This is a genomic window from Borreliella californiensis (assembly GCF_014205885.1).
In the GTDB taxonomy this organism is placed as follows: Bacteria; Spirochaetota; Spirochaetia; order Borreliales; family Borreliaceae; genus Borreliella; species Borreliella californiensis.
Genome location: NZ_JACHFB010000005.1, coordinates 1 through 56,768 on the forward strand (window position 1 = coordinate 1; position 56,768 = coordinate 56,768).

General features: G+C 31.4%; 68 protein-coding genes and 4 pseudogenes (1 of these 72 running past the window's edge). 35 read left to right on the top strand and 37 right to left on the bottom strand.

Features of this window, described 5'->3' with window-relative positions:
• Positions 1-55: 55 nt before the first annotated feature.
• Positions 56-172 (bottom strand): annotated as a pseudogene (locus HNP67_RS05665) (helix-turn-helix domain-containing protein); the annotation flags it as partial.
• 38 nt (positions 173-210) lie between these two features.
• On the opposite strand from HNP67_RS05665, the gene tnpA reads away from it, so the two are divergent.
• The gene (tnpA, locus tag HNP67_RS07215; protein ID WP_184125445.1) at positions 211-624 is read left to right on the top strand and encodes an IS200/IS605 family transposase; all 414 of its coding nucleotides are present in this window, start codon (positions 211-213) and stop codon (positions 622-624) included.
• Positions 625-639: 15 nt separating this feature from the next.
• On the opposite strand, the gene HNP67_RS05655 is transcribed toward tnpA, so the two are convergent.
• Complete coding sequence (locus HNP67_RS05655) at positions 640-789, bottom strand: hypothetical protein (protein ID WP_014023118.1); 150 nt, start codon at positions 787-789, stop codon at positions 640-642.
• Between the two features lie 518 nt (positions 790-1,307).
• On the opposite strand from HNP67_RS05655, the pseudogene HNP67_RS07210 reads away from it, so the two are divergent.
• Positions 1,308-1,886 (top strand): annotated as a pseudogene (locus HNP67_RS07210) (BlyB family putative holin accessory protein); the annotation flags it as partial.
• Positions 1,887-1,931: 45 nt separating this feature from the next.
• On the top strand, positions 1,932-2,327 hold the full coding sequence (locus tag HNP67_RS06975; protein WP_418455416.1) for a BlyB family putative holin accessory protein: 396 nt from the start codon (positions 1,932-1,934) through the stop codon (positions 2,325-2,327).
• Between the two features lie 434 nt (positions 2,328-2,761).
• On the opposite strand, the pseudogene HNP67_RS05645 reads toward HNP67_RS06975, so the two are convergent.
• The 4 genes and pseudogenes from HNP67_RS05645 to HNP67_RS05630 form a co-directional block, all read right to left on the bottom strand.
• Positions 2,762-2,953: pseudogene (locus tag HNP67_RS05645) on the bottom strand (P52 family lipoprotein); the annotation flags it as partial.
• A 162-nt stretch (positions 2,954-3,115) separates the two neighbouring features.
• Positions 3,116-3,295 carry a hypothetical protein gene (locus HNP67_RS05640; RefSeq protein ID WP_184125509.1) on the bottom strand — a complete coding sequence of 60 codons (180 nt, stop codon included), beginning with the start codon at positions 3,293-3,295 and terminating at the stop codon, positions 3,116-3,118.
• The gene (locus HNP67_RS05635) at positions 3,282-4,460 is read right to left on the bottom strand and encodes an MFS transporter (protein WP_184125447.1); all 1,179 of its coding nucleotides are present in this window, start codon (positions 4,458-4,460) and stop codon (positions 3,282-3,284) included. Before HNP67_RS05635 ends, HNP67_RS05640 begins: the two co-directional genes overlap by 14 nt.
• Positions 4,457-5,497, bottom strand: a complete 1,041-nt coding sequence (locus HNP67_RS05630) for a ThiF family adenylyltransferase (protein WP_184125449.1) — start codon at positions 5,495-5,497, stop codon at positions 4,457-4,459. Before HNP67_RS05630 ends, HNP67_RS05635 begins: the two co-directional genes overlap by 4 nt.
• 141 nt (positions 5,498-5,638) lie before the next feature.
• Between HNP67_RS05630 and HNP67_RS07095 the strand changes: the two are divergent.
• A pseudogene (locus HNP67_RS07095) lies at positions 5,639-5,905 on the top strand (type ISP restriction/modification enzyme); the annotation flags it as partial.
• Between the two features lie 83 nt (positions 5,906-5,988).
• The gene (locus tag HNP67_RS05620; RefSeq protein WP_184125451.1) at positions 5,989-6,480 is read left to right on the top strand and encodes a P13 family porin; all 492 of its coding nucleotides are present in this window, start codon (positions 5,989-5,991) and stop codon (positions 6,478-6,480) included.
• A gap of 181 nt (positions 6,481-6,661) precedes the next feature.
• Here the strand turns inward: HNP67_RS05620 and HNP67_RS05615 are convergent, their stop codons facing one another.
• From HNP67_RS05615 to HNP67_RS05500, 24 genes are all read right to left on the bottom strand, one after another.
• Positions 6,662-7,216 (bottom strand): chromosome replication/partitioning protein, encoded by a 555-nt coding sequence (locus tag HNP67_RS05615; protein ID WP_184125453.1) that lies wholly within the window; start codon positions 7,214-7,216, stop codon positions 6,662-6,664.
• Positions 7,217-7,298: 82 nt separating this feature from the next.
• Positions 7,299-8,060 (bottom strand): ParA family protein, encoded by a 762-nt coding sequence (locus tag HNP67_RS05610; RefSeq protein WP_184125455.1) that lies wholly within the window; start codon positions 8,058-8,060, stop codon positions 7,299-7,301.
• On the bottom strand, positions 8,036-8,611 hold the full coding sequence (locus HNP67_RS05605) for a DUF226 domain-containing protein (protein ID WP_184125457.1): 576 nt from the start codon (positions 8,609-8,611) through the stop codon (positions 8,036-8,038). The genes HNP67_RS05610 and HNP67_RS05605 overlap by 25 nt, the downstream gene beginning before the upstream one ends.
• A gap of 18 nt (positions 8,612-8,629) precedes the next feature.
• Complete coding sequence (locus HNP67_RS05600; protein ID WP_184125460.1) at positions 8,630-9,322, bottom strand: plasmid maintenance protein; 693 nt, start codon at positions 9,320-9,322, stop codon at positions 8,630-8,632.
• 265 nt (positions 9,323-9,587) lie between these two features.
• The gene (locus HNP67_RS05595; RefSeq protein ID WP_184125462.1) at positions 9,588-12,890 is read right to left on the bottom strand and encodes a tape measure protein; all 3,303 of its coding nucleotides are present in this window, start codon (positions 12,888-12,890) and stop codon (positions 9,588-9,590) included.
• Positions 12,887-13,084 (bottom strand): hypothetical protein, encoded by a 198-nt coding sequence (locus tag HNP67_RS05590; RefSeq protein ID WP_071983787.1) that lies wholly within the window; start codon positions 13,082-13,084, stop codon positions 12,887-12,889. Before HNP67_RS05590 ends, HNP67_RS05595 begins: the two co-directional genes overlap by 4 nt.
• A gap of 89 nt (positions 13,085-13,173) precedes the next feature.
• Complete coding sequence (locus HNP67_RS05585) at positions 13,174-13,602, bottom strand: hypothetical protein (RefSeq protein WP_184125464.1); 429 nt, start codon at positions 13,600-13,602, stop codon at positions 13,174-13,176.
• Between the two features lie 9 nt (positions 13,603-13,611).
• Complete coding sequence (locus HNP67_RS05580; RefSeq protein ID WP_184125466.1) at positions 13,612-14,430, bottom strand: hypothetical protein; 819 nt, start codon at positions 14,428-14,430, stop codon at positions 13,612-13,614.
• The gene (locus HNP67_RS05575; protein WP_184125468.1) at positions 14,420-14,863 is read right to left on the bottom strand and encodes a hypothetical protein; all 444 of its coding nucleotides are present in this window, start codon (positions 14,861-14,863) and stop codon (positions 14,420-14,422) included. The genes HNP67_RS05580 and HNP67_RS05575 overlap by 11 nt, the downstream gene beginning before the upstream one ends.
• The gene (locus HNP67_RS05570) at positions 14,860-15,252 is read right to left on the bottom strand and encodes a hypothetical protein (protein ID WP_184125469.1); all 393 of its coding nucleotides are present in this window, start codon (positions 15,250-15,252) and stop codon (positions 14,860-14,862) included. The genes HNP67_RS05575 and HNP67_RS05570 overlap by 4 nt, the downstream gene beginning before the upstream one ends.
• 15 nt (positions 15,253-15,267) lie before the next feature.
• Entirely contained in the window at positions 15,268-15,606 is a 339-nt protein-coding gene (locus HNP67_RS05565) for a hypothetical protein (protein ID WP_184125470.1), read from the bottom strand.
• A gap of 19 nt (positions 15,607-15,625) precedes the next feature.
• Positions 15,626-16,456, bottom strand: a complete 831-nt coding sequence (locus tag HNP67_RS05560; protein ID WP_184125471.1) for a hypothetical protein — start codon at positions 16,454-16,456, stop codon at positions 15,626-15,628.
• A gap of 37 nt (positions 16,457-16,493) precedes the next feature.
• On the bottom strand, positions 16,494-17,003 hold the full coding sequence (locus tag HNP67_RS05555; protein ID WP_184125472.1) for a structural cement protein Gp24: 510 nt from the start codon (positions 17,001-17,003) through the stop codon (positions 16,494-16,496).
• The gene (locus HNP67_RS05550; RefSeq protein WP_184125473.1) at positions 17,004-17,549 is read right to left on the bottom strand and encodes a terminase; all 546 of its coding nucleotides are present in this window, start codon (positions 17,547-17,549) and stop codon (positions 17,004-17,006) included.
• A 28-nt stretch (positions 17,550-17,577) separates the two neighbouring features.
• The gene (locus tag HNP67_RS05545) at positions 17,578-18,600 is read right to left on the bottom strand and encodes an anti-CBASS protein Acb1 family protein (protein WP_184125474.1); all 1,023 of its coding nucleotides are present in this window, start codon (positions 18,598-18,600) and stop codon (positions 17,578-17,580) included.
• A gap of 11 nt (positions 18,601-18,611) precedes the next feature.
• Positions 18,612-19,802: a PBSX family phage terminase large subunit gene (locus HNP67_RS05540; RefSeq protein WP_184125475.1), complete on the bottom strand. Its 1,191-nt coding sequence runs from the start codon at positions 19,800-19,802 to the stop codon at positions 18,612-18,614.
• The gene (locus tag HNP67_RS05535) at positions 19,799-20,137 is read right to left on the bottom strand and encodes a hypothetical protein (protein ID WP_184125477.1); all 339 of its coding nucleotides are present in this window, start codon (positions 20,135-20,137) and stop codon (positions 19,799-19,801) included. The genes HNP67_RS05540 and HNP67_RS05535 overlap by 4 nt, the downstream gene beginning before the upstream one ends.
• Before the next feature lie 10 nt (positions 20,138-20,147).
• A complete protein-coding gene (locus tag HNP67_RS05530) occupies positions 20,148-20,927 on the bottom strand; it encodes a hypothetical protein (RefSeq protein ID WP_184125479.1) in 780 nt (259 codons plus the stop codon).
• 9 nt (positions 20,928-20,936) lie between these two features.
• Positions 20,937-21,719, bottom strand: coding sequence for a hypothetical protein (locus HNP67_RS05525; RefSeq protein WP_184125481.1), 783 nt, complete (start codon positions 21,717-21,719; stop codon positions 20,937-20,939).
• Positions 21,720-24,422: a right-handed parallel beta-helix repeat-containing protein gene (locus HNP67_RS05520; protein ID WP_184125505.1), complete on the bottom strand. Its 2,703-nt coding sequence runs from the start codon at positions 24,420-24,422 to the stop codon at positions 21,720-21,722.
• A 13-nt stretch (positions 24,423-24,435) separates the two neighbouring features.
• Complete coding sequence (locus HNP67_RS05515; RefSeq protein ID WP_184125483.1) at positions 24,436-24,822, bottom strand: BBA14 family lipoprotein; 387 nt, start codon at positions 24,820-24,822, stop codon at positions 24,436-24,438.
• On the bottom strand, positions 24,822-25,196 hold the full coding sequence (locus tag HNP67_RS05510) for a hypothetical protein (protein ID WP_184125485.1): 375 nt from the start codon (positions 25,194-25,196) through the stop codon (positions 24,822-24,824). The genes HNP67_RS05515 and HNP67_RS05510 overlap by 1 nt, the downstream gene beginning before the upstream one ends.
• A complete protein-coding gene (locus HNP67_RS05505; protein ID WP_184125487.1) occupies positions 25,196-25,888 on the bottom strand; it encodes a DUF261 family protein in 693 nt (230 codons plus the stop codon). The genes HNP67_RS05510 and HNP67_RS05505 overlap by 1 nt, the downstream gene beginning before the upstream one ends.
• Entirely contained in the window at positions 25,885-26,259 is a 375-nt protein-coding gene (locus HNP67_RS05500; RefSeq protein ID WP_184125489.1) for a hypothetical protein, read from the bottom strand. The genes HNP67_RS05505 and HNP67_RS05500 overlap by 4 nt, the downstream gene beginning before the upstream one ends.
• A gap of 377 nt (positions 26,260-26,636) precedes the next feature.
• On the opposite strand from HNP67_RS05500, the gene HNP67_RS05495 reads away from it, so the two are divergent.
• The 6 genes from HNP67_RS05495 (at position 26,637) to bdr (HNP67_RS05470) (ending at position 31,388) form a co-directional block, all read left to right on the top strand.
• Positions 26,637-28,079 (top strand): plasmid maintenance protein, encoded by a 1,443-nt coding sequence (locus tag HNP67_RS05495; protein ID WP_184125491.1) that lies wholly within the window; start codon positions 26,637-26,639, stop codon positions 28,077-28,079.
• Between the two features lie 24 nt (positions 28,080-28,103).
• On the top strand, positions 28,104-28,505 hold the full coding sequence (locus tag HNP67_RS05490) for a hypothetical protein (RefSeq protein WP_184125493.1): 402 nt from the start codon (positions 28,104-28,106) through the stop codon (positions 28,503-28,505).
• A 172-nt stretch (positions 28,506-28,677) separates the two neighbouring features.
• Positions 28,678-29,193, top strand: a complete 516-nt coding sequence (locus tag HNP67_RS05485) for a DUF226 domain-containing protein (RefSeq protein WP_184125507.1) — start codon at positions 28,678-28,680, stop codon at positions 29,191-29,193.
• Between the two features lie 30 nt (positions 29,194-29,223).
• Positions 29,224-30,048, top strand: coding sequence for a DnaB helicase C-terminal domain-containing protein (locus tag HNP67_RS05480; RefSeq protein WP_184125495.1), 825 nt, complete (start codon positions 29,224-29,226; stop codon positions 30,046-30,048).
• A gap of 89 nt (positions 30,049-30,137) precedes the next feature.
• Positions 30,138-30,659, top strand: coding sequence for a Bdr family repetitive protein (gene bdr, locus HNP67_RS05475; protein WP_184125497.1), 522 nt, complete (start codon positions 30,138-30,140; stop codon positions 30,657-30,659).
• A gap of 57 nt (positions 30,660-30,716) precedes the next feature.
• Entirely contained in the window at positions 30,717-31,388 is a 672-nt protein-coding gene (bdr, locus tag HNP67_RS05470) for a Bdr family repetitive protein (RefSeq protein ID WP_184125499.1), read from the top strand.
• Between the two features lie 21 nt (positions 31,389-31,409).
• Here the strand turns inward: bdr (HNP67_RS05470) and HNP67_RS05465 are convergent, their stop codons facing one another.
• Positions 31,410-32,033, bottom strand: coding sequence for a hypothetical protein (locus HNP67_RS05465; protein WP_184125502.1), 624 nt, complete (start codon positions 32,031-32,033; stop codon positions 31,410-31,412).
• Positions 32,034-32,705: 672 nt separating this feature from the next.
• Between HNP67_RS05465 and HNP67_RS05460 the strand changes: the two genes are divergently transcribed.
• Positions 32,706-33,329, top strand: coding sequence for a hypothetical protein (locus HNP67_RS05460; RefSeq protein ID WP_184125502.1), 624 nt, complete (start codon positions 32,706-32,708; stop codon positions 33,327-33,329).
• A 21-nt stretch (positions 33,330-33,350) separates the two neighbouring features.
• On the opposite strand, the gene bdr (HNP67_RS05455) is transcribed toward HNP67_RS05460, so the two are convergent.
• From bdr (HNP67_RS05455) to HNP67_RS05430, 6 genes are all read right to left on the bottom strand, one after another.
• Positions 33,351-34,022, bottom strand: a complete 672-nt coding sequence (bdr, locus tag HNP67_RS05455; protein ID WP_184125499.1) for a Bdr family repetitive protein — start codon at positions 34,020-34,022, stop codon at positions 33,351-33,353.
• Between the two features lie 57 nt (positions 34,023-34,079).
• The gene (bdr, locus tag HNP67_RS05450; protein WP_184125497.1) at positions 34,080-34,601 is read right to left on the bottom strand and encodes a Bdr family repetitive protein; all 522 of its coding nucleotides are present in this window, start codon (positions 34,599-34,601) and stop codon (positions 34,080-34,082) included.
• Positions 34,602-34,690: 89 nt separating this feature from the next.
• Complete coding sequence (locus HNP67_RS05445; protein ID WP_184125495.1) at positions 34,691-35,515, bottom strand: DnaB helicase C-terminal domain-containing protein; 825 nt, start codon at positions 35,513-35,515, stop codon at positions 34,691-34,693.
• A gap of 30 nt (positions 35,516-35,545) precedes the next feature.
• The gene (locus HNP67_RS05440; RefSeq protein WP_184125507.1) at positions 35,546-36,061 is read right to left on the bottom strand and encodes a DUF226 domain-containing protein; all 516 of its coding nucleotides are present in this window, start codon (positions 36,059-36,061) and stop codon (positions 35,546-35,548) included.
• A 172-nt stretch (positions 36,062-36,233) separates the two neighbouring features.
• The gene (locus HNP67_RS05435; protein WP_184125493.1) at positions 36,234-36,635 is read right to left on the bottom strand and encodes a hypothetical protein; all 402 of its coding nucleotides are present in this window, start codon (positions 36,633-36,635) and stop codon (positions 36,234-36,236) included.
• A 24-nt stretch (positions 36,636-36,659) separates the two neighbouring features.
• Positions 36,660-38,102, bottom strand: coding sequence for a plasmid maintenance protein (locus HNP67_RS05430; protein ID WP_184125491.1), 1,443 nt, complete (start codon positions 38,100-38,102; stop codon positions 36,660-36,662).
• A gap of 377 nt (positions 38,103-38,479) precedes the next feature.
• On the opposite strand from HNP67_RS05430, the gene HNP67_RS05425 reads away from it, so the two are divergent.
• From HNP67_RS05425 to HNP67_RS05315, 23 genes are all read left to right on the top strand, one after another.
• A complete protein-coding gene (locus tag HNP67_RS05425; protein ID WP_184125489.1) occupies positions 38,480-38,854 on the top strand; it encodes a hypothetical protein in 375 nt (124 codons plus the stop codon).
• The gene (locus tag HNP67_RS05420) at positions 38,851-39,543 is read left to right on the top strand and encodes a DUF261 family protein (protein ID WP_184125487.1); all 693 of its coding nucleotides are present in this window, start codon (positions 38,851-38,853) and stop codon (positions 39,541-39,543) included. Before HNP67_RS05425 ends, HNP67_RS05420 begins: the two co-directional genes overlap by 4 nt.
• Positions 39,543-39,917, top strand: coding sequence for a hypothetical protein (locus HNP67_RS05415; protein WP_184125485.1), 375 nt, complete (start codon positions 39,543-39,545; stop codon positions 39,915-39,917). The genes HNP67_RS05420 and HNP67_RS05415 overlap by 1 nt, the downstream gene beginning before the upstream one ends.
• On the top strand, positions 39,917-40,303 hold the full coding sequence (locus HNP67_RS05410; RefSeq protein ID WP_184125483.1) for a BBA14 family lipoprotein: 387 nt from the start codon (positions 39,917-39,919) through the stop codon (positions 40,301-40,303). Before HNP67_RS05415 ends, HNP67_RS05410 begins: the two co-directional genes overlap by 1 nt.
• 13 nt (positions 40,304-40,316) lie before the next feature.
• Complete coding sequence (locus HNP67_RS05405) at positions 40,317-43,019, top strand: right-handed parallel beta-helix repeat-containing protein (protein WP_184125505.1); 2,703 nt, start codon at positions 40,317-40,319, stop codon at positions 43,017-43,019.
• A complete protein-coding gene (locus tag HNP67_RS05400; protein ID WP_184125481.1) occupies positions 43,020-43,802 on the top strand; it encodes a hypothetical protein in 783 nt (260 codons plus the stop codon). It abuts the gene before it with no gap.
• 9 nt (positions 43,803-43,811) lie between these two features.
• On the top strand, positions 43,812-44,591 hold the full coding sequence (locus HNP67_RS05395) for a hypothetical protein (protein WP_184125479.1): 780 nt from the start codon (positions 43,812-43,814) through the stop codon (positions 44,589-44,591).
• A gap of 10 nt (positions 44,592-44,601) precedes the next feature.
• Positions 44,602-44,940, top strand: coding sequence for a hypothetical protein (locus HNP67_RS05390; RefSeq protein ID WP_184125477.1), 339 nt, complete (start codon positions 44,602-44,604; stop codon positions 44,938-44,940).
• Positions 44,937-46,127 (top strand): PBSX family phage terminase large subunit, encoded by a 1,191-nt coding sequence (locus HNP67_RS05385; RefSeq protein WP_184125475.1) that lies wholly within the window; start codon positions 44,937-44,939, stop codon positions 46,125-46,127. Before HNP67_RS05390 ends, HNP67_RS05385 begins: the two co-directional genes overlap by 4 nt.
• 11 nt (positions 46,128-46,138) lie before the next feature.
• The gene (locus HNP67_RS05380; protein WP_184125474.1) at positions 46,139-47,161 is read left to right on the top strand and encodes an anti-CBASS protein Acb1 family protein; all 1,023 of its coding nucleotides are present in this window, start codon (positions 46,139-46,141) and stop codon (positions 47,159-47,161) included.
• 28 nt (positions 47,162-47,189) lie between these two features.
• Positions 47,190-47,735 carry a terminase gene (locus tag HNP67_RS05375; RefSeq protein ID WP_184125473.1) on the top strand — a complete coding sequence of 182 codons (546 nt, stop codon included), beginning with the start codon at positions 47,190-47,192 and terminating at the stop codon, positions 47,733-47,735.
• Positions 47,736-48,245, top strand: coding sequence for a structural cement protein Gp24 (locus HNP67_RS05370; protein WP_184125472.1), 510 nt, complete (start codon positions 47,736-47,738; stop codon positions 48,243-48,245).
• A 37-nt stretch (positions 48,246-48,282) separates the two neighbouring features.
• Positions 48,283-49,113 (top strand): hypothetical protein, encoded by an 831-nt coding sequence (locus HNP67_RS05365; protein ID WP_184125471.1) that lies wholly within the window; start codon positions 48,283-48,285, stop codon positions 49,111-49,113.
• A 19-nt stretch (positions 49,114-49,132) separates the two neighbouring features.
• A complete protein-coding gene (locus HNP67_RS05360) occupies positions 49,133-49,471 on the top strand; it encodes a hypothetical protein (RefSeq protein WP_184125470.1) in 339 nt (112 codons plus the stop codon).
• 15 nt (positions 49,472-49,486) lie between these two features.
• Positions 49,487-49,879, top strand: coding sequence for a hypothetical protein (locus HNP67_RS05355; RefSeq protein ID WP_184125469.1), 393 nt, complete (start codon positions 49,487-49,489; stop codon positions 49,877-49,879).
• Complete coding sequence (locus HNP67_RS05350) at positions 49,876-50,319, top strand: hypothetical protein (RefSeq protein ID WP_184125468.1); 444 nt, start codon at positions 49,876-49,878, stop codon at positions 50,317-50,319. Before HNP67_RS05355 ends, HNP67_RS05350 begins: the two co-directional genes overlap by 4 nt.
• Positions 50,309-51,127 (top strand): hypothetical protein, encoded by an 819-nt coding sequence (locus tag HNP67_RS05345; RefSeq protein ID WP_184125466.1) that lies wholly within the window; start codon positions 50,309-50,311, stop codon positions 51,125-51,127. Before HNP67_RS05350 ends, HNP67_RS05345 begins: the two co-directional genes overlap by 11 nt.
• Positions 51,128-51,136: 9 nt before the next feature.
• The gene (locus HNP67_RS05340) at positions 51,137-51,565 is read left to right on the top strand and encodes a hypothetical protein (protein ID WP_184125464.1); all 429 of its coding nucleotides are present in this window, start codon (positions 51,137-51,139) and stop codon (positions 51,563-51,565) included.
• Between the two features lie 89 nt (positions 51,566-51,654).
• On the top strand, positions 51,655-51,852 hold the full coding sequence (locus tag HNP67_RS05335) for a hypothetical protein (protein WP_071983787.1): 198 nt from the start codon (positions 51,655-51,657) through the stop codon (positions 51,850-51,852).
• A complete protein-coding gene (locus tag HNP67_RS05330) occupies positions 51,849-55,151 on the top strand; it encodes a tape measure protein (protein WP_184125462.1) in 3,303 nt (1,100 codons plus the stop codon). The genes HNP67_RS05335 and HNP67_RS05330 overlap by 4 nt, the downstream gene beginning before the upstream one ends.
• 265 nt (positions 55,152-55,416) lie before the next feature.
• Positions 55,417-56,109 (top strand): plasmid maintenance protein, encoded by a 693-nt coding sequence (locus tag HNP67_RS05325; protein WP_184125460.1) that lies wholly within the window; start codon positions 55,417-55,419, stop codon positions 56,107-56,109.
• An 18-nt stretch (positions 56,110-56,127) separates the two neighbouring features.
• Positions 56,128-56,703: a DUF226 domain-containing protein gene (locus tag HNP67_RS05320; protein WP_184125457.1), complete on the top strand. Its 576-nt coding sequence runs from the start codon at positions 56,128-56,130 to the stop codon at positions 56,701-56,703.
• Positions 56,679-56,768: the start of a ParA family protein gene (locus HNP67_RS05315; RefSeq protein WP_184125455.1), read on the top strand. Its footprint extends 672 nt past the window's final position; the window shows 90 of its 762 coding nt (coding positions 1-90); its start codon is at positions 56,679-56,681; its stop codon lies beyond the right edge, outside the window. The genes HNP67_RS05320 and HNP67_RS05315 overlap by 25 nt, the downstream gene beginning before the upstream one ends.

Here is a 56,768-nt window from a genome sequence, read left to right on the forward strand (position 1 = left end):
ATTTATTATTAATTAGTATAAATAGATATATACGTGAACTACTAATTTATATAATCTTATCACTTAACATTTTGTTATACAAAAATCTTACACATCCAAATACTTTTGAAAAATATTTTTTTTGATTATTGTTAGGATATATTCTATGCTTATAAGCTTTATTAATACCCATATGTTCTATTATTTTAGAATATTTTATACTTAGTGTATATGTCACAAAAGCTAAATTTTAATAATCACTGCATATATTCAATTAATTATCATCTAATATTAGTTACTAAATATCGGCATAAATGCATAAATGCTAAGCTTTCATCTTCTCTTTGCCAAATAATAATTAATATATGTTATTTATGGAAAGTAACCCTTAATGAATTCAACCATGATAAAGATCATATTCATTTATTACTAGAATTTACTCCCAATATTCAACCTTCTAAATTCATCAACAATCTAAAAACAGTATCTTCAAGGCTTATAAGAAAAAAATATTCTACTTATTTAGATAAGTATTACTGGAAACCTTATTTTTGGTCTAGAAGTTATTGCCTTATCTCTACTGGAGGAGCTTCTATTGATTTCATCAAAAAGTATATTCAAAATCAAAACAAATCTATTTATTAGCAAATTCATCTCCACCTAAATTTCATAGAAATTATAGGTGGGGAATTCTTTGTTATTTTTAGTTAAATTTTTATCTATATTAGTATCTAAATTATATAAATTACCAATAATATTATGTTCAATTCTATCATTAAGAAATAATTTTTTTTTATTTTTTTTGCTCATATATATATCCTCCACATACTTAATTATGTCATATTTATAACTACAGTAAACTACACCACTTTCCCTTATTCTTTATGAAATAATTATTTTGATGATTTATAACTACAGTAAACCTATCACTTTGTTTAAATAGATATATAGGTATTTGTAGACTATGTTACCCCTTACAACTATAAGATATTTTTTAAAATCTATTTTTATTTCTTTTGCATGATTTACTGTATATATGTTTGTTTTATAAAAAATAGCAATATATTTATATACATAATAATATGAATCTTATAAAGATTAGATAATTTGAAAATATTCTACAAGTAGAGAATATGAAAAAAAATATTTTAGCAACATACTCTTAATGCTATTAAGTTTATCATCATATGATACAAATACTATTAATAAATTAACAAATAAAACAAAAGAAAACTTTTTAAAAAATCTAAGCATAGATTTTTTAAAAAATTGTAAATTAAGAAATTTGATTGATTTAATTTTGAAAGGCAATAATTATGACTAGAAAAATGTTTGTTGTTTATGCTATTCTTGCACTAACAAGTTGCTGTAAGAATTATGAAAGTAATGTAGAGCTAAAAAACCAAATTGAAGAATTTTTAAATACAAAAGAAATAGCTCAGAACGTTGTTAAAGATTCGAGATTAGAAGAGGCTGAAAAAAAAATTCAAGAATTAACGAATAAAATAAATGAAAAAGATAAAGAACAATTTGGGCATAAATTAGAAAAAATTAAAGATAGATCGGAAAAGAAACAAGAAAATATAAAACAAGAATCAGAAACAATTAAAGAAAAATTAAAAAACCTATTTAAATATTATAATATATCTGTACCAATTCCTAAACTACCCAAAAATTATCTTGAACTCGGACTTACGTCTATATCGAATCTTATTAACGTATTTTCTGAATCCAAAAATGAATTTGGATGGGCTGCACGTAAAGGATTCTTTTTGGTTTATGCACTGTATGATCATTACATATTAATCTATAAATCAAATATGGAAAGACTTGAAAGTGCATTAACTCCAACAACAATAACTAAAAAACTCGATCCAATAAATGAAAAAATCATTGGGGTTATTGATTCAATTAAATCTATTGAATATAAATCGGAAAATAAACCAGAAACAATTAACGAAAAATCAAAAACCCTATTTAAAGATAATCTTGAACTCGGACTTACGTCTATATCGAATCTTATTGAAATACTTTCTAAATTTGAAAATGAATTTGGAGAAGTTGCACACAAAGGATTTTCTTTGGTTTATGATTTGTATTCCTATTACACATCAATCTATAAATCAAATATGGAAAGACTTGAAAGTGCATTGACTCCAACAATAACTAAAAAACTCGATCCATTAAATGAAAAAATCAATAAGGTTATTGATTTGGTTAATTCTGATGATAAAAATCTCAAAATACATAATGGTCTAAAATTTGATGAATCAGGAACACCTATTTATAAAAAACAAGAAATATCAAAAATTAAAAATCTCACATCATCAATGTATAACATAAATTGAATATGAAAACCTAATTTTCAAACAAATTAGCACCAAAAGCAGAAGATTTATTAAAAATTATCACCGGCTTATAGTTAAGCTGATTTAAAAAGCTTAAAAAGTGATTTAGGAAAAATCAAAGAATATCTTGAAAATCTTAAAAAGAAAGAGATAGATTCCAAAGCTATAAAATGGGGAGAATATTTAATGTAGATTGTCCTCAATTAATAGTTTTTAATATTTAATTAATATTAAAAAATTAAGAATCCCTAAATATAGAGGATTTTTATTTTATCAAAAAAGAAAAGCCATAGAAAATAAAATTTAAGAATGCCTTATCTTATTAAGATACTAAAAATCTTATTTTAAAAAAAATAATTTATAACTAAAAGCCCAATATTTTATATAATTTCATTCATTAATCCTTACATAGACATTAATACTAAAAATGAAAATTATCTTAAAGCATACTGTTCTATTCCTTTCTTCACTTTAAAATATTGTTCATCAATAGTGGGCCTAGGCATAAAAACCTCCCTCCCATTATAAAAATATTCATTTCCCCCTTCACCAGAATACTTAATATCTGGAGAATATAAAGCCCTTATGCATGAATAAAGCCAATAAACTTCGTATTTAAATTTATTTTATTAGCACTCATTATTTTTTATAATTATAATACTATATTTTAACTTGCGTTACAAATTCATCTCCACCTAAATTTCATAGAAATTATAGGTGGAGTATTCTTTGTTATTTTTAGATAAAATTTTACTATCTTTAAAAATTGCAATATCCACTATTTAGGATTACGCTGCGTTATGCTTATACATTCTTCTTAAATAATTCTCATATCCTTTTATTAAAGATGAAATATAATCTTCTCCTTTTTTATTTTTAAAAACCTTAAACTCATTAAGTAAGGTTACAAAATCTTCTTTGGAATTGCTCACATCCATTTTTAAATAGATGTTTTTAGCTTTTTCCATTATTTTTAAATTTATATGTCACAATAACAGACATTATACAAAAAATAAGTATTAATAAAATAAATGCATTTATAGCACTTATAAAATTAGTTAAAATTGAACATATGGCTAATGCTAAAACTGAAAATATACGAGATAATGTACTATTAACAGAGGTTATAGTTCCTAAAACTTTTGAATCCACATTTTTTCTTAAAAAATATTCTAAATTATTAGAATAAATAGAAATTAAAATTACCAAAAATATTACCATGGTGATAAATATGTAAATATGTGTAACTATTTTTATTAAAACTGATAACAAAAATATCATAGCTAAAATAGCATAAATATCATATTTTGAATGTTTAATTTTTCTAAATGTCCATGCTCCCACAATATCTGACAAGCGAAACAGTATATATATAATTCCAAATATACTAATAGATATATTCTTATCAGCAAAAATTACTTGCCAGTATAAATAAAAAGGTTGATAAAAAAATTGAATAAGGCTATTTAAAATAAATAATTCTAAAAGCTCTTTGGATTTTAATAAAATTATTATTTTTTTTTTAAACTTTGCAAGATATAAAGCTAAATCTTCTTTACTACGCTCATGATCTGTACTTTTATCATTAGGTATGAAAAAGATTGTAATTAAAGAAGATATTAAATATATTAATAATGAAATTAGATAAATTTTTACATCGATATATAAATATAGTACACTTCCAATATATCCCCCTAAAATAGCACTAATACTTAGTATCATTTTTACAGATGACATAAAAGCTTTTAGCTTTTTTGAATCATTTTGGTATAGTTTAGTAAAACTAATATCGATTGTCCCGGTGTTAATAGCAGCTGACATCCCATATATAAACCACGAAATACAAAGAAGTATGAATGAAGAAGCTTTAAAAATAATAAAATAAGAAATCATTAGCAAGAAAATTGATACTAAGTAAACAATTTTTCTATCAAAAATATCTGATATTACACCTGATGGAAATTCAAAAATAATAATTGCTGCCATGTAAAAAATTTGTACTATAGTAATATCTTTTAATGACAATCCTTTATTTATTAAAATAATAGTTAGTACAGCATGGGGCAACGTTCTTGCAAGTTCTAATAAAAATAACGAATCAAAATAATATCTTTTATGTTTACTTTCTATCATAAATCTTTATTACACTTGCAGGATTTATTTTTAAAAATATCAATAAAATGAAATGAGAAATTATGATTACTGATACCAATTCGTTTATTTAAAGAATTAATTTTTCCATATTCATTGCCGAAATAAAATATGATATCAATAATAGCCATACTCGATGCAATTGCATTATTAGTAAAAAAAGAGGGAGCTTGATAATCTTTATTTGCTAATATTATTTTACTTTCTAATTTAGAAGTTGTTGACTTTTTTATAACTCCTATGTCAGTACAATAATAGCAAGATGAGATATTTGGAATATAAAATGGACCAATAACTGAAAAATCATTAAGATATCCAATATTTATAAGTGGAATGGAATTTTCAATACAAAATTTATTAACTAAAGGTAAACAGTAGTCATCATCCGCTGACAGCACTATTAATGCTGGTTTAATTTTTGAGTTAATCAAAATATTTTTTAATAATTTTACAGAAACTTTTTCCTTATAGGCTTTAGTTTGAATGGCTTTGTTTAGCGATTTTATTTTTTCTTCAATTACATCTACTTTGTTAGATCCTATATCATCATGATTAAATAAAAACTGTCTATTTAAATTGGATTCTTCTATTTCGTCTTCATCTATAAAAGTTATAGCCCCTAATCCTAAAGTAGAAAGAGAATAAGTCATAAAATTTCCAATACCGCCACATCCCACTATAATGATATGCTCTTTTTCTAAACTAAAACTTTCTGGATTTTCAAGTAAAAGATCTAAAAAATATTTATTTTTAAAGCAAGCTCTATTCTTCGGATGTTCATAAAAAGGAATTAATACTTTATTCTCTAATGCTAATTTTACAGTTTCGTCGCTAATATTATTTTCAGTAGCAAATAATATTAATTCTTTATATGTTTTTTTATTTTTTGCAAATATTGCAATATCAAGCAAATGTTCAAAAACATTATCACTCACTTTAATTTGAAAGTTACCCAAATTAACAAGATTGCCAGAAATTGATTTATTAAAAAATGAAGTTGGATTTTTTATATAAACCATTTTATACCCCCTAACATTTAAGACTAGGTGTATTAAATATTTAAAATAATACAACAAAACCTAGTCTTAAATATTAATTAAATTTCTTGCCTAACATAATTGCACCCCCTTATATTATTAGAATAGCATAAAGAAGAAACAAATGAGCTTTACTATAACCAAACTTCTAGATTTACTAATGTTCCCAAGAAGGTGTATAACTATACTATTGGGAGTTACCAAACTCTAAAAAGTTACTTAACTTATAGAAAAGGCAGAAAAATGTCCCCAAAAGAAGTTGAACATCTCGAAAAAGTCATCAAAACAATTCATTATACAATTGGCATACAAAAAGAAATAGACAGCATAATTTCAAATCTAAAAGAATTTAATGGAAACTCTACAAACTCCACATTAAAATCTGCTTAGCACAGCTAAGTAATTCAAATAAAATCTAAAAATTGCGCTACTATTTAATTATCAAAACTTTATTATTAGGAGGTAATATTAATATGAAAAAAATTTTCACATTAATATTAATTTTTAGTTCAACAATGCAAATCTTGGCACAAGACAAACTTGAAAAAGGAGTTGATGATATTGCAACTGTAATGAAATATGAAAGTGAAAAAGCAACCGTACTAGCACCATTACTTTTGAATATCTTTTTGTCTTTAGGGATAGGATCTTTTGTTCAAGGAGATTATATTGGCGGTGGAGCACTGCTTGGTTCTCAAATACTTGGAGGAATACTTATAATAACCGGGAAGCTTATTACAGCAACAAAAGACGAAGCAACAGAAATGACCGGATTGACACTAACGGGTATAGGAAGTCTTACGGTTTTAGCATCCTACATTACTGGAATTATTATTCCATTTAAATTTGCAAATAAACACAACGCTAATCTTAAAAAAAGACTCGGCATTGCTCTTGCGGGGTTTGAACCCAATTTTGATATTGGAATAAACGGATTTCAGCTATCCTTTAAAAAAGCCTATTGAAAAAATATAAGACAATAACCCCTGTAATCTAATAATAAATAGGTTTTGTTGAAAACTTTCAATTAAAAGCACTCAACAAAACCTATTACTAGGTTTTAAATTGACAATTAGGATCGTATCAGTTTAAAAATACAACCTCTGGTAATTGTACAAAAATTGCTTAAATTTTGCAAGCACTTGCTTATATGTTTTGCTTTGTTTTTTTTAAATTTAAATCACAGTATTCTTTTAATATCTTGTTTAAATAATCTTTATCACTAGAAAAAATCTTATCTAACAAATACCCCGTAAATTTAGCATTGCTTTTATAGAAATCGTAACTATCTCGTCTTTTAAGCTGAAATCTTAATGGTTTTATTGAATTTTGAATTGACTTTTTATCTACCACCTCTTTTGATTTTATATTTCTATAAATTTCTATCATCCCTTTGTCTCTAATTTCTTTTATACTTACATCTCCTTTTAAAACTCGTTCATATATTTTTAAATATAAATAAGCTTGAGTCCTAGCAATTAAAAATTCTTCAATAAAAGACTTGAAACTCACATGCCCATCAATACGATAAAGTTTTTTATTTTTTATGTTGTACAATATTTCCATGATTTTAATTTTATTTTCAATATCATTAACCATACTCTTTTTTAAAGCATGCTTATAGTTTTCATACTCCTCCTCCTCGGAAATACCCATCAATCCTTCTTCTCTATCATTCAAAATGATTAAATCTTTAGACATCCCTAAAACGCTCCTTAAAAAAAATATGCTTTAAACAGCAGCATTTGTTCGTTTGCGAACAAACGAACAAAATAAAATAAAATTAAATACCTAATATATTTTTTAAGGCTTCTAAACATTCTTGATAATAAGGTTCTTTAACATTGGGTTCTTGTAAATTATTTGCAAACACCTTGACTTTATTATAAAAATGAACTTTTCCTTTAATATATTTGCCGTATTTATCTTTAATTGAATTTTCAATACTTTTAAAAGTATTTCTGTTTTTCATGAATTGATTTTCAATTATGGATATGTCAATATCTTTATCTAGGTACATTGAAACTTTCTCAATATATTTCATTAAGATAGATAGGCTTTCAACAGAAAATCTTTCAACTTGAATAGGAATAATAAGTTTATTAGTAATATTAAGAGCATTATCTAAAAGAGAATCCAAATTGGGTGGCGTGTCAATTATCACATAATTAAAACTATAATTGGGCAATACTCTTTCTAGCCTATGCTTTAAAAAAAGTTCTTTATAGGAAGTATTCTCCTTGTTAAAAAGGTGTAAACTGGGATGAGAAGGAATAAGATATACATTATCATGTATTTTGGTCAAATATTTATCTAAATTAGCATTTGAGTCTTCTTTTAAAAAAGAATAAACATTGTTTTTGCTCAAACTCTTTATATACTTAAAAAAATAACTAGTTAAACTATTTTGGGGATCAAAATCTACAAGCAAAACCTTTTTATCAAAACTTTTCAAAACAAAACTAAATATAATAGTTAAAACACTTTTTCCAACGCCCCCTTTAATATTTGCAATGCTAATTATTTCTGGTTTTTTGTTATCCATTTAATTATAATTCCTCCATTTGATAAATTTTTATTGTAGAATCTGTATACTTTATGTTCTAGATTAATTATTCTCTCTAATAGATTTTGAGCATATTTTTTTTTAAATTTTTCTTTTTTTGTTAAAGCGTGAATTGCTTTTATATAACAAAAAACACTTCCTTTCTTATATCTAAATTCTATGTAATGGATTTTATACATAGGTATAGTTTTGATAGCTTTTGTAATAACATCTTTATATTTAAAAAAAAGTGGCCTTGTTAATCTTTTAAATCCATAAAACATTCCCAAAAATTCATCATTAATACTCTCTTTAATTCTAAATAAATGAAAATTACTTTTTTCATTTATATCAAATAAATTCCTTAATGTAATAAAAAATTTATTTTCGTTTCTTTGATTTATACCAAATGTATAAATATCTCTAAATATTTTTGTATGATATAATGTTTTGTTATTTATTTTCTCTTTTTTTATGAAAATATTGTTTTTCTTTTTTAGCAATCCAATTTCCATTTCTTTGTATTTTAGACCTTCTAATATTTGATTCATATTTTAACCACAAATCTCTCATTTGTCGTAACATATTTGATTTTTAATTCTTTTTAACCATTCTTTTGTCTCTATCCTTTTATATAAATATTTTCTTTTGTTATAATTTTCTTTAACCTTATCTAAGAAATTTATTTTTTTAAATTTTAATAAAGTTTTTATTTTTGAATCTATGAAATTTAAATTTTCATTTTTTGTTTTGTGTAAAATTTTTTCTTTATTATTTATATGTTTTTTATTATTTATAATATGACTGACATTTTTAGTTGCATTCTTTAGACTAAAAGCCCTAACCCCTTTATTTTTGAAGTATTTTTTTTGTGTTTCTTTTGTAAATTTATATATTGCGTTAGCATCATGTTCAATAGTATTTTGCTTATCTTTAAGTACACAGTTTAAATTATTATTACTATATTTGTTGACTGAATATCTTATATATGAACCATTCCCTTCTCCTAATCTTAATAAAGTTTTTTTAATAATACTTTTATCACATAACCAAGTTAAATCTTTTCTAAGGGTTCTTAGTGCAATCTCCTTAAGTCCATCTTGGGCTAGAAAATAATTTAATGTATTTAAAATAAATTTTTGATTATATCTAATAGCATTTTTCTGGAAATACTTAAGTATTGATAAGATTTTGTAATATCTGATTTGATATTTTTTTAATAGATTTGCATTGGTTTGAATTTTAAGGTTGTCTATTTTCATTCTATACTCCTAACTGTATTTACAATTATGCTTATGATACACAATTTTAATTGGAAAGTAAATATTTGAGAATGAACATCTTTTTATTTAAAAATAATTCTTTTATTCCACTAGTAGAATAGAAGAAAAAGACCATTAGCAAAGGCTAAAGGTCTTTTTCAAGGTATTGATAGTTGCATAATAAATTATGCAACTATCAATGCTGATATTATATACTAAAAAAGATAAAATATCAAGTAATTTGAAAATTTTTTTACATTTTTTTCTACTCTGCCATTCTAAATCCCATTAGATGTTCTTTTGATTTTAGCATTCTAACTAATTTTTCAGCATCAAGCACATCTCCATTAAAGTTATAGTAAAAATTATTTATAACTGTACTGCTTTGGGTTTTTTGTAATTTGGTAATTTCTTCTGCAATAATTTTAGCTTCAAGTTTGCGTAAATTTTCATCTATTGGTGCAGGAGTTATTCTTACTAATTCGGGTTGACCAAACTCACTAGACATTACACCTGAGTTTGGCATATATGTTGGTTTATTCGAAACAAACCGTGCACCACCACGAGCAAGTTTTATCTCCTCAATAGATCCGGCTGATTTTACTTTTGCAATTCTTTTAAGTATCTCATCTAAAATTTTTTGCGTCTTTTTTAACCTATCATACTTGCCCAAATTCCACGAACTTTCAGCATTTACTTTATCAACTTCGGCCTGTGCTTTTATTCGTTCGGGCTCTAGTTTAGAAAGTTTGTTTTTGCGTTCTACTTCTATTTTTTTAGTCTCTTCGGTTTTAGTAAGTTGAGTGGTTTCTATATCTTTTTTTGTTTTATATTCTGTTTGTACATCGTGTAATCTTTTTTGAAATTCTTCACCAGATATTTGTCCTTTACTTTGAGCTTGTTTGAGAAATTCTATTTCTTTAGTGTATTCATCATCTAATTCACTCAATTTTTCTTTTCTCATTTTGATTTCGGCGTCAAATCTCTCTTCAAGCTTTTGAAGTTCGACTTCACTTCGTTTTTCAAGTTCTTCCAAATCTTCGTCCCGTTGTTTTTCAATTGCTTTAATTCTCGCTTTTTCTTGCCCCTTGAAAAGTCCCCAAATAAAATCGGTCAATCCTGTTATAAGCTCCGCAATGGCTGTTCCAGCAGGTCCAAACATTGCTCCAAAAGCTTTTACTCCACTTTTCCAAGATTCGTACATTTGTGTTGTCATTTTTTCTAAAACTTCACCAAAATTCACATCCTCCCCATTAATAGCATTATGAATTTCTTCTCCAATACTTTCTCCCATATCCTTATTCAAAAATTTGCCCACTATATCTTTTATAAAGGCATTTGAGAAGGCTTCTAGGCCGTCTATCATGCTGTCATATAAGCTTTTTGTCGTATCTTTAGCTTTCTCAGCCATTTGTTTCATAGAGTTTTGGTTGGTTTCATTTAGCTTTTCGAATTCTGATTTGTGCTCATCCACGAATTTTTTATACATTGTTTGAATTTTGGATGCCATCTTTTTTTCAGCACTTGCTCTTTCTTTTGCTGGAAGTAGCATTGTTTTCCACTCTAAGTCGGTTATTTCTTTTTGCAGAGCTTTTTGAGCTTCAACAAAAGATCGATCTAAAGCGGTTTTTTCAAATTCATTAACCTGCTTTTCAAGTGCGACTACAACTTGCCTGTTAGACTCGTTCAGAGTTTCTAAACTTTTTCCATATTTTTCTACGAACGCTTTGTTCTTTTCATTGATTTCATCATTAAGCTTCTGTAAAGCACTTACTTGATCTGTATGGGGCGTGGTTTTGATTATTTCCCTTTCACGACTTTCTTTTTTTTTTAGTAACTTTTGGTACTCATTCACAAAATCATAATTGGAGTTATTGAACTCATTTACTGATTTTTCAACTCCGGCTAAAATTTTCTTGTTCTCGTCCGATAAATCGTCAAAAGTTTTGGAGTATTCATTTATAAATTGTTGGTTTTTTTCCTTTATTGTTTTTTCAAGCTTCCTTAAGGCTTGTTCTCGTGCTTTCCCGATATTTTTATGGTCTTGATAGATTTTCCTCTGCTCATTAAATATTTCGTCTTGCAGCTTTTGATAGTCTTCTGCCATTTTCTTGTTAAAATTGGTTTTTGCATTTGGATCAAACTTTTTATCCCTTTCGGGTTCGGGACTGGAAGTGTCTTTTTCTTTTTCGGTCTTTTTCCAAAAAGTAACCAGATTTTTCAATTTTGTATACGTTTTGGATATCATATCTATCAACTTTTGAACCAATTTGATAATGGGCTCAAACGCTCCCTGAAAACGATTTAAAAATCCACTAGAAACATATGTTGCAAGTTCTTTTAGCTTGCCAATTACGTATTTGATTCCCTCGTAGAGTTTCACAAAGGGCGTGGTAATGGCCTTGAACAACATTTTTATACCTTGCACCCACTTACCGGTAAGATATACTACAAGCTCACCCAATTTGGTAGTTAAGTATATTGTAGCTGTAGTCACCTTGGTCAAAGGAACCATGATTGCTACCATAAGAAATTGTTTTACTTTTTCAAATCCAATCATCATTGGCTCTAGAGCTTTTCCAATGTCTAAGAAAAGCTTTTCGCTCATTTTAGCAGTTTGCTGTTGAGCTTGAGCTAAAGTTTTTGCTTCTTTGGCCGTTTTGCCGTAAAATTTACCACCTTCGCTAGTGGCCTTAGAAAGAGCCTTATTTAGAGTCTCGAATCCTATTTTTCCATCGCTCGCTGCCTTATATAATGCTTTTCCAGCTAAACCAGCTTCTTCTGCCAAAATGTCTGTAATGTCAACACCCGCGTCACGAAGTGCATACAAATCTTCTAAATTCACTTGATTACTCGATTCTACACGAGAATATACTTCGGCTAATTTCTCAAGCCCCTCGCTACTTCCACCAGCAGCCTCCCCAAACATTTTAATTCTCTCTTCAACTTCACTCGCAGTTGCACCATAAGAAAGCATTGTTTTAGCAGCATTAGCAATAGCGTCTCTAGTAAAAAGAGTTTCATCGCCAAAAGCTCTCATTGATTCTGCTAAAGATTTTCCAAGTTTTTCATTTCCAAGCATATCGGAAAACGTTGACACTTCTTCGTTGAATTCATCAAGAGCATCCATAGCACCATCAAAAATTCCACTTATTGTAGAGCCGATTGCTTGTAGAGCTTTTACAGCTATAATAATTGGGGCAAAAGCCGCCAACATTTGGTTGAATGCTTCACCAGTTTTGTTTGCTAAATTCTTTACACTTCCTAAGCCTTTTCCAACACTTTTTAGAACTTTGCCTATACTTTTCATGCCGCCAGCTTTAGAACTTACAGAATCAACAGAATTTGCAAGAGATTTGAAGTTTTTACTAGCATTCTGCGAACTTTTATTTAAAGCTTTTTCTAAATTTGATCCAGATGTAGTAGATTTTTCTAATTTTGACTTCAAATCATCCAGACTTGAAAATTTTTGTTCGGCAATTTTTTTTAGAGTTTCTGCTATTGAGTCCAGCTTTTCATTGTTGCTGATCGACATTGATAGCGGAATTATTATTTCATCAAGTTTCATCTACTTATGCTCTCGCTCTCAAGATTTTTGATGTACAAATTGAGTTCGTTCAAAACTAAAACAAACCAGTAATTTTGCTCAAAAAGACCGCCCCTATTGGGCAAGCTGCCAATACTTTTTGAAAGTAAGGCTTGATTCAGTAAATGCAGAATAGCATCCTCATTATATTTAATCCAGGGAAGTTCCTTTTTCATATTCACTATGAATTCTGAATTCACGCGGTCTGCAAAATTCAGAATTTGGTCATAGTGATTTTTTTTTGTAATATAAGCGAATGCAAGCTCTACTTTTTTGAAACACGCTCAACCCTTAGAGTATCTGCCAGGAAATTAATTTCGATTGCAAGACTTGAAAGCATGTCTTGAAACAAGATAGCGTCACTTTCAACCATTTCTTTGGTGATAACTTCTCCTTGTTGATTTTCAAGGCCGACAAATTCTACCACATTTTCATCCCAAATTTTTTTTACAAATTGAATTTGAGCACTTGTCGACTCAATCATAGCATTGGAATTGGTTTTACCATTCTGGCCATTCAATTTTTTGAAAAGTTCGATTTGTCTTGCCTTTAGCTTTTCTACAAACCCGTAGTTAATGTCTTTCAAAACCACATATGCTTTCTCTTCTTCTTTGATATTTTCCTTACCGTTTCTAATATAGTCTGGAATATAGGGTAACATTACCCTGCCAGTCAAATTAACATTAATTACCATTGTTGCCTCCTAAATTTTGAAGAACCTTGCATCTTGAATATAGTCGCATGAAAGCGATACTAAGGGTTTTGTTAGAGTAAGCTGGCACTTTAGATCGATTTTTTGATTGTTCAAGTCCTGGCTTGGGTTGTAAGTTGCAATTTGTCCTTCGCCCACCATGAATTTGGTTCTTTGATCTTGATCTGCAATTTGATCTACAAAAAGTACCGTGAACTCGTAATTTGTAGGCAAACTACGTTTTCCAATTTGCCATTGGTTATTATTTTTTGAAATATCTTGTGTTATGAAATGCGATTTTTCTATATATGTATCTAGGATTTCTTCCTTATTAGTTGCGGTTTCTCTAACGGAATACCCGCTAAACTCAACAGTTTGCTCTGGTATTTTTCCAATCGCCGAGATCGATCCGCAAGTTGTTTTTAGAGTTTCTGTAGCTTTTGTTGAGCTAATGGTATATGAATATCCTAAGCAATATGTTTTGAAAAGTAGAACATCAATTTCATCAGCATTATCACATACTTGGGACATTTTTGTCAAAAGATCTTTGTTATAGTAGAAAATACTACCTTCTTTTAGATCTAAATCTGATGTAAGTTTTGACTTAGAATCAATCTTTTTAACCCTAAAAATGCATTCGCTAATTGACTTCCATTTGCTAGGCTTTGTTATGTTTGAACCCAAATCTTTTACAACTAAATTAGTAGGATCTGTTCCAGAAGGTTCACTATTATTTTTGATGTCTGAACCCTTGAAATTCCACTTGAATTTTTCAATATTCACCGTAACTAGCACTGCACCAGTCGGCATTCTCAATTTTTCAATTGCCATTTTTACCTCCACGACAATTAATGTAATCAACGCTATCTATCCTAATTCCCAATGTTGAATCAACCAATGTTACCATTCTTGCATCAGAAGCTTCGTCTTCAACCTGGGAATCGTCAATGCTAAAATACTTCAACGAATAATTTAGCATCAGAAACGCCACAATTATATTTGCAATCTCAAGTCCTAAAGTAGGACGCATGCTACACTCCGTGTAAATTATGAACTTTGGGCACAAAAGCATCGAATAATTTTTGCAATGATTCAGAATTTCTCCAGTACTTTTTACTGCAAAGACAATTGATGGCAAGTCTAAATTTGAACATGCAAACATTTCAGACTTGTAATATACTTTTGTGGTTGTTTGTTTACAAGTAGCCAAGTAAGTTTTCAAATTTTTTTTCAGATTAATGACAAATTCTTCTATGTGCTTCATCTAAGTAATTTTGCAGACTCCTTTGCTAAATCGCTTGTCCAGTTTGTATATTGGTTTTTAGGTTTTCTCTTCTTCAGAGATAGCCAAATGGGTACCGCTGAGGGTTCTATCCCCTTATATGCTGCCCAACTTTTGATTTTTGTTAGACTTGGAGCTGGCAAATTGTTGTTATATGCCTGTCCTGAGTCTAGAAATTCAGAAAGAGGGGAGCCTACTTTTACTTTTAAACTCAACCCAAAATCAGTTTCTTCTAAATCAATATTTGTTACATTTGACAATCGTCCGGGGATATGTGATTTTAATGTATCTAAATTTTTTTTGACTTTGAATCCTACGAAACTTTTTGCATTATCAAATATAGATTTTCTTATTTTTTCTCCAATTTCCATTTGTTATCCTTTTGGTCAACCAATATAAAAAAAGGGACAAGAATCAATACGCGGGAATAGAAAATCAAGTTGAGAGAGTAAATATTTGAATTTACACTCTTTTTGATCTCCTTTACACCTAATATTGAAAACTTCTAAATAAAGAACATCAAGCAAAATTACAAGCCAATTGTTGTAAGCAGCTCCCATTTGGTACAAGGCTAAAATAGATTTTGCGTATCTTAGAACTTCAGAAAGTTGCACTTTGGTTTGATCTGGGATACTAATGCTTCCGTCTTCATTGATGCACTCAATGCGTAAAGATTCTATCTTAGTAAGATTGATCCACATAATAAGATCGTCAAGTTCACTCATTTGTTAAGTTTACTAACTACTAACTAGCTTTTGTAACTTCAATTTCAACAACTTCTTGTGGCTGAAAGTGAATTACTCCTGCTGATTCCATTGAGGCATGAATGTAATCTCCGTCTGCTGATGCAAATTTTCTAAAGAATATTTCTGGCAACATTGGAACAAACATAACTTCTGGATTTGGTTCGTACAGTATAGGATTTTTTAGGCCTTTAAAAACCGAAGTTACCACATCATGATCTCTAGCAAGTGCTTCTTTGACTGTTACATACTGAGGCTCACTGTACAACTCTAGTAAAAGGTGAGAAAAATTGTGGGGAACTAAAAGATGGTAAGCTCCATCAAGTTTTTCCTTGTGTTTTTCTGATTCACGTTTTGCAAGTGCTACTTTTTCATACAGCGTAAATCCAGTAGTAAGTGTATCAACAGTAACTTTGCTCCGACCCTTTAAATTTGCGATGCCTTCCATATTGATATTTTTTTTACCAAAAATAACAGAATGGTATGCATCTTTCATAAGACCAAGTTCTAGATTAGCCTTTACTTCATCTTCAGTTATAGTTCCGTACATTAGGTCTTTTAGAGAAATTCGCTGTACTGTATCAAATACGTGCATCTTGTAAGCCATTTCTTTGAAGAAAATGCTGCTTTTCCCAATTTCATTACTATGATCACCAAAAGTTGATGTAACATTGTGATCGACTGTTGCTTTTTTGACAATATAATAGCCTTGTCTTAGATCATTTCTACTTATCATCTTGTAAGGCATAAGCTCTTCAAGGCCACCTTTTGCAAGTTGTAATATATCTCCACTGTAGCTACCACTTGCTTCTGCAAAAATACTTCTACTCAAGATATTCCTCCTAATTTTTTTTCATAAATTTGTATGTTCACGAGAATTTCCTGTTACCATTAGACTCAAACTCAGGCCCGATATTAACATCAAGCAAAACTACTTTACTATTTGCGTCAAGACTAACATCTTTGATTCTGCCAACTTGCACACCCCCTTTGCCGTCTTTTACAAGTTTTCCTGCTTTTAAGAAGACAAAATCGCCGATTTTGGGAGTTGCAAATGTGCTGTCTAACGCAACGGTTATTTCTCCAGCACGTCTTATTGGAATTAGTTCGCCCGGTAAGTAATCTTCGCTTTCTAGTAAAGCAATATCTGTTTTTTTTAAGGCAAATCCACGAATAGGGCCAACTCCTGCTGTTACAGTTGCAGCTTTTACTAGCACTTCTCCCATTTCACTTGATCCACTTGAAAAAACTGGGTCTCCGGGTTTGATGGTCGCTGATTCAACATCAACTATTGCAGTTTCAGTTTGATGAACACATGCTTTATGCTCAACTCCTAAAACGAAATTTTTACATACTTTTGTGAAATCGAAATCTGCCATTTATATCTCCCCCAAAGCAAATTTACTTTTGTATCTTTGTGCTTTTGTATTGTTAATAATTTGACCTGTAAATCGATTTCTTGCATTTACCATTTGTTTGTATGCTGTAAGTTCTTGTACTAGCAAGCTAATATTGTCGATTTGCGAATCAAGGTCACCTTCTTCATCAATTTTGAACTTAATGTTGTACTTTCTTTTCATTGCATCCAAAAATGCAAGCTTAGCATCTTTTACACTCAAAGAGTTTGCAAAAGGTGGAGCAATTTCATACTGCTCACAAGCTTTCTCAAGATTTGACAAAAGTTTAGAATCTTTGAAAGCATTAGCCTCGGCTTGTCTTTCGGCTTGTTTTCGAGCTTTAGTAAAGTTGCTCTCAGCCTCAGCAAGTCGTTTTTCAAAATCTTCTCGTGATATCATGTCTGGTAATTTTTTTGCATCAGGCACTAACCGCTCATATTCTTCTGAAGATATTGTTACAAGTTCTTTGTCATTTTTTGGCAAAGATTCAGAAATTGTAACAGCTTCTTCATTTACTTGTTCTTGCATATAAACCTCCTTTCTAAAATTAAATTTTCTAAATTTGCAAGTACTGATTCATTTCATCTTGTATTTTTAAGTACAAGTTATCATTTCCCATTTCTTTCGCCTTACTTAAAAGCTCTACATAAGTTGCTAAAGTTTTTGCATGTTTTTCATCAATTTCAGCTTGTTCTTTTTGGCTAATTGGTTTTACTGGTTTGTAACACCAATTAGAGGTTAATCCGAATTTTGAAAGTACCGCATTGATGAATGGTGTCACCATTAGTTTGCATATCTGCTCAATGTTTAGGTAAAAAATATCATAGTTGCCAACACTACCTTCTCCAGAAGGAGATATTGGATACAATATTTCCTTGGGAATTCCTGAATGGAGCGTTATGTCTGATACAATGATTTCAAAAGCATCTCTTAGTGGGCTTACAGATCTTGTTACATTGGCAATATCATCTTCTCTTCCGAGTATCATCATTTTGTGATTACTATCAAGAACCCCCTCAATGTTTTTTTTAACCTCGGCCAGATCATATGCAGTCATATCCTTGACTGATGGCAGAGTTGCTGATTTAAGGAAAGTGAAATTATTCACCCGTAAAAAACCTACCGTCTCATTAAGTAGGGTGTTCATAATATTGCTACTTTTTTTTAGAGATTCGAAATTTAGAAAAGATGACTTCATGGTAATGATTCTACTTTTATGAATATTTTTTAAGAAAAAGCCCCCATCAATAACTTCACCAAAGTTATAACAAAGACAAGGAAATCCCTTTTTTAGTGGTTTGTGTGGATCATCGGAATCTGGAACTACTATGTAAAAATGGCTTTCTCCAGACAAAATTGCTGTATAAACCATTTTTTTGATCACGGCTCTGAAATTATTATCAAATAATTTTGAAAGTCCATCATCGACTTTATGCTCAATATCTCTTGAAGATGCAAACCCCGCGTAAATTTCAGCTATTTGATGTGCAAGTCTTAATTGATCCTGGTGTGGTGTGTATTCACTTACTGGAAATAGTTTTGTTTCTTTAGGTTTTTTGAAAAATTTCATTCTAAACATTAGAAGCTCCTTTAGCTAAAAACCGATATGGCATTGAGAAATGCCGGGATGTATACCAAATCTTTTTGCATAACAAAATTTGTAACTTCGCTATCTTCTGCACTAGATTCATCATAGTAATATTCAGTTTCGTTAAACTCTGAAATTACATCGGTGGTTTCGGGTTTGTTTACCACATTAAGATTAGAAGGAATTAAATAGTCTGAGAGTGAATACAAGTTTCGTTTTTTTGCAAGCAAAGTGCCTCTACCAAAACGGGAGAATACATATTTGAGTTCTTCCCTTGCCGATGGCAATACAAAAGTTCCTTTGAACTGGTTAATCTCGGCTTGGTAATCCGTTTTTGATAGTAAAACTTTACTACATGCGTTTGTAATAATTACAACTGGAAGATAAGAAATTCTTCCAACAAGAATTTCTAAAAAACAAATTCTGTTGCCTTTAACGTGTATTCCTGTATAGTAGCTTCCATTAGCTCTAGAAAGAATATCGGGACCGCACACATTAAATTTTTTTATGAGCCTTGCTGTGCCAAAATCAAACTCTTCTCCTAAAACCTCAATTCTAAAACCAATGTCATTACCATGATATGCAAGTTTTTGTTTTTCAAGCCAAGCTTGCACATCTCCACCATTTAAAAATGGGTTGTCGCGGTAAGTGCTTTTGATTATACACACGGCAGGATTGTCTTGATTTGATAAGTACCTTTTGTATAGCCAGTGTGATTTAGGCACGGGATTGCTTGACATATAGATTCTGCCGCCTTGTTCTCTCATTGTAGGAATAAGCATTTCTATGTCATCAGCACTAAGCTGATTAGCTTCTTCCAACCACAAGTCCTTGAAATGTGCATAAGATTTTAAATCTCTTGTGTCGTGGCCCCCTTCAAAAACAAAAGCACGTTTTTTTCCAAAAATCAAACTTTTACTTTCAATTTTTGCTTTGCTTATATTGAAAAATTTTCTTAAGCTGTAGATACTTAAAAGTTCTAAAATTTCCTTGTGTATTGATTGTGTTGTTTTGTTTTTCTTTTTTCTAATTGCAAGGGTATCCCCACCATCAACACTAAATTTTCTTTCTAAATTAACAGTTGCAATGTTGTAGGTTTTACCAGTTCCCCTACTTGAATAGTATATGAAAATTTCAGCATTGGGCTTTTCTTTGTAGGCATCAACATATACTGGAAGTCGCCTTAGTCTCATAGTTCACCCTTGTTAATAATTTTGTTGATTTCTTCTTCGGTATAAGAACAACTTTTTACAAAGCCTGTGCTTGTATTATTTCCAATAATTAATTTTTCTTTATTAATAATGTCTAGTACTAAATCCTCAGCTTCGCTCATTTCAAAGACCGCAAAAAACATTCTAAATGCGTGTAGACTTGTTGCTAGCACATTACTGTTTGAAAATTCAAACATTTTGTTGACAAACAGTCTAAGCAGTGCTTGTTTGCTGGAGTTGTGTGAAGTTTGATTGTCAAAAGAAAGTTTTTCTTCTATTAATTTTTTTAAAGTTTCTTGAATTTGTAAATTATCCATAATTTTTCTCCTAAAGATCGTATCTGTAAAAAGATATATAACAGGTATTTTTAGGCCTTGTTTCTTCGTAACCTCTTTGATTTGTAAAAGGTGGTAATAATTCGTAGGAGTATATATCTTCAGAAGTATAGCCTGTAATAAAGGGAGAAATAATCTCCTCAGCCCAATACCAAGTATACCAAGTATCAGCTCTACGATAAATTATTGTCATCTGTTTTACTAATTTCCCTTCAAAATTAATTCTACTGGTGTCAAGATAATGATTGTGACTTTCAAAAGTGTCACTTTGTGTATTGCCTAAGCTTCTGGAATTGCTTGAGGCGTAGTGTCTTAGAAATCTGCCCGACAAATTGGGGGCCGAAGATATTCCCAAAATTTTATACGCATAGCAACTGCTTGGTAAGCTTCTGCCGTCTGGAACACAAAACTTGTTTGTGCTTGTAAATGCTTCAATTAATTTGCTTCTTGTAAGGATTGATCCTTCCTGTGCAAATTTAGCAGTCAAAGCACCAACGGGTGTTTTTTCTAGAAAAAACAAAGTCATATGTTCTAAATATTCACTAAGTGAATCTAAATTTGGTGTACTTTTGGTAATTTCATATTCTTTTCTATTGTCAATGCTTTTCCCATCACATACTGAAAAAGTAAGCTTATCTTTTAGTAAAATTGATTCTCCAAGAGATCCCTCATACCCTAGCGAGTCTATTTTGTTGCCATTTCTGAATTGGATGCGAGTTTTAGTCTTTTCGAGTCGTTTTTTTATTTCTGTGTAGTCTTTTTGCGTTATCATTGATTTTACCTACCAATCGTATCTGTAGAATGAAATGTAACATGTGTTTTTGGGCCGTGTTTCGCTATCTCCCGTATATTTTGTGTAGGAAGGATATCGCCACGACTGTATTTTGTCACCGTATTCTATCCTAGTAACAAAAGAGGTGGTGCCCTCACTCCAATTAGCATCTCTTCTAATGAAGGAATGATCAATCACAAGTCTCCCTTTTAAACTATTCAATAGGCTTAAGTCAAGATCATGATCGTGGCTTTTAAAAGAATCACTTTGTGTATCTCCCAAGCTTCTTGTACCGTCAGAATCGGTGGAGCCGCTAGAATCATAGTGTCTCAAGAATCTCCCTGACAAATTGGGGGCCGAAGATATTCCAAATTTTTCTTTTACAAAACAATTCTCGGGAAGAGATCTTCCATCTGGAATACAAAATTTTTTACTATTCTCAAAAGCTTGTATCAACTTACTTATTGATAGCGATCCTTCCTTAGCAAACTCAGTCGTTAAGAATCCAGGATAAGTGTTTTCTAAACACCAATTAACTAAATCTTTTAAATAATCGTCTATATTTTCGCCAATAGGAGGCTTAGTATTCTTGTTAATGGGATAGTATTTTCTGTTATCAGTGTCTTTACCATTGCAAATAGCAAACAATTCTTTGTCCTTAACAACAATGGGCTCGCCAAGTTTACCAACATAATTTTTTGCTTCTTCCATAGTCCCAACACCAAATTGAATTTTGATATTGTCGGCTTGAAGTCTTTTTTTGATATCTTCGAAATCATCATCACTTATCATTTAAGCGGCCTCCTGTTTGTCTTTAGTGTTTTCCATATAGGTACTAAGGTCAAGCGTTCGCACCCCCGCGTTTGATTTTCTTGTTAAATTAAGAGCAAGTGTGTTTTTTACAAAAGTATCGCGTATGATCAAGTCAAAAGCATGGTTTTCAAGTCCAACTTTATTTTCTGTGAATGTATTATTACTTAGTCTTGCACTAGTAATGTCTGCTAAATGCAGTGCAGTGCCATTGTTGTTGCTAAACTGCGTATCGGTTATTTTTAAGCTTGAAAAGTTAGAAAGTTTGAGTGCGTCTATGTTGTTGGTAAAGGAGCTGTCTCTAATTATTGCATTTAGGCCATTTGCAACTGATGCGGTTTTACTGCCTTTAGCAGTAACATTAATTAGTGTTAGATTGGCAACATTTTCTATGTCGAAGCTTTGATTTGTAGAATCAAAATGAACATCTTCAAGTAAAATTTTTTTTGTTCTTTTGAAATTTAGTGCTTTGTTTAGAGCACAAAGAAATATGACATTTTTGATGTACACAAAGTTTGCATCTGTAACATAGACTGATGATCTAACGGCTTCTTTTAACGCGTATGATGAACATAGCACTAAATCATTAGGCCGTGTGAAACTCTTGTCTTCCAGATAAGGCGACAGTTCTTCTTGATTTAGATCTCCTCCGTTAATGTAAAGCTCGCTCATTGGTTGTTGGCATATGTTAATTCCGGAAATTTTAAATGATTTTTCTGATGTAAAAATATGTTTAGAAAACCCTGTGCTTCTTATGAAAACTTCGTCATCACTTTCGATTTCTAAATTGTTTAGATTTACTTGATTGTAAATGTAGAAGTCGCCTTTAAGTAGTTTAATTTTGTTGAGTCCAGATTGTTTTGCAAATTCAATAGCATCATTCAAAGTATCCTCATCCTTAAATCCGGCTGCTTTGAAGTGGGAAGTTTCGATCCCATTATAATTAAACGGTGCAATAACAACTTTGTGGACTCCAGACAAATAGTCGCTTATTCCTATTTTGGTTGAAGTTGTAAGGTATTCGTAGTGAGTGTAGTCGCCCCAAGTGATTCCCTCATATTCGTAAAGTTTGATATCTAGATCTAGATTAGTAATTTTTTTTGAAAGTATGAGAAAAAAATGATCAATGCCAATATTATCAAGTCTAAGCTTGACAAAATCGGTTAGATTTAGATTTTGCATTGAACGAAAATTAACAATAGTATGTCCTTTGACACGTAGGTTTGTTAAAAATTCAAAAAGTCTTACTGCGGATTCTTCGGAAAAAATGAATCTTGTTGTGTATTCAAACTTTTTAGAATAAAAATCATCGGCATTGTCGGTTTGGAGTACATTTTGAGCTATTGTGTAGAAAACATCTCCGTAGATATCAAAGTGGTAAATATATTTGGAGCCTTGACTACTAGAAGTGTTTCTAAACCAAAGCTTAGCCCTTGATGGAAAATATTCTTTATTTTCAAGCTTGATGGAGGAGTCGGCACTAAACCTTGCTTCAAGATTATGTGTAGAGATTATTGCTAAATGTTCGTTTATGGCATAGTGGTCGTGCCAAACTTCACGCCTTTTGAAGTCCCATTTGTAAACTGTATCTAACCAACTAGGATCGTATTCTTGAAAAACACTGCTGCCGACTTTGTCTGCAAAGTCGGGGTAAACCACACCTTTTTGGAGTACCGCTACATACAGTGCACCGTCATTACCAGCAACGTTAATTGGGGCTGAGTACAAAGGTCGTTTTTTAGACATTGCTTCTTCTTTGCTTTGAAACTTGCCTTCTCTCCAAATAACTTTAGTTGAATCGTAGCTGCTGGAACTGCTTTTGGACATAACGTAACTGTCAGCGTCTAAAGAACAAATTTCAACATCTTTCTTGATGACTTCACTTTTCCAAATCGGAAGAATTTGCAATTTGCCGCTTGAGGAGAAAGTATATGCGTATCCGAATTCATACAACAAGGCTTGCAAAATAGTTTCTACATCTTCTCCAGAATCAATGATTACAGCGGGAACTTTGTCAAGTATTGATTCGCTAGCATCATCATCAATAAGGTCTTTTAGTTTGGTTTTTTCTATTATTAGATGAACAAGTGAGAGTTCTTTTGCCAAAGGATTGTATACAAAAAGCCAGTCTGGTGAAAAATTGATTGGGAATTGAACTGGATTTTCGAATGCAATCTTTAATAGGCTAGAGTAGTCGTTAACTGTGAATGATACACTTTTGGTGCTATTGAACAGATCTCTGCTGAAAAATTTTTCTAGAATTCCCCTAAAAACGGGGTTATTCTTATCATTTACTTTTACGAAAATGTCTTCGTTTCTGAAGAATAAGAAATTCAAAAATTCTTCTGATAGACCGTTTACACTAAAGTTGAACGTGCTTGCTGCTGTTTTTAGGCTTGGATCAACTATTTTTTCTTCTAGAACAATGCTTGTAGTGTCAACAAAAGGGGTAAGTTCAAAAATTTGACCTTCGTCCGTGTAGAATACAATGTCAAGCCCCAAAGAAGTACAATCTTCTGTTGTATCTTCTTTGGCACTTGATATTTCTGCAGTTTCGTTGCTTTTTTCAACTTCTTGACTTAAACTAGCAATTTCTGAATTTTTGTCAGCAGTTTCTTGACTTAAACTAGCAATTTCTTGATCTAAGGCTTTAGGTTCTTGACTTAAATTGTCTTGATCTTTCAACGTAATAAAATCCTTATCTTCTGCTGTATTTTTTGTAACACTTAAATACAATAGGTTCAGTTTTTTCTATGTATCGCTTGTAATAGGTAATTCTATTTTTTAGCATATTTGTTTCTTCGGTTTCATTTTCATCGCCAAACACAGGATCGAAATTTTCAAACATAGGAAATTTGTCATTAGGATAGTATTTGGCTGCATAGGTTTTTACGGTCAAAAGCCAAACATTTAGCGAAGTTGAGTATCTAAAAAGTTCTGCTTCATTGAGAATTAGATTTTCGGTGTCTTCTTTGTTTGTTAAGTTTGGTTTTTGGGGAAGTGATGGTATTGATTCACAAGAAAGAAATACCAAAAATATCCAAAATATCCCTAAGAAATTAGTTTTTGTTTTTAAATTTTTCATTATTTGCTCCCCTGAACTTGATTTTGTAAATCTTTTAACATTTTACTTGTAATTTCGTCTCTAAGCTTTAAAAGCTTTTTGTATTCTGAAAAATCACCTCCAGAATCTTTGTAAGCTTTATAAGCTCGTATTGAGAGTTCAATTGTATCTTTGAGACGTTTATCAATTTGCTCAACAGCAGCTTGATCTTCATTGTTTTTTTCGATTTTGTCTTTAATGTAAAGTATGAACTTTAAAAGTGAGCTTGTAAATGTCATTCCTTCGTTTACAATGTCTAATTTTTCGCTACCAAAAGAACTTTCAAGTCCCTTTAGAAGTGCATTTTTGACGTCCACTGCGTCTAATAACTCATTAATGTTTTTTATTGCGTTCATTACGCCACCTCCAAATTATTTCTAAATTTTGCACTGTAAAATTCTAGTCTATCTTTTACGCGCTCTATAATTGCTGTATTTTGAATTTTAAAAACTCTTAAAGACTCTAAGTGTCCGTTGGCAACAGTTTTGGAATTGCCAAGCGAATCCCAAATAATAGTTTTTAGATCACTGCTTAATAATACAAAATGGTAAAAACTAGAACTTATGTCTTTGTACTTGCCAATCAAAATATCAGATTCTGATGGAACATAAGAGGTTGGGTGATGTTTTTCTTCGAAGTAAATATCTTCATCAATACCCAAATTTGCAAATATTGCATTTGGAGAATTAACAAATGCATTGTCACCCCTTAAGCAGCCTTTACTTACAAGGCCCTTGAAAAGTAAATCAATCTCATAACAATCAAAACATTTTTCAACGCTGTTTTTGATTTCTTTTACCACAAGTCCAATAAATAAAATACAAAGAAAATAACATCCAAATTTTGAAATAACTTCATTTTGTTCTTTGAATTGCATTTGCAAGGGCACGGCAAGTCTGTGAATTTCGACTTCTTTTACAGTTTCTTTGTAAGAATTTTTGAAACATGATGCACTTTCGAGTAATTCCGATTTGTACTTTTTTATGAAATAGTCTTTTAGAAGTTTATAGAAAAAATTGTAAATGCACAAAAACATTTTGTTATTCATTTACTTTCTCCAATTTTTCTGAAATTTTTTTCTATTTCTTCTTTTATAAGTTCTTGTGTTTTGATTCGCTCTTTTGAGAAAATGTTTTTAACTTCTAATACCAAATTTTCTTTGTTAACAGCGTTAATAAATTCTGTAGTTCTTTTTAGTTCTTCTTTGATAGAGTTTTTCATTTCTTCGAATTCGGTTTTAATCTTGGCATTGTAGTAATCTTCAAGTTCTTTAAAAATTTCGTCTTTGGCTTTTAAGACTGAAGCTTTTAGATCAGCCATTACCCCTTTAAAAGCGTATGTTCCAAGTCCAGAGATAGATATTACTAACATTGCTACAATGCTGCCAATAATATTTATTTGTTTTTTTACTCTTATCATAAAATCCTTCTTTTTTTAAAATTTTTTAAATAAAAAAACTATATTTTACTTACTTTAAAAAAATAAATAAAATATAGCAGCTGCTAGACTGGATTCTAAATTCCAGCGGTATCTAATTTGGTCAAAACCATTATTAGGTATTTCGTAATTGTATATCGTTTTTGCTAAAAATCAAAAATCCAAAAAATTTTTTTGATTTTCTAAAGACAAAAAATACGAATTGATATATACTTTACCTGCATGGAGAGGCCTGTTTTTTAGAAATGCGTCTTAAAAAATTTTTAAAAGGATAAGAAAGTTTAAGTCGCGCTGCAAGCAACGCGACTTAGCCTCAGACACAAATAAAGTTTAAGTGTTTTAGAGGATCCATATGAACTATGAATAAAATATTAATAAATTATGCTAGGCTTAGTAAAGCGGTATTACATGAATTGCTTACCAAATTGGTAGCGTTAAACAGCAAAAAAGAACACTGTTCTAACACAATCAAAGTGTCTCAGGTTGAGTCGCTTATAAAAAAAATGAGATCAAATCAATACGATAGACTTTTGAAGGTTTATTGGGTAATTGACGTCAAAAATCAAAATTACAAAAACTCTTGCGGAGTTGTTCGTTATTCGGCATGTGATATTTATAGACTGGTTGCTGATCTACTCAAAAAAGATGGCAAAAGGGTTGTTAGTGTGCGGACTGTGCAGCGGGATCTTAAACTGCTTAACGAGTTTGGACTGATCAAAACTAAGTTAAGAAAATTCGGTAAAGACAATATTGGACAGGGAAGTGTTGCGCATTATATACAAAACACAGCGCTTGCGGCGTATCATAAAGAAATAATTTGGGAACATCTTGTTTCATTGCTTTGCGAGAAGCTTGAGAATAAGAAAATAGTAGGCGATTTTGACGAAGACATAAAAAATGCAGTATTTAATGTTTTTGGCAATTCATTGAAGTATCCTTCCGATACATCCACAGGCTTATCAAAGTTTTCTAACAAATTTTCAGATAAATTTTCTAAACATTCAGACAATTTTTCTGAAAATGTTTTTTTGGAAACCTCAGGTGACATTGCTTTAAACAACGAAAGTGTTGATAGTCGCACCAAGACAATGTCGCACCACTCGCCGCCGGCTGTATTTAATAAAGCTAATATAAGCAATATTAATTATAAGAATTCAAAGAATTCTTTATGTAATTCAAAAATTCAAAAAAACAATATTAATTTCGAAAAAAAAGACATTGAAACTAAATTGATCGAAAGAAATGTCCCAAAAGATTTTCTTAGTCAAATAAAAGATCTTAGCAATAATCCTACAACTTACAGAAATGCACTATATAATCTGGATAAGGCCTTAGACGATCACAAGGAGATCAAGTTGAAGTATGTACTTGAGCACTTTTTAGGTCAGTTTTCTGTTTATCGATATAAAGTTTGGATGATGATGAAGCGTACGGATGGGATTATTAGCGATTATGAAGTCATTTGGAAGGAAAGGTTTGGAGAGTTTGTTAAGAAAAAAGTTGAGCTTAATGATTATGTGAAAAAAGTGCTTGCAATGGAAGCTAAAGAGAGAGAAAATCGTAGTAGAGAGCGTTTGGAGAAGATTAATGGTCAATCGCAAGCACAAGTGCAAACGCAAACAGGAGAATTGTCAAATAATCAGGAGCAAGATAGCGTAAATATGCCGCCGGAGAGAATTTACTTAGGGGAGAATAGAAATAACATCTATGGAAGAAGTAACATTGTTAAGGATTCCTTGGGCTTCAAGACAATTAAAGGAATTACTCTTGAGGGTCTTGGAATTGATAAAAAAGCAATTTGAGCCTAAGTGGCTTTAGGAGGTAAAATGAAAATAAGAATGAAACATTTAGTAAGAAGGCTTTATTTGAGAAGGGACAAGATTTGGCATGTTTACAGAAGCACCGAAGTACAAAATAAAGCTAAGGACAAAAACATTACCAATTTCCCTAAATTAGAACCGGAAGATTTTGACTATGAGTATATTTACAAGTATGTGGATGAGTGGATTCAGAAGAAATATAACGATAAATTAGGGTTTACTATTCAAAAGGTAGATGGTCTTGAATATATTTGTAAGGCAAAAAGGTATTCTAGTTTAAAGAAGATTTTGGCCAGAATTGTTAAAGACTATAAAGATATATTTCTTGCTAGATTAGAAAAAAAAGCCCCTGCTGCTCCAGCAGCTCCCCGATCGGGTGATTCGGGGCCAAAACAATCTGGAACTTAGGAAGGAGTAATGTATTAGTTTTAGAATAGTAAAAAGGGTAGTAAAAACGCCAGTAAAAACACCAAGTCCTGAAAAGGCTGTTGTAACTAATAAAGAACAGATACCGTTTAAGAACCATTCTTTTTTTAAAAAGGAAATTATTGGCGATAAAACTATGTATCATACAAGGTTGATGAATGTTTATAAGGGGTGGCGGGCCTGGAAGCATAAGTTCTGTGTTTATTTTATAAATTCTCTTAACAAAGAGAGAAAATTTATTATGTTATACCCCATAAAGGAGGAAGATGCGTTTTTAGGTATATTTTATGGGTACAATAAGGTGAAAAATAATCCATTTTACAGAGATTATACCTCTGTTTGTAGCTTTTCTAAGAAAATATTTAAAACTTTTAATAAATCGTATTTTATTGAATTTAGGTTCAAAAAGGGGAGTGTGTTTTTGTATCTCCATACCATAGCGTATTTGCTTAGGGATAGGAATCTCTATAATAGGGAGCATAAAAAATTACATGGACGCTTGATGGAGTTAGAAAAAGAAGTATTTAAGTTCTATGGTCGAGATTTAAATCCCGAGGGCGAGGGTATTATAACTAAGTGGATAGATAAAATTAATCGGAAAAAGTTGGGCAAAGAGGATAATCCTAGTTTGCTTCGCAGTCTACTACGTAGTCGACTGCGTAAATTTTGAATTTGTAATGTTACTGAAGGAATAACCTATATGAAAGTCGCAAATCTTATAAGGTCAACTTGTGAAAATGAAAATTTCTTACAGAGCGGGTTTAGAGATCTTGATGCTATTATACAAGGCTTTCGGGAATCAAATTTTGTAGTAATTGGAGCACGACCCAGTGTTGGTAAAACGGCTTTTGCCCTCAATATTGCTCACAACATATGCTTACAACAAAATTTGAGTGTTGGATGGTTTACATATGAAATGACAAGTAAATCTGTCACTCGGAGGCTTTTGTCGATGAATTCAGGCATAGAATACAATAAGTTGATTGACAACATCAGTTCGCTAGATAAAAGTGAACTGGACGCTTTTCATAAATCAGTTTCTGAGGTTAGTAATTTTTCTTTTTGGATTAATAGCGTTTGGGGTACCGACATACATGAGTTAGAAGATAAAGTCAGACAAATGAAATTGAACCACGATGTAAAAATTATCTTTATTGACTACATCAATTTGATTCCCGTGTCACAGAATAATATTCCTCGTTTTGAGCAAGTTGCATTTTTGAGTCGTAATATACGTTCGCTTGCGCTTGAACTTGGAATTCCAATAATAGTTGTATCTCAAGTTTCCAGAAGTGCTGAGGTTGTAGAACCCAGTTTGGCAACTTTGGGAGAATCGGCAGCATTACAATGGCATGCAGATATTGTAATTTTTTTACATCAAGAGAGGGAAAAACGTAAAGGGCGGAATACTTCTAAAGGTAGTAATACAACTAAAGTAAAAGTGATAGTTGCTAAAAATAGAAACGGTTATATTGGGATTGCCAATTTAGGTTTTACTCCAAAAACTATAAAATTTTCGAATTGAAATTTAGATTTGTTAGATTTGTAGATTTGAGAATATTGTGTTATTTAGCCTTGATTTGTGTTACAATGTATTTAGCATGTGAGTAAATTATGAAATCATCGATAGTGGCAACAAGTATTACTGAAGAACAAATATATAAAGAGTTTCTGCGATTAGGTATGGAACAACTAATAGCTGAAGATTTGTCAAAAAGATATTATCACAATGAGCTAACATATAGAGATTTAGAAAATTTAGAAAAACAATTTGGCATAAAGTTTGACAATCTTGTTACTAAGATTGATACTGTTAAAAGTCAACTTACTACTAAGATTGATGGTGTAGAGAAGAATTTAAATCTAAAAATAGATAATTTAGATACCAAGATTGATACTTTAGAAAAGAATTTACAAAAAGACATGCTCAACTTGGAGCAGACTATGAAAAAAAATATATCTATGTTAGAGCAAAATAGAATAAAAGAGTCACAAATGCATCATAAGAAAGGGTTTTTTAAAAAATTTTTGTATGATGATGATTGGTGGAATGTGCTCTTGTCTATATGCATTTCAATAGCTACTATTGCGTGGCTAAGTATATTCGGCATTTTGAGGAAACTTTTGCGGTTGTAAATATTCTGTTATTTAGCCTTGATTTGTGTTACAATGTATTTAGCAGGTGGGTAAATTATGAAATCATCGATAGTGACAACAAGTATTACTGAAGAACAAATATATAAAGAGTTTCTGCGATTAGGTATGGAACAACTAATAGCTGAAGATTTGTCAAAAAGATATTATCACAATGAGCTTACATATAGAGATTTAGAAAATTTAGAAAAACAATTTGGCATAAAGTTTGACAATCTTGTTACTAAGATTGATGGTGTAGAGAAGAATTTAAATCTAAAAATAGACAATTTAGATACTAAGATTGATACTGTTAAAAGTGAACTTACTACTAAAATTGATAACGTAGAGAAGAATTTAAATCTAAAAATAGACAATTTAGATACTAAGATTGATACTGTTAAAAGTGAACTTACTACTAAGATTGATACTGTTAAAAGTGAACTTACTACTAAAATTGATAACGTAGAAAAGAATTTACAAAAAGATATAGTTAATTCGGAACAAAGGCTAGAAGCAAAGCTGGAAGCCAATAACAAAGTTTTTTTGGAAAAGCTGGAAGCCAATAACAAAGTTCTTTTGGAAAAGCTAGAAGCCAATAACAAAGTTCTTTTGGAAAAGCTTAGCGTGAAAAACAGAGTGTCAGTTGCTATTGCATCAGTAGTTTCGCCCATTGTTTTAGCTATTTTAGCGTCCTTAATTATGCTATTAATTGGCAACTATTTCAAATAGAAATTACAAAGAAACTTCCACCTATCTAATTAAAAAGATTTTAGATATAATTCGCTTTTGTAATTTACAAGTATTTTTGTAAATGCCTAACTTTCTTAATTTAGCATTAATGTACAATTTTAGATTATGCAAATTTTTGCAAGGTTCCTTTTCAGTGAAAAAATTCGAAATCAGATTAATAATTGTAAGTTTGGTTCCAGTAGAACTGTTTAGATAATGATTTAGATTGCTTTGATTGAGCTTTAGAGGTGCAAATGATTTAATGTAATTGAGTTTTTGTGATATATTTAATATACAAGGTGTTTTAACTAAAAAGAAGTTTTGTGAGTTAGAGTTATATGTAATTTCGTTTAGAGTTTCTTTTGACTTTGCAATCAAAGAGTAAATAATTTTCAGTTGTTTAGCAGTAATCCTAAAACCAAATATATTGTTTGCCACATAATTAATTCTACGTGCATCAATAGATAGTAATCTATTTTTGTCTAAATTTTCAATACATCTGGAAATTTCATTAGAGCAAATTAGAGAATATGTTTCAATTTGTAAACCGTTATCCAATGCATAAGAAAGTATATCGGATTTGAAATTGTAAGGAGTTTTGATATTTTGATTTTTTAGATGAGCTAATGAAATTCCAGAAGCCATAATAATTCCAAGTAATTGGTGAGTAGTGCTAGTAGAATTGATAAGATGTTTGCTAATTAGAATAAATTCATCCGGATTTATTTTGTAAAAATTTTTCTGTTTATCAGATTTTTTTTAAAAAAGAACTTGAATAAAAACATATAAATATTATACACTTTTATGTAAAAATTGCAAAAATTAAAGTTTTATTATTTCGGATTAAAGTTTTATCATTTTTAAAAATTCTAGTTAAAGTTTTATTTTTTCTAGTTAAAGTTTTGCTGCTTGATAGGTATAGTTTTAACAATTTGGGTTAATCTTTAGAGTGGAAATATCTATACTAATTAAAAATTATATATATAATTTTTAATTAGTATAGATATTTCCACTCTAAAGATTAACCCAAATTGTTAAAACTATACCTATCAAGCAGCAAAACTTTAACTAGAAAAAATAAAACTTTAACTAGAATTTTTAAAAATGATAAAACTTTAATCCGAAATAATAAAACTTTAATTTTTGCAATTTTTACATAAAAGTGTATAATATTTATATGTTTTTATTCAAGTTCTTTTTTAAAAAAAATCTGATAAACAGAAAAATTTTTACAAAATAAATCCGGATGAATTTATTCTAATTAGCAAACATCTTATCAATTCTACTAGCACTACTCACCAATTACTTGGAATTATTATGGCTTCTGGAATTTCATTAGCTCATCTAAAAAATCAAAATATCAAAACTCCTTACAATTTCAAATCCGATATACTTTCTTATGCATTGGATAACGGTTTACAAATTGAAACATATTCTCTAATTTGCTCTAATGAAATTTCCAGATGTATTGAAAATTTAGACAAAAATAGATTACTATCTATTGATGCACGTAGAATTAATTATGTGGCAAACAATATATTTGGTTTTAGGATTACTGCTAAACAACTGAAAATTATTTACTCTTTGATTGCAAAGTCAAAAGAAACTCTAAACGAAATTACATATAACTCTAACTCACAAAACTTCTTTTTAGTTAAAACACCTTGTATATTAAATATATCACAAAAACTCAATTACATTAAATCATTTGCACCTCTAAAGCTCAATCAAAGCAATCTAAATCATTATCTAAACAGTTCTACTGGAACCAAACTTACAATTATTAATCTGATTTCGAATTTTTTCACTGAAAAGGAACCTTGCAAAAATTTGCATAATCTAAAATTGTACATTAATGCTAAATTAAGAAAGTTAGGCATTTACAAAAATACTTGTAAATTACAAAAGCGAATTATATCTAAAATCTTTTTAATTAGATAGGTGGAAGTTTCTTTGTAATTTCTATTTGAAATAGTTGCCAATTAATAGCATAATTAAGGACGCTAAAATAGCTAAAACAATGGGCGAAACTACTGATGCAATAGCAACTGACACTCTGTTTTTCACGCTAAGCTTTTCCAAAAGAACTTTGTTATTGGCTTCTAGCTTTTCCAAAAGAACTTTGTTATTGGCTTCCAGCTTTTCCAAAAAAACTTTGTTATTGGCTTCCAGCTTTGCTTCTAGCCTTTGTTCCGAATTAACTATATCTTTTTGTAAATTCTTTTCTACGTTATCAATTTTAGTAGTAAGTTCACTTTTAACAGTATCAATCTTAGTAGTAAGTTCACTTTTAACAGTATCAATCTTAGTATCTAAATTGTCTATTTTTAGATTTAAATTCTTCTCTACGTTATCAATTTTAGTAGTAAGTTCACTTTTAACAGTATCAATCTTAGTATCTAAATTGTCTATTTTTAGATTTAAATTCTTCTCTACACCATCAATCTTAGTAACAAGATTGTCAAACTTTATGCCAAATTGTTTTTCTAAATTTTCTAAATCTCTATATGTAAGCTCATTGTGATAATATCTTTTTGACAAATCTTCAGCTATTAGTTGTTCCATACCTAATCGCAGAAACTCTTTATATATTTGTTCTTCAGTAATACTTGTTGTCACTATCGATGATTTCATAATTTACCCACCTGCTAAATACATTGTAACACAAATCAAGGCTAAATAACAGAATATTTACAACCGCAAAAGTTTCCTCAAAATGCCGAATATACTTAGCCACGCAATAGTAGCTATTGAAATGCATATAGACAAGAGCACATTCCACCAATCATCATCATACAAAAATTTTTTAAAAAACCCTTTCTTATGATGCATTTGTGACTCTTTTATTCTATTTTGCTCTAACATAGATATATTTTTTTTCATAGTCTGCTCCAAGTTGAGCATGTCTTTTTGTAAATTCTTTTCTAAAGTATCAATCTTGGTATCTAAATTATCTATTTTTAGATTTAAATTCTTCTCTACACCATCAATCTTAGTAGTAAGTTGACTTTTAACAGTATCAATCTTAGTAACAAGATTGTCAAACTTTATGCCAAATTGTTTTTCTAAATTTTCTAAATCTCTATATGTTAGCTCATTGTGATAATATCTTTTTGACAAATCTTCAGCTATTAGTTGTTCCATACCTAATCGCAGAAACTCTTTATATATTTGTTCTTCAGTAATACTTGTTGCCACTATCGATGATTTCATAATTTACTCACATGCTAAATACATTGTAACACAAATCAAGGCTAAATAACACAATATTCTCAAATCTACAAATCTAACAAATCTAAATTTCAATTCGAAAATTTTATAGTTTTTGGAGTAAAACCTAAATTGGCAATCCCAATATAACCGTTTCTATTTTTAGCAACTATCACTTTTACTTTAGTTGTATTACTACCTTTAGAAGTATTCCGCCCTTTACGTTTTTCCCTCTCTTGATGTAAAAAAATTACAATATCTGCATGCCATTGTAATGCTGCCGATTCTCCCAAAGTTGCCAAACTGGGTTCTACAACCTCAGCACTTCTGGAAACTTGAGATACAACTATTATTGGAATTCCAAGTTCAAGCGCAAGCGAACGTATATTACGACTCAAAAATGCAACTTGCTCAAAACGAGGAATATTATTCTGTGACACGGGAATCAAATTGATGTAGTCAATAAAGATAATTTTTACATCGTGGTTCAATTTCATTTGTCTGACTTTATCTTCTAACTCATGTATGTCGGTACCCCAAACGCTATTAATCCAAAAAGAAAAATTACTAACCTCAGAAACTGATTTATGAAAAGCGTCCAGTTCACTTTTATCTAGCGAACTGATGTTGTCAATCAACTTATTGTATTCTATGCCTGAATTCATCGACAAAAGCCTCCGAGTGACAGATTTACTTGTCATTTCATATGTAAACCATCCAACACTCAAATTTTGTTGTAAGCATATGTTGTGAGCAATATTGAGGGCAAAAGCCGTTTTACCAACACTGGGTCGTGCTCCAATTACTACAAAATTTGATTCCCGAAAGCCTTGTATAATAGCATCAAGATCTCTAAACCCGCTCTGTAAGAAATTTTCATTTTCACAAGTTGACCTTATAAGATTTGCGACTTTCATATAGGTTATTCCTTCAGTAACATTACAAATTCAAAATTTACGCAGTCGACTACGTAGTAGACTGCGAAGCAAACTAGGATTATCCTCTTTGCCCAACTTTTTCCGATTAATTTTATCTATCCACTTAGTTATAATACCCTCGCCCTCGGGATTTAAATCTCGACCATAGAACTTAAATACTTCTTTTTCTAACTCCATCAAGCGTCCATGTAATTTTTTATGCTCCCTATTATAGAGATTCCTATCCCTAAGCAAATACGCTATGGTATGGAGATACAAAAACACACTCCCCTTTTTGAACCTAAATTCAATAAAATACGATTTATTAAAAGTTTTAAATATTTTCTTAGAAAAGCTACAAACAGAGGTATAATCTCTGTAAAATGGATTATTTTTCACCTTATTGTACCCATAAAATATACCTAAAAACGCATCTTCCTCCTTTATGGGGTATAACATAATAAATTTTCTCTCTTTGTTAAGAGAATTTATAAAATAAACACAGAACTTATGCTTCCAGGCCCGCCACCCCTTATAAACATTCATCAACCTTGTATGATACATAGTTTTATCGCCAATAATTTCCTTTTTAAAAAAAGAATGGTTCTTAAACGGTATCTGTTCTTTATTAGTTACAACAGCCTTTTCAGGACTTGGTGTTTTTACTGGCGTTTTTACTACCCTTTTTACTATTCTAAAACTAATACATTACTCCTTCCTAAGTTCCAGATTGTTTTGGCCCCGAATCACCCGATCGGGGAGCTGCTGGAGCAGCAGGGGCTTTTTTTTCTAATCTAGCAAGAAATATATCTTTATAGTCTTTAACAATTCTGGCCAAAATCTTCTTTAAACTAGAATACCTTTTTGCCTTACAAATATATTCAAGACCATCTACCTTTTGAATAGTAAACCCTAATTTATCGTTATATTTCTTCTGAATCCACTCATCCACATACTTGTAAATATACTCATAGTCAAAATCTTCCGGTTCTAATTTAGGGAAATTGGTAATGTTTTTGTCCTTAGCTTTATTTTGTACTTCGGTGCTTCTGTAAACATGCCAAATCTTGTCCCTTCTCAAATAAAGCCTTCTTACTAAATGTTTCATTCTTATTTTCATTTTACCTCCTAAAGCCACTTAGGCTCAAATTGCTTTTTTATCAATTCCAAGACCCTCAAGAGTAATTCCTTTAATTGTCTTGAAGCCCAAGGAATCCTTAACAATGTTACTTCTTCCATAGATGTTATTTCTATTCTCCCCTAAGTAAATTCTCTCCGGCGGCATATTTACGCTATCTTGCTCCTGATTATTTGACAATTCTCCTGTTTGCGTTTGCACTTGTGCTTGCGATTGACCATTAATCTTCTCCAAACGCTCTCTACTACGATTTTCTCTCTCTTTAGCTTCCATTGCAAGCACTTTTTTCACATAATCATTAAGCTCAACTTTTTTCTTAACAAACTCTCCAAACCTTTCCTTCCAAATGACTTCATAATCGCTAATAATCCCATCCGTACGCTTCATCATCATCCAAACTTTATATCGATAAACAGAAAACTGACCTAAAAAGTGCTCAAGTACATACTTCAACTTGATCTCCTTGTGATCGTCTAAGGCCTTATCCAGATTATATAGTGCATTTCTGTAAGTTGTAGGATTATTGCTAAGATCTTTTATTTGACTAAGAAAATCTTTTGGGACATTTCTTTCGATCAATTTAGTTTCAATGTCTTTTTTTTCGAAATTAATATTGTTTTTTTGAATTTTTGAATTACATAAAGAATTCTTTGAATTCTTATAATTAATATTGCTTATATTAGCTTTATTAAATACAGCCGGCGGCGAGTGGTGCGACATTGTCTTGGTGCGACTATCAACACTTTCGTTGTTTAAAGCAATGTCACCTGAGGTTTCCAAAAAAACATTTTCAGAAAAATTGTCTGAATGTTTAGAAAATTTATCTGAAAATTTGTTAGAAAACTTTGATAAGCCTGTGGATGTATCGGAAGGATACTTCAATGAATTGCCAAAAACATTAAATACTGCATTTTTTATGTCTTCGTCAAAATCGCCTACTATTTTCTTATTCTCAAGCTTCTCGCAAAGCAATGAAACAAGATGTTCCCAAATTATTTCTTTATGATACGCCGCAAGCGCTGTGTTTTGTATATAATGCGCAACACTTCCCTGTCCAATATTGTCTTTACCGAATTTTCTTAACTTAGTTTTGATCAGTCCAAACTCGTTAAGCAGTTTAAGATCCCGCTGCACAGTCCGCACACTAACAACCCTTTTGCCATCTTTTTTGAGTAGATCAGCAACCAGTCTATAAATATCACATGCCGAATAACGAACAACTCCGCAAGAGTTTTTGTAATTTTGATTTTTGACGTCAATTACCCAATAAACCTTCAAAAGTCTATCGTATTGATTTGATCTCATTTTTTTTATAAGCGACTCAACCTGAGACACTTTGATTGTGTTAGAACAGTGTTCTTTTTTGCTGTTTAACGCTACCAATTTGGTAAGCAATTCATGTAATACCGCTTTACTAAGCCTAGCATAATTTATTAATATTTTATTCATAGTTCATATGGATCCTCTAAAACACTTAAACTTTATTTGTGTCTGAGGCTAAGTCGCGTTGCTTGCAGCGCGACTTAAACTTTCTTATCCTTTTAAAAATTTTTTAAGACGCATTTCTAAAAAACAGGCCTCTCCATGCAGGTAAAGTATATATCAATTCGTATTTTTTGTCTTTAGAAAATCAAAAAAATTTTTTGGATTTTTGATTTTTAGCAAAAACGATATACAATTACGAAATACCTAATAATGGTTTTGACCAAATTAGATACCGCTGGAATTTAGAATCCAGTCTAGCAGCTGCTATATTTTATTTATTTTTTTAAAGTAAGTAAAATATAGTTTTTTTATTTAAAAAATTTTAAAAAAAGAAGGATTTTATGATAAGAGTAAAAAAACAAATAAATATTATTGGCAGCATTGTAGCAATGTTAGTAATATCTATCTCTGGACTTGGAACATACGCTTTTAAAGGGGTAATGGCTGATCTAAAAGCTTCAGTCTTAAAAGCCAAAGACGAAATTTTTAAAGAACTTGAAGATTACTACAATGCCAAGATTAAAACCGAATTCGAAGAAATGAAAAACTCTATCAAAGAAGAACTAAAAAGAACTACAGAATTTATTAACGCTGTTAACAAAGAAAATTTGGTATTAGAAGTTAAAAACATTTTCTCAAAAGAGCGAATCAAAACACAAGAACTTATAAAAGAAGAAATAGAAAAAAATTTCAGAAAAATTGGAGAAAGTAAATGAATAACAAAATGTTTTTGTGCATTTACAATTTTTTCTATAAACTTCTAAAAGACTATTTCATAAAAAAGTACAAATCGGAATTACTCGAAAGTGCATCATGTTTCAAAAATTCTTACAAAGAAACTGTAAAAGAAGTCGAAATTCACAGACTTGCCGTGCCCTTGCAAATGCAATTCAAAGAACAAAATGAAGTTATTTCAAAATTTGGATGTTATTTTCTTTGTATTTTATTTATTGGACTTGTGGTAAAAGAAATCAAAAACAGCGTTGAAAAATGTTTTGATTGTTATGAGATTGATTTACTTTTCAAGGGCCTTGTAAGTAAAGGCTGCTTAAGGGGTGACAATGCATTTGTTAATTCTCCAAATGCAATATTTGCAAATTTGGGTATTGATGAAGATATTTACTTCGAAGAAAAACATCACCCAACCTCTTATGTTCCATCAGAATCTGATATTTTGATTGGCAAGTACAAAGACATAAGTTCTAGTTTTTACCATTTTGTATTATTAAGCAGTGATCTAAAAACTATTATTTGGGATTCGCTTGGCAATTCCAAAACTGTTGCCAACGGACACTTAGAGTCTTTAAGAGTTTTTAAAATTCAAAATACAGCAATTATAGAGCGCGTAAAAGATAGACTAGAATTTTACAGTGCAAAATTTAGAAATAATTTGGAGGTGGCGTAATGAACGCAATAAAAAACATTAATGAGTTATTAGACGCAGTGGACGTCAAAAATGCACTTCTAAAGGGACTTGAAAGTTCTTTTGGTAGCGAAAAATTAGACATTGTAAACGAAGGAATGACATTTACAAGCTCACTTTTAAAGTTCATACTTTACATTAAAGACAAAATCGAAAAAAACAATGAAGATCAAGCTGCTGTTGAGCAAATTGATAAACGTCTCAAAGATACAATTGAACTCTCAATACGAGCTTATAAAGCTTACAAAGATTCTGGAGGTGATTTTTCAGAATACAAAAAGCTTTTAAAGCTTAGAGACGAAATTACAAGTAAAATGTTAAAAGATTTACAAAATCAAGTTCAGGGGAGCAAATAATGAAAAATTTAAAAACAAAAACTAATTTCTTAGGGATATTTTGGATATTTTTGGTATTTCTTTCTTGTGAATCAATACCATCACTTCCCCAAAAACCAAACTTAACAAACAAAGAAGACACCGAAAATCTAATTCTCAATGAAGCAGAACTTTTTAGATACTCAACTTCGCTAAATGTTTGGCTTTTGACCGTAAAAACCTATGCAGCCAAATACTATCCTAATGACAAATTTCCTATGTTTGAAAATTTCGATCCTGTGTTTGGCGATGAAAATGAAACCGAAGAAACAAATATGCTAAAAAATAGAATTACCTATTACAAGCGATACATAGAAAAAACTGAACCTATTGTATTTAAGTGTTACAAAAAATACAGCAGAAGATAAGGATTTTATTACGTTGAAAGATCAAGACAATTTAAGTCAAGAACCTAAAGCCTTAGATCAAGAAATTGCTAGTTTAAGTCAAGAAACTGCTGACAAAAATTCAGAAATTGCTAGTTTAAGTCAAGAAGTTGAAAAAAGCAACGAAACTGCAGAAATATCAAGTGCCAAAGAAGATACAACAGAAGATTGTACTTCTTTGGGGCTTGACATTGTATTCTACACGGACGAAGGTCAAATTTTTGAACTTACCCCTTTTGTTGACACTACAAGCATTGTTCTAGAAGAAAAAATAGTTGATCCAAGCCTAAAAACAGCAGCAAGCACGTTCAACTTTAGTGTAAACGGTCTATCAGAAGAATTTTTGAATTTCTTATTCTTCAGAAACGAAGACATTTTCGTAAAAGTAAATGATAAGAATAACCCCGTTTTTAGGGGAATTCTAGAAAAATTTTTCAGCAGAGATCTGTTCAATAGCACCAAAAGTGTATCATTCACAGTTAACGACTACTCTAGCCTATTAAAGATTGCATTCGAAAATCCAGTTCAATTCCCAATCAATTTTTCACCAGACTGGCTTTTTGTATACAATCCTTTGGCAAAAGAACTCTCACTTGTTCATCTAATAATAGAAAAAACCAAACTAAAAGACCTTATTGATGATGATGCTAGCGAATCAATACTTGACAAAGTTCCCGCTGTAATCATTGATTCTGGAGAAGATGTAGAAACTATTTTGCAAGCCTTGTTGTATGAATTCGGATACGCATATACTTTCTCCTCAAGCGGCAAATTGCAAATTCTTCCGATTTGGAAAAGTGAAGTCATCAAGAAAGATGTTGAAATTTGTTCTTTAGACGCTGACAGTTACGTTATGTCCAAAAGCAGTTCCAGCAGCTACGATTCAACTAAAGTTATTTGGAGAGAAGGCAAGTTTCAAAGCAAAGAAGAAGCAATGTCTAAAAAACGACCTTTGTACTCAGCCCCAATTAACGTTGCTGGTAATGACGGTGCACTGTATGTAGCGGTACTCCAAAAAGGTGTGGTTTACCCCGACTTTGCAGACAAAGTCGGCAGCAGTGTTTTTCAAGAATACGATCCTAGTTGGTTAGATACAGTTTACAAATGGGACTTCAAAAGGCGTGAAGTTTGGCACGACCACTATGCCATAAACGAACATTTAGCAATAATCTCTACACATAATCTTGAAGCAAGGTTTAGTGCCGACTCCTCCATCAAGCTTGAAAATAAAGAATATTTTCCATCAAGGGCTAAGCTTTGGTTTAGAAACACTTCTAGTAGTCAAGGCTCCAAATATATTTACCACTTTGATATCTACGGAGATGTTTTCTACACAATAGCTCAAAATGTACTCCAAACCGACAATGCCGATGATTTTTATTCTAAAAAGTTTGAATACACAACAAGATTCATTTTTTCCGAAGAATCCGCAGTAAGACTTTTTGAATTTTTAACAAACCTACGTGTCAAAGGACATACTATTGTTAATTTTCGTTCAATGCAAAATCTAAATCTAACCGATTTTGTCAAGCTTAGACTTGATAATATTGGCATTGATCATTTTTTTCTCATACTTTCAAAAAAAATTACTAATCTAGATCTAGATATCAAACTTTACGAATATGAGGGAATCACTTGGGGCGACTACACTCACTACGAATACCTTACAACTTCAACCAAAATAGGAATAAGCGACTATTTGTCTGGAGTCCACAAAGTTGTTATTGCACCGTTTAATTATAATGGGATCGAAACTTCCCACTTCAAAGCAGCCGGATTTAAGGATGAGGATACTTTGAATGATGCTATTGAATTTGCAAAACAATCTGGACTCAACAAAATTAAACTACTTAAAGGCGACTTCTACATTTACAATCAAGTAAATCTAAACAATTTAGAAATCGAAAGTGATGACGAAGTTTTCATAAGAAGCACAGGGTTTTCTAAACATATTTTTACATCAGAAAAATCATTTAAAATTTCCGGAATTAACATATGCCAACAACCAATGAGCGAGCTTTACATTAACGGAGGAGATCTAAATCAAGAAGAACTGTCGCCTTATCTGGAAGACAAGAGTTTCACACGGCCTAATGATTTAGTGCTATGTTCATCATACGCGTTAAAAGAAGCCGTTAGATCATCAGTCTATGTTACAGATGCAAACTTTGTGTACATCAAAAATGTCATATTTCTTTGTGCTCTAAACAAAGCACTAAATTTCAAAAGAACAAAAAAAATTTTACTTGAAGATGTTCATTTTGATTCTACAAATCAAAGCTTCGACATAGAAAATGTTGCCAATCTAACACTAATTAATGTTACTGCTAAAGGCAGTAAAACCGCATCAGTTGCAAATGGCCTAAATGCAATAATTAGAGACAGCTCCTTTACCAACAACATAGACGCACTCAAACTTTCTAACTTTTCAAGCTTAAAAATAACCGATACGCAGTTTAGCAACAACAATGGCACTGCACTGCATTTAGCAGACATTACTAGTGCAAGACTAAGTAATAATACATTCACAGAAAATAAAGTTGGACTTGAAAACCATGCTTTTGACTTGATCATACGCGATACTTTTGTAAAAAACACACTTGCTCTTAATTTAACAAGAAAATCAAACGCGGGGGTGCGAACGCTTGACCTTAGTACCTATATGGAAAACACTAAAGACAAACAGGAGGCCGCTTAAATGATAAGTGATGATGATTTCGAAGATATCAAAAAAAGACTTCAAGCCGACAATATCAAAATTCAATTTGGTGTTGGGACTATGGAAGAAGCAAAAAATTATGTTGGTAAACTTGGCGAGCCCATTGTTGTTAAGGACAAAGAATTGTTTGCTATTTGCAATGGTAAAGACACTGATAACAGAAAATACTATCCCATTAACAAGAATACTAAGCCTCCTATTGGCGAAAATATAGACGATTATTTAAAAGATTTAGTTAATTGGTGTTTAGAAAACACTTATCCTGGATTCTTAACGACTGAGTTTGCTAAGGAAGGATCGCTATCAATAAGTAAGTTGATACAAGCTTTTGAGAATAGTAAAAAATTTTGTATTCCAGATGGAAGATCTCTTCCCGAGAATTGTTTTGTAAAAGAAAAATTTGGAATATCTTCGGCCCCCAATTTGTCAGGGAGATTCTTGAGACACTATGATTCTAGCGGCTCCACCGATTCTGACGGTACAAGAAGCTTGGGAGATACACAAAGTGATTCTTTTAAAAGCCACGATCATGATCTTGACTTAAGCCTATTGAATAGTTTAAAAGGGAGACTTGTGATTGATCATTCCTTCATTAGAAGAGATGCTAATTGGAGTGAGGGCACCACCTCTTTTGTTACTAGGATAGAATACGGTGACAAAATACAGTCGTGGCGATATCCTTCCTACACAAAATATACGGGAGATAGCGAAACACGGCCCAAAAACACATGTTACATTTCATTCTACAGATACGATTGGTAGGTAAAATCAATGATAACGCAAAAAGACTACACAGAAATAAAAAAACGACTCGAAAAGACTAAAACTCGCATCCAATTCAGAAATGGCAACAAAATAGACTCGCTAGGGTATGAGGGATCTCTTGGAGAATCAATTTTACTAAAAGATAAGCTTACTTTTTCAGTATGTGATGGGAAAAGCATTGACAATAGAAAAGAATATGAAATTACCAAAAGTACACCAAATTTAGATTCACTTAGTGAATATTTAGAACATATGACTTTGTTTTTTCTAGAAAAAACACCCGTTGGTGCTTTGACTGCTAAATTTGCACAGGAAGGATCAATCCTTACAAGAAGCAAATTAATTGAAGCATTTACAAGCACAAACAAGTTTTGTGTTCCAGACGGCAGAAGCTTACCAAGCAGTTGCTATGCGTATAAAATTTTGGGAATATCTTCGGCCCCCAATTTGTCGGGCAGATTTCTAAGACACTACGCCTCAAGCAATTCCAGAAGCTTAGGCAATACACAAAGTGACACTTTTGAAAGTCACAATCATTATCTTGACACCAGTAGAATTAATTTTGAAGGGAAATTAGTAAAACAGATGACAATAATTTATCGTAGAGCTGATACTTGGTATACTTGGTATTGGGCTGAGGAGATTATTTCTCCCTTTATTACAGGCTATACTTCTGAAGATATATACTCCTACGAATTATTACCACCTTTTACAAATCAAAGAGGTTACGAAGAAACAAGGCCTAAAAATACCTGTTATATATCTTTTTACAGATACGATCTTTAGGAGAAAAATTATGGATAATTTACAAATTCAAGAAACTTTAAAAAAATTAATAGAAGAAAAACTTTCTTTTGACAATCAAACTTCACACAACTCCAGCAAACAAGCACTGCTTAGACTGTTTGTCAACAAAATGTTTGAATTTTCAAACAGTAATGTGCTAGCAACAAGTCTACACGCATTTAGAATGTTTTTTGCGGTCTTTGAAATGAGCGAAGCTGAGGATTTAGTACTAGACATTATTAATAAAGAAAAATTAATTATTGGAAATAATACAAGCACAGGCTTTGTAAAAAGTTGTTCTTATACCGAAGAAGAAATCAACAAAATTATTAACAAGGGTGAACTATGAGACTAAGGCGACTTCCAGTATATGTTGATGCCTACAAAGAAAAGCCCAATGCTGAAATTTTCATATACTATTCAAGTAGGGGAACTGGTAAAACCTACAACATTGCAACTGTTAATTTAGAAAGAAAATTTAGTGTTGATGGTGGGGATACCCTTGCAATTAGAAAAAAGAAAAACAAAACAACACAATCAATACACAAGGAAATTTTAGAACTTTTAAGTATCTACAGCTTAAGAAAATTTTTCAATATAAGCAAAGCAAAAATTGAAAGTAAAAGTTTGATTTTTGGAAAAAAACGTGCTTTTGTTTTTGAAGGGGGCCACGACACAAGAGATTTAAAATCTTATGCACATTTCAAGGACTTGTGGTTGGAAGAAGCTAATCAGCTTAGTGCTGATGACATAGAAATGCTTATTCCTACAATGAGAGAACAAGGCGGCAGAATCTATATGTCAAGCAATCCCGTGCCTAAATCACACTGGCTATACAAAAGGTACTTATCAAATCAAGACAATCCTGCCGTGTGTATAATCAAAAGCACTTACCGCGACAACCCATTTTTAAATGGTGGAGATGTGCAAGCTTGGCTTGAAAAACAAAAACTTGCATATCATGGTAATGACATTGGTTTTAGAATTGAGGTTTTAGGAGAAGAGTTTGATTTTGGCACAGCAAGGCTCATAAAAAAATTTAATGTGTGCGGTCCCGATATTCTTTCTAGAGCTAATGGAAGCTACTATACAGGAATACACGTTAAAGGCAACAGAATTTGTTTTTTAGAAATTCTTGTTGGAAGAATTTCTTATCTTCCAGTTGTAATTATTACAAACGCATGTAGTAAAGTTTTACTATCAAAAACGGATTACCAAGCCGAGATTAACCAGTTCAAAGGAACTTTTGTATTGCCATCGGCAAGGGAAGAACTCAAATATGTATTCTCCCGTTTTGGTAGAGGCACTTTGCTTGCAAAAAAACGAAACTTGTATTCACTCTCAGACTATTTAATTCCTTCTAATCTTAATGTGGTAAACAAACCCGAAACCACCGATGTAATTTCAGAGTTTAACGAAACTGAATATTACTATGATGAATCTAGTGCAGAAGATAGCGAAGTTACAAATTTTGTTATGCAAAAAGATTTGGTATACATCCCGGCATTTCTCAATGCCATATCGGTTTTTAGCTAAAGGAGCTTCTAATGTTTAGAATGAAATTTTTCAAAAAACCTAAAGAAACAAAACTATTTCCAGTAAGTGAATACACACCACACCAGGATCAATTAAGACTTGCACATCAAATAGCTGAAATTTACGCGGGGTTTGCATCTTCAAGAGATATTGAGCATAAAGTCGATGATGGACTTTCAAAATTATTTGATAATAATTTCAGAGCCGTGATCAAAAAAATGGTTTATACAGCAATTTTGTCTGGAGAAAGCCATTTTTACATAGTAGTTCCAGATTCCGATGATCCACACAAACCACTAAAAAAGGGATTTCCTTGTCTTTGTTATAACTTTGGTGAAGTTATTGATGGGGGCTTTTTCTTAAAAAATATTCATAAAAGTAGAATCATTACCATGAAGTCATCTTTTCTAAATTTCGAATCTCTAAAAAAAAGTAGCAATATTATGAACACCCTACTTAATGAGACGGTAGGTTTTTTACGGGTGAATAATTTCACTTTCCTTAAATCAGCAACTCTGCCATCAGTCAAGGATATGACTGCATATGATCTGGCCGAGGTTAAAAAAAACATTGAGGGGGTTCTTGATAGTAATCACAAAATGATGATACTCGGAAGAGAAGATGATATTGCCAATGTAACAAGATCTGTAAGCCCACTAAGAGATGCTTTTGAAATCATTGTATCAGACATAACGCTCCATTCAGGAATTCCCAAGGAAATATTGTATCCAATATCTCCTTCTGGAGAAGGTAGTGTTGGCAACTATGATATTTTTTACCTAAACATTGAGCAGATATGCAAACTAATGGTGACACCATTCATCAATGCGGTACTTTCAAAATTCGGATTAACCTCTAATTGGTGTTACAAACCAGTAAAACCAATTAGCCAAAAAGAACAAGCTGAAATTGATGAAAAACATGCAAAAACTTTAGCAACTTATGTAGAGCTTTTAAGTAAGGCGAAAGAAATGGGAAATGATAACTTGTACTTAAAAATACAAGATGAAATGAATCAGTACTTGCAAATTTAGAAAATTTAATTTTAGAAAGGAGGTTTATATGCAAGAACAAGTAAATGAAGAAGCTGTTACAATTTCTGAATCTTTGCCAAAAAATGACAAAGAACTTGTAACAATATCTTCAGAAGAATATGAGCGGTTAGTGCCTGATGCAAAAAAATTACCAGACATGATATCACGAGAAGATTTTGAAAAACGACTTGCTGAGGCTGAGAGCAACTTTACTAAAGCTCGAAAACAAGCCGAAAGACAAGCCGAGGCTAATGCTTTCAAAGATTCTAAACTTTTGTCAAATCTTGAGAAAGCTTGTGAGCAGTATGAAATTGCTCCACCTTTTGCAAACTCTTTGAGTGTAAAAGATGCTAAGCTTGCATTTTTGGATGCAATGAAAAGAAAGTACAACATTAAGTTCAAAATTGATGAAGAAGGTGACCTTGATTCGCAAATCGACAATATTAGCTTGCTAGTACAAGAACTTACAGCATACAAACAAATGGTAAATGCAAGAAATCGATTTACAGGTCAAATTATTAACAATACAAAAGCACAAAGATACAAAAGTAAATTTGCTTTGGGGGAGATATAAATGGCAGATTTCGATTTCACAAAAGTATGTAAAAATTTCGTTTTAGGAGTTGAGCATAAAGCATGTGTTCATCAAACTGAAACTGCAATAGTTGATGTTGAATCAGCGACCATCAAACCCGGAGACCCAGTTTTTTCAAGTGGATCAAGTGAAATGGGAGAAGTGCTAGTAAAAGCTGCAACTGTAACAGCAGGAGTTGGCCCTATTCGTGGATTTGCCTTAAAAAAAACAGATATTGCTTTACTAGAAAGCGAAGATTACTTACCGGGCGAACTAATTCCAATAAGACGTGCTGGAGAAATAACCGTTGCGTTAGACAGCACATTTGCAACTCCCAAAATCGGCGATTTTGTCTTCTTAAAAGCAGGAAAACTTGTAAAAGACGGCAAAGGGGGTGTGCAAGTTGGCAGAATCAAAGATGTTAGTCTTGACGCAAATAGTAAAGTAGTTTTGCTTGATGTTAATATCGGGCCTGAGTTTGAGTCTAATGGTAACAGGAAATTCTCGTGAACATACAAATTTATGAAAAAAAATTAGGAGGAATATCTTGAGTAGAAGTATTTTTGCAGAAGCAAGTGGTAGCTACAGTGGAGATATATTACAACTTGCAAAAGGTGGCCTTGAAGAGCTTATGCCTTACAAGATGATAAGTAGAAATGATCTAAGACAAGGCTATTATATTGTCAAAAAAGCAACAGTCGATCACAATGTTACATCAACTTTTGGTGATCATAGTAATGAAATTGGGAAAAGCAGCATTTTCTTCAAAGAAATGGCTTACAAGATGCACGTATTTGATACAGTACAGCGAATTTCTCTAAAAGACCTAATGTACGGAACTATAACTGAAGATGAAGTAAAGGCTAATCTAGAACTTGGTCTTATGAAAGATGCATACCATTCTGTTATTTTTGGTAAAAAAAATATCAATATGGAAGGCATCGCAAATTTAAAGGGTCGGAGCAAAGTTACTGTTGATACACTTACTACTGGATTTACGCTGTATGAAAAAGTAGCACTTGCAAAACGTGAATCAGAAAAACACAAGGAAAAACTTGATGGAGCTTACCATCTTTTAGTTCCCCACAATTTTTCTCACCTTTTACTAGAGTTGTACAGTGAGCCTCAGTATGTAACAGTCAAAGAAGCACTTGCTAGAGATCATGATGTGGTAACTTCGGTTTTTAAAGGCCTAAAAAATCCTATACTGTACGAACCAAATCCAGAAGTTATGTTTGTTCCAATGTTGCCAGAAATATTCTTTAGAAAATTTGCATCAGCAGACGGAGATTACATTCATGCCTCAATGGAATCAGCAGGAGTAATTCACTTTCAGCCACAAGAAGTTGTTGAAATTGAAGTTACAAAAGCTAGTTAGTAGTTAGTAAACTTAACAAATGAGTGAACTTGACGATCTTATTATGTGGATCAATCTTACTAAGATAGAATCTTTACGCATTGAGTGCATCAATGAAGACGGAAGCATTAGTATCCCAGATCAAACCAAAGTGCAACTTTCTGAAGTTCTAAGATACGCAAAATCTATTTTAGCCTTGTACCAAATGGGAGCTGCTTACAACAATTGGCTTGTAATTTTGCTTGATGTTCTTTATTTAGAAGTTTTCAATATTAGGTGTAAAGGAGATCAAAAAGAGTGTAAATTCAAATATTTACTCTCTCAACTTGATTTTCTATTCCCGCGTATTGATTCTTGTCCCTTTTTTTATATTGGTTGACCAAAAGGATAACAAATGGAAATTGGAGAAAAAATAAGAAAATCTATATTTGATAATGCAAAAAGTTTCGTAGGATTCAAAGTCAAAAAAAATTTAGATACATTAAAATCACATATCCCCGGACGATTGTCAAATGTAACAAATATTGATTTAGAAGAAACTGATTTTGGGTTGAGTTTAAAAGTAAAAGTAGGCTCCCCTCTTTCTGAATTTCTAGACTCAGGACAGGCATATAACAACAATTTGCCAGCTCCAAGTCTAACAAAAATCAAAAGTTGGGCAGCATATAAGGGGATAGAACCCTCAGCGGTACCCATTTGGCTATCTCTGAAGAAGAGAAAACCTAAAAACCAATATACAAACTGGACAAGCGATTTAGCAAAGGAGTCTGCAAAATTACTTAGATGAAGCACATAGAAGAATTTGTCATTAATCTGAAAAAAAATTTGAAAACTTACTTGGCTACTTGTAAACAAACAACCACAAAAGTATATTACAAGTCTGAAATGTTTGCATGTTCAAATTTAGACTTGCCATCAATTGTCTTTGCAGTAAAAAGTACTGGAGAAATTCTGAATCATTGCAAAAATTATTCGATGCTTTTGTGCCCAAAGTTCATAATTTACACGGAGTGTAGCATGCGTCCTACTTTAGGACTTGAGATTGCAAATATAATTGTGGCGTTTCTGATGCTAAATTATTCGTTGAAGTATTTTAGCATTGACGATTCCCAGGTTGAAGACGAAGCTTCTGATGCAAGAATGGTAACATTGGTTGATTCAACATTGGGAATTAGGATAGATAGCGTTGATTACATTAATTGTCGTGGAGGTAAAAATGGCAATTGAAAAATTGAGAATGCCGACTGGTGCAGTGCTAGTTACGGTGAATATTGAAAAATTCAAGTGGAATTTCAAGGGTTCAGACATCAAAAATAATAGTGAACCTTCTGGAACAGATCCTACTAATTTAGTTGTAAAAGATTTGGGTTCAAACATAACAAAGCCTAGCAAATGGAAGTCAATTAGCGAATGCATTTTTAGGGTTAAAAAGATTGATTCTAAGTCAAAACTTACATCAGATTTAGATCTAAAAGAAGGTAGTATTTTCTACTATAACAAAGATCTTTTGACAAAAATGTCCCAAGTATGTGATAATGCTGATGAAATTGATGTTCTACTTTTCAAAACATATTGCTTAGGATATTCATATACCATTAGCTCAACAAAAGCTACAGAAACTCTAAAAACAACTTGCGGATCGATCTCGGCGATTGGAAAAATACCAGAGCAAACTGTTGAGTTTAGCGGGTATTCCGTTAGAGAAACCGCAACTAATAAGGAAGAAATCCTAGATACATATATAGAAAAATCGCATTTCATAACACAAGATATTTCAAAAAATAATAACCAATGGCAAATTGGAAAACGTAGTTTGCCTACAAATTACGAGTTCACGGTACTTTTTGTAGATCAAATTGCAGATCAAGATCAAAGAACCAAATTCATGGTGGGCGAAGGACAAATTGCAACTTACAACCCAAGCCAGGACTTGAACAATCAAAAAATCGATCTAAAGTGCCAGCTTACTCTAACAAAACCCTTAGTATCGCTTTCATGCGACTATATTCAAGATGCAAGGTTCTTCAAAATTTAGGAGGCAACAATGGTAATTAATGTTAATTTGACTGGCAGGGTAATGTTACCCTATATTCCAGACTATATTAGAAACGGTAAGGAAAATATCAAAGAAGAAGAGAAAGCATATGTGGTTTTGAAAGACATTAACTACGGGTTTGTAGAAAAGCTAAAGGCAAGACAAATCGAACTTTTCAAAAAATTGAATGGCCAGAATGGTAAAACCAATTCCAATGCTATGATTGAGTCGACAAGTGCTCAAATTCAATTTGTAAAAAAAATTTGGGATGAAAATGTGGTAGAATTTGTCGGCCTTGAAAATCAACAAGGAGAAGTTATCACCAAAGAAATGGTTGAAAGTGACGCTATCTTGTTTCAAGACATGCTTTCAAGTCTTGCAATCGAAATTAATTTCCTGGCAGATACTCTAAGGGTTGAGCGTGTTTCAAAAAAGTAGAGCTTGCATTCGCTTATATTACAAAAAAAAATCACTATGACCAAATTCTGAATTTTGCAGACCGCGTGAATTCAGAATTCATAGTGAATATGAAAAAGGAACTTCCCTGGATTAAATATAATGAGGATGCTATTCTGCATTTACTGAATCAAGCCTTACTTTCAAAAAGTATTGGCAGCTTGCCCAATAGGGGCGGTCTTTTTGAGCAAAATTACTGGTTTGTTTTAGTTTTGAACGAACTCAATTTGTACATCAAAAATCTTGAGAGCGAGAGCATAAGTAGATGAAACTTGATGAAATAATAATTCCGCTATCAATGTCGATCAGCAACAATGAAAAGCTGGACTCAATAGCAGAAACTCTAAAAAAAATTGCCGAACAAAAATTTTCAAGTCTGGATGATTTGAAGTCAAAATTAGAAAAATCTACTACATCTGGATCAAATTTAGAAAAAGCTTTAAATAAAAGTTCGCAGAATGCTAGTAAAAACTTCAAATCTCTTGCAAATTCTGTTGATTCTGTAAGTTCTAAAGCTGGCGGCATGAAAAGTATAGGCAAAGTTCTAAAAAGTGTTGGAAAAGGCTTAGGAAGTGTAAAGAATTTAGCAAACAAAACTGGTGAAGCATTCAACCAAATGTTGGCGGCTTTTGCCCCAATTATTATAGCTGTAAAAGCTCTACAAGCAATCGGCTCTACAATAAGTGGAATTTTTGATGGTGCTATGGATGCTCTTGATGAATTCAACGAAGAAGTGTCAACGTTTTCCGATATGCTTGGAAATGAAAAACTTGGAAAATCTTTAGCAGAATCAATGAGAGCTTTTGGCGATGAAACTCTTTTTACTAGAGACGCTATTGCTAATGCTGCTAAAACAATGCTTTCTTATGGTGCAACTGCGAGTGAAGTTGAAGAGAGAATTAAAATGTTTGGGGAGGCTGCTGGTGGAAGTAGCGAGGGGCTTGAGAAATTAGCCGAAGTATATTCTCGTGTAGAATCGAGTAATCAAGTGAATTTAGAAGATTTGTATGCACTTCGTGACGCGGGTGTTGACATTACAGACATTTTGGCAGAAGAAGCTGGTTTAGCTGGAAAAGCATTATATAAGGCAGCGAGCGATGGAAAAATAGGATTCGAGACTCTAAATAAGGCTCTTTCTAAGGCCACTAGCGAAGGTGGTAAATTTTACGGCAAAACGGCCAAAGAAGCAAAAACTTTAGCTCAAGCTCAACAGCAAACTGCTAAAATGAGCGAAAAGCTTTTCTTAGACATTGGAAAAGCTCTAGAGCCAATGATGATTGGATTTGAAAAAGTAAAACAATTTCTTATGGTAGCAATCATGGTTCCTTTGACCAAGGTGACTACAGCTACAATATACTTAACTACCAAATTGGGTGAGCTTGTAGTATATCTTACCGGTAAGTGGGTGCAAGGTATAAAAATGTTGTTCAAGGCCATTACCACGCCCTTTGTGAAACTCTACGAGGGAATCAAATACGTAATTGGCAAGCTAAAAGAACTTGCAACATATGTTTCTAGTGGATTTTTAAATCGTTTTCAGGGAGCGTTTGAGCCCATTATCAAATTGGTTCAAAAGTTGATAGATATGATATCCAAAACGTATACAAAATTGAAAAATCTGGTTACTTTTTGGAAAAAGACCGAAAAAGAAAAAGACACTTCCAGTCCCGAACCCGAAAGGGATAAAAAGTTTGATCCAAATGCAAAAACCAATTTTAACAAGAAAATGGCAGAAGACTATCAAAAGCTGCAAGACGAAATATTTAATGAGCAGAGGAAAATCTATCAAGACCATAAAAATATCGGGAAAGCACGAGAACAAGCCTTAAGGAAGCTTGAAAAAACAATAAAGGAAAAAAACCAACAATTTATAAATGAATACTCCAAAACTTTTGACGATTTATCGGACGAGAACAAGAAAATTTTAGCCGGAGTTGAAAAATCAGTAAATGAGTTCAATAACTCCAATTATGATTTTGTGAATGAGTACCAAAAGTTACTAAAAAAAAAAGAAAGTCGTGAAAGGGAAATAATCAAAACCACGCCCCATACAGATCAAGTAAGTGCTTTACAGAAGCTTAATGATGAAATCAATGAAAAGAACAAAGCGTTCGTAGAAAAATATGGAAAAAGTTTAGAAACTCTGAACGAGTCTAACAGGCAAGTTGTAGTCGCACTTGAAAAGCAGGTTAATGAATTTGAAAAAACCGCTTTAGATCGATCTTTTGTTGAAGCTCAAAAAGCTCTGCAAAAAGAAATAACCGACTTAGAGTGGAAAACAATGCTACTTCCAGCAAAAGAAAGAGCAAGTGCTGAAAAAAAGATGGCATCCAAAATTCAAACAATGTATAAAAAATTCGTGGATGAGCACAAATCAGAATTCGAAAAGCTAAATGAAACCAACCAAAACTCTATGAAACAAATGGCTGAGAAAGCTAAAGATACGACAAAAAGCTTATATGACAGCATGATAGACGGCCTAGAAGCCTTCTCAAATGCCTTTATAAAAGATATAGTGGGCAAATTTTTGAATAAGGATATGGGAGAAAGTATTGGAGAAGAAATTCATAATGCTATTAATGGGGAGGATGTGAATTTTGGTGAAGTTTTAGAAAAAATGACAACACAAATGTACGAATCTTGGAAAAGTGGAGTAAAAGCTTTTGGAGCAATGTTTGGACCTGCTGGAACAGCCATTGCGGAGCTTATAACAGGATTGACCGATTTTATTTGGGGACTTTTCAAGGGGCAAGAAAAAGCGAGAATTAAAGCAATTGAAAAACAACGGGACGAAGATTTGGAAGAACTTGAAAAACGAAGTGAAGTCGAACTTCAAAAGCTTGAAGAGAGATTTGACGCCGAAATCAAAATGAGAAAAGAAAAATTGAGTGAATTAGATGATGAATACACTAAAGAAATAGAATTTCTCAAACAAGCTCAAAGTAAAGGACAAATATCTGGTGAAGAATTTCAAAAAAGATTACACGATGTACAAACAGAATATAAAACAAAAAAAGATATAGAAACCACTCAACTTACTAAAACCGAAGAGACTAAAAAAATAGAAGTAGAACGCAAAAACAAACTTTCTAAACTAGAGCCCGAACGAATAAAAGCACAGGCCGAAGTTGATAAAGTAAATGCTGAAAGTTCGTGGAATTTGGGCAAGTATGATAGGTTAAAAAAGACGCAAAAAATTTTAGATGAGATACTTAAAAGAATTGCAAAAGTAAAATCAGCCGGATCTATTGAGGAGATAAAACTTGCTCGTGGTGGTGCACGGTTTGTTTCGAATAAACCAACATATATGCCAAACTCAGGTGTAATGTCTAGTGAGTTTGGTCAACCCGAATTAGTAAGAATAACTCCTGCACCAATAGATGAAAATTTACGCAAACTTGAAGCTAAAATTATTGCAGAAGAAATTACCAAATTACAAAAAACCCAAAGCAGTACAGTTATAAATAATTTTTACTATAACTTTAATGGAGATGTGCTTGATGCTGAAAAATTAGTTAGAATGCTAAAATCAAAAGAACATCTAATGGGATTTAGAATGGCAGAGTAGAAAAAAATGTAAAAAAATTTTCAAATTACTTGATATTTTATCTTTTTTAGTATATAATATCAGCATTGATAGTTGCATAATTTATTATGCAACTATCAATACCTTGAAAAAGACCTTTAGCCTTTGCTAATGGTCTTTTTCTTCTATTCTACTAGTGGAATAAAAGAATTATTTTTAAATAAAAAGATGTTCATTCTCAAATATTTACTTTCCAATTAAAATTGTGTATCATAAGCATAATTGTAAATACAGTTAGGAGTATAGAATGAAAATAGACAACCTTAAAATTCAAACCAATGCAAATCTATTAAAAAAATATCAAATCAGATATTACAAAATCTTATCAATACTTAAGTATTTCCAGAAAAATGCTATTAGATATAATCAAAAATTTATTTTAAATACATTAAATTATTTTCTAGCCCAAGATGGACTTAAGGAGATTGCACTAAGAACCCTTAGAAAAGATTTAACTTGGTTATGTGATAAAAGTATTATTAAAAAAACTTTATTAAGATTAGGAGAAGGGAATGGTTCATATATAAGATATTCAGTCAACAAATATAGTAATAATAATTTAAACTGTGTACTTAAAGATAAGCAAAATACTATTGAACATGATGCTAACGCAATATATAAATTTACAAAAGAAACACAAAAAAAATACTTCAAAAATAAAGGGGTTAGGGCTTTTAGTCTAAAGAATGCAACTAAAAATGTCAGTCATATTATAAATAATAAAAAACATATAAATAATAAAGAAAAAATTTTACACAAAACAAAAAATGAAAATTTAAATTTCATAGATTCAAAAATAAAAACTTTATTAAAATTTAAAAAAATAAATTTCTTAGATAAGGTTAAAGAAAATTATAACAAAAGAAAATATTTATATAAAAGGATAGAGACAAAAGAATGGTTAAAAAGAATTAAAAATCAAATATGTTACGACAAATGAGAGATTTGTGGTTAAAATATGAATCAAATATTAGAAGGTCTAAAATACAAAGAAATGGAAATTGGATTGCTAAAAAAGAAAAACAATATTTTCATAAAAAAAGAGAAAATAAATAACAAAACATTATATCATACAAAAATATTTAGAGATATTTATACATTTGGTATAAATCAAAGAAACGAAAATAAATTTTTTATTACATTAAGGAATTTATTTGATATAAATGAAAAAAGTAATTTTCATTTATTTAGAATTAAAGAGAGTATTAATGATGAATTTTTGGGAATGTTTTATGGATTTAAAAGATTAACAAGGCCACTTTTTTTTAAATATAAAGATGTTATTACAAAAGCTATCAAAACTATACCTATGTATAAAATCCATTACATAGAATTTAGATATAAGAAAGGAAGTGTTTTTTGTTATATAAAAGCAATTCACGCTTTAACAAAAAAAGAAAAATTTAAAAAAAAATATGCTCAAAATCTATTAGAGAGAATAATTAATCTAGAACATAAAGTATACAGATTCTACAATAAAAATTTATCAAATGGAGGAATTATAATTAAATGGATAACAAAAAACCAGAAATAATTAGCATTGCAAATATTAAAGGGGGCGTTGGAAAAAGTGTTTTAACTATTATATTTAGTTTTGTT

Coding starts and splice junctions, on each gene's coding strand:
- tnpA (WP_184125445.1), top strand. CDS start 211: ATGTCACAAAAGCTAAATTTTAATAATCACTGCATATATTCAATTAAT.
- HNP67_RS05655 (WP_014023118.1), bottom strand. CDS start 789: ATGAGCAAAAAAAATAAAAAAAAATTATTTCTTAATGATAGAATTGAA.
- HNP67_RS05640 (WP_184125509.1), bottom strand. CDS start 3,295: ATGGAAAAAGCTAAAAACATCTATTTAAAAATGGATGTGAGCAATTCC.
- HNP67_RS05635 (WP_184125447.1), bottom strand. CDS start 4,460: ATGATAGAAAGTAAACATAAAAGATATTATTTTGATTCGTTATTTTTA.
- HNP67_RS05630 (WP_184125449.1), bottom strand. CDS start 5,497: ATGGTTTATATAAAAAATCCAACTTCATTTTTTAATAAATCAATTTCT.
- HNP67_RS05620 (WP_184125451.1), top strand. CDS start 5,989: ATGAAAAAAATTTTCACATTAATATTAATTTTTAGTTCAACAATGCAA.
- HNP67_RS05615 (WP_184125453.1), bottom strand. CDS start 7,216: ATGTCTAAAGATTTAATCATTTTGAATGATAGAGAAGAAGGATTGATG.
- HNP67_RS05610 (WP_184125455.1), bottom strand. CDS start 8,060: ATGGATAACAAAAAACCAGAAATAATTAGCATTGCAAATATTAAAGGG.
- HNP67_RS05605 (WP_184125457.1), bottom strand. CDS start 8,611: ATGAATCAAATATTAGAAGGTCTAAAATACAAAGAAATGGAAATTGGA.
- HNP67_RS05600 (WP_184125460.1), bottom strand. CDS start 9,322: ATGAAAATAGACAACCTTAAAATTCAAACCAATGCAAATCTATTAAAA.
- HNP67_RS05595 (WP_184125462.1), bottom strand. CDS start 12,890: ATGAAACTTGATGAAATAATAATTCCGCTATCAATGTCGATCAGCAAC.
- HNP67_RS05590 (WP_071983787.1), bottom strand. CDS start 13,084: ATGAAAAAGGAACTTCCCTGGATTAAATATAATGAGGATGCTATTCTG.
- HNP67_RS05585 (WP_184125464.1), bottom strand. CDS start 13,602: ATGGTAATTAATGTTAATTTGACTGGCAGGGTAATGTTACCCTATATT.
- HNP67_RS05580 (WP_184125466.1), bottom strand. CDS start 14,430: ATGGCAATTGAAAAATTGAGAATGCCGACTGGTGCAGTGCTAGTTACG.
- HNP67_RS05575 (WP_184125468.1), bottom strand. CDS start 14,863: ATGAAGCACATAGAAGAATTTGTCATTAATCTGAAAAAAAATTTGAAA.
- HNP67_RS05570 (WP_184125469.1), bottom strand. CDS start 15,252: ATGGAAATTGGAGAAAAAATAAGAAAATCTATATTTGATAATGCAAAA.
- HNP67_RS05565 (WP_184125470.1), bottom strand. CDS start 15,606: ATGAGTGAACTTGACGATCTTATTATGTGGATCAATCTTACTAAGATA.
- HNP67_RS05555 (WP_184125472.1), bottom strand. CDS start 17,003: ATGGCAGATTTCGATTTCACAAAAGTATGTAAAAATTTCGTTTTAGGA.
- HNP67_RS05550 (WP_184125473.1), bottom strand. CDS start 17,549: ATGCAAGAACAAGTAAATGAAGAAGCTGTTACAATTTCTGAATCTTTG.
- HNP67_RS05545 (WP_184125474.1), bottom strand. CDS start 18,600: ATGTTTAGAATGAAATTTTTCAAAAAACCTAAAGAAACAAAACTATTT.
- HNP67_RS05540 (WP_184125475.1), bottom strand. CDS start 19,802: ATGAGACTAAGGCGACTTCCAGTATATGTTGATGCCTACAAAGAAAAG.
- HNP67_RS05535 (WP_184125477.1), bottom strand. CDS start 20,137: ATGGATAATTTACAAATTCAAGAAACTTTAAAAAAATTAATAGAAGAA.
- HNP67_RS05530 (WP_184125479.1), bottom strand. CDS start 20,927: ATGATAACGCAAAAAGACTACACAGAAATAAAAAAACGACTCGAAAAG.
- HNP67_RS05525 (WP_184125481.1), bottom strand. CDS start 21,719: ATGATAAGTGATGATGATTTCGAAGATATCAAAAAAAGACTTCAAGCC.
- HNP67_RS05515 (WP_184125483.1), bottom strand. CDS start 24,822: ATGAAAAATTTAAAAACAAAAACTAATTTCTTAGGGATATTTTGGATA.
- HNP67_RS05510 (WP_184125485.1), bottom strand. CDS start 25,196: ATGAACGCAATAAAAAACATTAATGAGTTATTAGACGCAGTGGACGTC.
- HNP67_RS05505 (WP_184125487.1), bottom strand. CDS start 25,888: ATGAATAACAAAATGTTTTTGTGCATTTACAATTTTTTCTATAAACTT.
- HNP67_RS05500 (WP_184125489.1), bottom strand. CDS start 26,259: ATGATAAGAGTAAAAAAACAAATAAATATTATTGGCAGCATTGTAGCA.
- HNP67_RS05495 (WP_184125491.1), top strand. CDS start 26,637: ATGAATAAAATATTAATAAATTATGCTAGGCTTAGTAAAGCGGTATTA.
- HNP67_RS05490 (WP_184125493.1), top strand. CDS start 28,104: ATGAAAATAAGAATGAAACATTTAGTAAGAAGGCTTTATTTGAGAAGG.
- HNP67_RS05485 (WP_184125507.1), top strand. CDS start 28,678: ATGAATGTTTATAAGGGGTGGCGGGCCTGGAAGCATAAGTTCTGTGTT.
- HNP67_RS05480 (WP_184125495.1), top strand. CDS start 29,224: ATGAAAGTCGCAAATCTTATAAGGTCAACTTGTGAAAATGAAAATTTC.
- bdr (WP_184125497.1), top strand. CDS start 30,138: ATGAAATCATCGATAGTGGCAACAAGTATTACTGAAGAACAAATATAT.
- bdr (WP_184125499.1), top strand. CDS start 30,717: ATGAAATCATCGATAGTGACAACAAGTATTACTGAAGAACAAATATAT.
- HNP67_RS05465 (WP_184125502.1), bottom strand. CDS start 32,033: ATGGCTTCTGGAATTTCATTAGCTCATCTAAAAAATCAAAATATCAAA.
- HNP67_RS05460 (WP_184125502.1), top strand. CDS start 32,706: ATGGCTTCTGGAATTTCATTAGCTCATCTAAAAAATCAAAATATCAAA.
- bdr (WP_184125499.1), bottom strand. CDS start 34,022: ATGAAATCATCGATAGTGACAACAAGTATTACTGAAGAACAAATATAT.
- bdr (WP_184125497.1), bottom strand. CDS start 34,601: ATGAAATCATCGATAGTGGCAACAAGTATTACTGAAGAACAAATATAT.
- HNP67_RS05445 (WP_184125495.1), bottom strand. CDS start 35,515: ATGAAAGTCGCAAATCTTATAAGGTCAACTTGTGAAAATGAAAATTTC.
- HNP67_RS05440 (WP_184125507.1), bottom strand. CDS start 36,061: ATGAATGTTTATAAGGGGTGGCGGGCCTGGAAGCATAAGTTCTGTGTT.
- HNP67_RS05435 (WP_184125493.1), bottom strand. CDS start 36,635: ATGAAAATAAGAATGAAACATTTAGTAAGAAGGCTTTATTTGAGAAGG.
- HNP67_RS05430 (WP_184125491.1), bottom strand. CDS start 38,102: ATGAATAAAATATTAATAAATTATGCTAGGCTTAGTAAAGCGGTATTA.
- HNP67_RS05425 (WP_184125489.1), top strand. CDS start 38,480: ATGATAAGAGTAAAAAAACAAATAAATATTATTGGCAGCATTGTAGCA.
- HNP67_RS05420 (WP_184125487.1), top strand. CDS start 38,851: ATGAATAACAAAATGTTTTTGTGCATTTACAATTTTTTCTATAAACTT.
- HNP67_RS05415 (WP_184125485.1), top strand. CDS start 39,543: ATGAACGCAATAAAAAACATTAATGAGTTATTAGACGCAGTGGACGTC.
- HNP67_RS05410 (WP_184125483.1), top strand. CDS start 39,917: ATGAAAAATTTAAAAACAAAAACTAATTTCTTAGGGATATTTTGGATA.
- HNP67_RS05400 (WP_184125481.1), top strand. CDS start 43,020: ATGATAAGTGATGATGATTTCGAAGATATCAAAAAAAGACTTCAAGCC.
- HNP67_RS05395 (WP_184125479.1), top strand. CDS start 43,812: ATGATAACGCAAAAAGACTACACAGAAATAAAAAAACGACTCGAAAAG.
- HNP67_RS05390 (WP_184125477.1), top strand. CDS start 44,602: ATGGATAATTTACAAATTCAAGAAACTTTAAAAAAATTAATAGAAGAA.
- HNP67_RS05385 (WP_184125475.1), top strand. CDS start 44,937: ATGAGACTAAGGCGACTTCCAGTATATGTTGATGCCTACAAAGAAAAG.
- HNP67_RS05380 (WP_184125474.1), top strand. CDS start 46,139: ATGTTTAGAATGAAATTTTTCAAAAAACCTAAAGAAACAAAACTATTT.
- HNP67_RS05375 (WP_184125473.1), top strand. CDS start 47,190: ATGCAAGAACAAGTAAATGAAGAAGCTGTTACAATTTCTGAATCTTTG.
- HNP67_RS05370 (WP_184125472.1), top strand. CDS start 47,736: ATGGCAGATTTCGATTTCACAAAAGTATGTAAAAATTTCGTTTTAGGA.
- HNP67_RS05360 (WP_184125470.1), top strand. CDS start 49,133: ATGAGTGAACTTGACGATCTTATTATGTGGATCAATCTTACTAAGATA.
- HNP67_RS05355 (WP_184125469.1), top strand. CDS start 49,487: ATGGAAATTGGAGAAAAAATAAGAAAATCTATATTTGATAATGCAAAA.
- HNP67_RS05350 (WP_184125468.1), top strand. CDS start 49,876: ATGAAGCACATAGAAGAATTTGTCATTAATCTGAAAAAAAATTTGAAA.
- HNP67_RS05345 (WP_184125466.1), top strand. CDS start 50,309: ATGGCAATTGAAAAATTGAGAATGCCGACTGGTGCAGTGCTAGTTACG.
- HNP67_RS05340 (WP_184125464.1), top strand. CDS start 51,137: ATGGTAATTAATGTTAATTTGACTGGCAGGGTAATGTTACCCTATATT.
- HNP67_RS05335 (WP_071983787.1), top strand. CDS start 51,655: ATGAAAAAGGAACTTCCCTGGATTAAATATAATGAGGATGCTATTCTG.
- HNP67_RS05330 (WP_184125462.1), top strand. CDS start 51,849: ATGAAACTTGATGAAATAATAATTCCGCTATCAATGTCGATCAGCAAC.
- HNP67_RS05325 (WP_184125460.1), top strand. CDS start 55,417: ATGAAAATAGACAACCTTAAAATTCAAACCAATGCAAATCTATTAAAA.
- HNP67_RS05320 (WP_184125457.1), top strand. CDS start 56,128: ATGAATCAAATATTAGAAGGTCTAAAATACAAAGAAATGGAAATTGGA.